63 protein-coding genes and 2 tRNA genes (2 of these 65 running past the window's edge) are annotated in these 53722 nt (G+C 62.0%); 25 read left to right on the top strand and 40 right to left on the bottom strand.

The window, feature by feature from the left end:
• From ACPPVP_RS29245 to ACPPVP_RS29275, 7 genes are all read right to left on the bottom strand, one after another.
• Nucleotides 1-94, bottom strand: partial view of a hypothetical protein gene (locus ACPPVP_RS29245; RefSeq protein WP_426526845.1) — the 5' portion only. Its footprint begins 35 nt before the window's first position; only the first 94 of its 129 coding nucleotides appear in the window; it begins with the start codon at nt 92-94; the stop codon falls past the left edge of the window.
• A 16-nt stretch (nt 95-110) separates the two neighbouring features.
• A complete protein-coding gene (locus ACPPVP_RS29250) occupies nt 111-275 on the bottom strand; it encodes a hypothetical protein (protein WP_426526847.1) in 165 nt (54 codons plus the stop codon).
• Entirely contained in the window at nt 275-688 is a 414-nt protein-coding gene (locus ACPPVP_RS29255) for a hypothetical protein (protein WP_426526849.1), read from the bottom strand. The genes ACPPVP_RS29250 and ACPPVP_RS29255 overlap by 1 nt, the downstream gene beginning before the upstream one ends.
• On the bottom strand, nt 685-1149 hold the full coding sequence (locus tag ACPPVP_RS29260; RefSeq protein WP_426526851.1) for a terminase small subunit protein: 465 nt from the start codon (nt 1147-1149) through the stop codon (nt 685-687). Before ACPPVP_RS29260 ends, ACPPVP_RS29255 begins: the two co-directional genes overlap by 4 nt.
• 12 nt (nt 1150-1161) lie before the next feature.
• Nucleotides 1162-1635, bottom strand: a complete 474-nt coding sequence (locus ACPPVP_RS29265; RefSeq protein ID WP_426526852.1) for a hypothetical protein — start codon at nt 1633-1635, stop codon at nt 1162-1164.
• A 210-nt stretch (nt 1636-1845) separates the two neighbouring features.
• Entirely contained in the window at nt 1846-2022 is a 177-nt protein-coding gene (locus tag ACPPVP_RS29270; RefSeq protein WP_426526854.1) for a hypothetical protein, read from the bottom strand.
• A gap of 473 nt (nt 2023-2495) precedes the next feature.
• Nucleotides 2496-3203 carry a Crp/Fnr family transcriptional regulator gene (locus ACPPVP_RS29275; RefSeq protein ID WP_426526856.1) on the bottom strand — a complete coding sequence of 236 codons (708 nt, stop codon included), beginning with the start codon at nt 3201-3203 and terminating at the stop codon, nt 2496-2498.
• Nucleotides 3204-3655: 452 nt separating this feature from the next.
• On the opposite strand from ACPPVP_RS29275, the gene ACPPVP_RS29280 reads away from it, so the two are divergent.
• On the top strand, nt 3656-4051 hold the full coding sequence (locus ACPPVP_RS29280) for a response regulator (protein ID WP_426526858.1): 396 nt from the start codon (nt 3656-3658) through the stop codon (nt 4049-4051).
• A gap of 497 nt (nt 4052-4548) precedes the next feature.
• On the opposite strand, the gene ACPPVP_RS29285 is transcribed toward ACPPVP_RS29280, so the two are convergent.
• Genes ACPPVP_RS29285 through ACPPVP_RS29295 form a run of 3 tightly spaced genes read right to left on the bottom strand, consistent with a single transcriptional unit; the run spans nt 4549 to nt 6318 of the window.
• Complete coding sequence (locus tag ACPPVP_RS29285; RefSeq protein WP_426526860.1) at nt 4549-5376, bottom strand: hypothetical protein; 828 nt, start codon at nt 5374-5376, stop codon at nt 4549-4551.
• A gap of 27 nt (nt 5377-5403) precedes the next feature.
• On the bottom strand, nt 5404-5940 hold the full coding sequence (locus ACPPVP_RS29290) for a helix-turn-helix domain-containing protein (RefSeq protein ID WP_426526862.1): 537 nt from the start codon (nt 5938-5940) through the stop codon (nt 5404-5406).
• Between the two features lie 24 nt (nt 5941-5964).
• Complete coding sequence (locus tag ACPPVP_RS29295; RefSeq protein ID WP_426526864.1) at nt 5965-6318, bottom strand: hypothetical protein; 354 nt, start codon at nt 6316-6318, stop codon at nt 5965-5967.
• 628 nt (nt 6319-6946) lie between these two features.
• Here ACPPVP_RS29295 and ACPPVP_RS29300 point away from each other — a divergent pair.
• Nucleotides 6947-7279 carry a helix-turn-helix domain-containing protein gene (locus tag ACPPVP_RS29300; RefSeq protein ID WP_426526866.1) on the top strand — a complete coding sequence of 111 codons (333 nt, stop codon included), beginning with the start codon at nt 6947-6949 and terminating at the stop codon, nt 7277-7279.
• A 238-nt stretch (nt 7280-7517) separates the two neighbouring features.
• On the opposite strand, the gene ACPPVP_RS29305 is transcribed toward ACPPVP_RS29300, so the two are convergent.
• Nucleotides 7518-7970, bottom strand: a complete 453-nt coding sequence (locus ACPPVP_RS29305) for a helix-turn-helix domain-containing protein (RefSeq protein WP_426538122.1) — start codon at nt 7968-7970, stop codon at nt 7518-7520.
• Here ACPPVP_RS29305 and ACPPVP_RS29310 point away from each other — a divergent pair.
• From ACPPVP_RS29310 to ACPPVP_RS29340, 7 genes are all read left to right on the top strand, one after another.
• Complete coding sequence (locus tag ACPPVP_RS29310) at nt 7938-8417, top strand: hypothetical protein (protein WP_426538433.1); 480 nt, start codon at nt 7938-7940, stop codon at nt 8415-8417. The two genes, ACPPVP_RS29305 and ACPPVP_RS29310, sit on opposite strands and share 33 nt — an antisense overlap.
• A gap of 5 nt (nt 8418-8422) precedes the next feature.
• A complete protein-coding gene (locus ACPPVP_RS29315; RefSeq protein ID WP_426526868.1) occupies nt 8423-8770 on the top strand; it encodes a hypothetical protein in 348 nt (115 codons plus the stop codon).
• Entirely contained in the window at nt 8767-8994 is a 228-nt protein-coding gene (locus ACPPVP_RS29320) for a hypothetical protein (protein ID WP_426526869.1), read from the top strand. The genes ACPPVP_RS29315 and ACPPVP_RS29320 overlap by 4 nt, the downstream gene beginning before the upstream one ends.
• Nucleotides 8995-9101: 107 nt before the next feature.
• Nucleotides 9102-9788 (top strand): ERF family protein, encoded by a 687-nt coding sequence (locus tag ACPPVP_RS29325; protein WP_426526871.1) that lies wholly within the window; start codon nt 9102-9104, stop codon nt 9786-9788.
• On the top strand, nt 9785-10519 hold the full coding sequence (locus tag ACPPVP_RS29330) for a lambda exonuclease family protein (RefSeq protein ID WP_426526873.1): 735 nt from the start codon (nt 9785-9787) through the stop codon (nt 10517-10519). Before ACPPVP_RS29325 ends, ACPPVP_RS29330 begins: the two co-directional genes overlap by 4 nt.
• On the top strand, nt 10516-10932 hold the full coding sequence (locus ACPPVP_RS29335) for a recombination protein NinB (RefSeq protein WP_426526875.1): 417 nt from the start codon (nt 10516-10518) through the stop codon (nt 10930-10932). The genes ACPPVP_RS29330 and ACPPVP_RS29335 overlap by 4 nt, the downstream gene beginning before the upstream one ends.
• 886 nt (nt 10933-11818) lie before the next feature.
• Nucleotides 11819-12619 carry a tyrosine-type recombinase/integrase gene (locus tag ACPPVP_RS29340; RefSeq protein ID WP_426526877.1) on the top strand — a complete coding sequence of 267 codons (801 nt, stop codon included), beginning with the start codon at nt 11819-11821 and terminating at the stop codon, nt 12617-12619.
• Between the two features lie 22 nt (nt 12620-12641).
• On the opposite strand, the gene ACPPVP_RS29345 is transcribed toward ACPPVP_RS29340, so the two are convergent.
• Nucleotides 12642-12727 (bottom strand) — tRNA-Tyr (locus ACPPVP_RS29345).
• Between the two features lie 203 nt (nt 12728-12930).
• Between ACPPVP_RS29345 and rlmB the strand changes: the two genes are divergently transcribed.
• Nucleotides 12931-13758 carry a 23S rRNA (guanosine(2251)-2'-O)-methyltransferase RlmB gene (rlmB, locus tag ACPPVP_RS29350; protein ID WP_426526879.1) on the top strand — a complete coding sequence of 276 codons (828 nt, stop codon included), beginning with the start codon at nt 12931-12933 and terminating at the stop codon, nt 13756-13758.
• Between the two features lie 59 nt (nt 13759-13817).
• Here rlmB and ACPPVP_RS29355 read toward each other — a convergent pair whose 3' ends face one another.
• Together ACPPVP_RS29355 and ACPPVP_RS29360 are read right to left on the bottom strand one after the other, a co-directional pair.
• Nucleotides 13818-14192, bottom strand: a complete 375-nt coding sequence (locus ACPPVP_RS29355) for a hypothetical protein (protein WP_426526881.1) — start codon at nt 14190-14192, stop codon at nt 13818-13820.
• A 33-nt stretch (nt 14193-14225) separates the two neighbouring features.
• A complete protein-coding gene (locus tag ACPPVP_RS29360; protein WP_426526883.1) occupies nt 14226-14672 on the bottom strand; it encodes a hypothetical protein in 447 nt (148 codons plus the stop codon).
• A 269-nt stretch (nt 14673-14941) separates the two neighbouring features.
• Here ACPPVP_RS29360 and ACPPVP_RS29365 point away from each other — a divergent pair, with 269 nt between their 5' ends.
• The 3 genes from ACPPVP_RS29365 (at nt 14942) to ACPPVP_RS29375 (ending at nt 18607) form a co-directional block, all read left to right on the top strand.
• Complete coding sequence (locus tag ACPPVP_RS29365) at nt 14942-16579, top strand: alkaline phosphatase family protein (protein ID WP_426526885.1); 1638 nt, start codon at nt 14942-14944, stop codon at nt 16577-16579.
• A 187-nt stretch (nt 16580-16766) separates the two neighbouring features.
• Entirely contained in the window at nt 16767-17519 is a 753-nt protein-coding gene (locus ACPPVP_RS29370; RefSeq protein WP_426526886.1) for a hypothetical protein, read from the top strand.
• 149 nt (nt 17520-17668) lie between these two features.
• Nucleotides 17669-18607 carry a LysM peptidoglycan-binding domain-containing protein gene (locus ACPPVP_RS29375; RefSeq protein WP_426526888.1) on the top strand — a complete coding sequence of 313 codons (939 nt, stop codon included), beginning with the start codon at nt 17669-17671 and terminating at the stop codon, nt 18605-18607.
• Nucleotides 18608-18623: 16 nt separating this feature from the next.
• Here the strand turns inward: ACPPVP_RS29375 and ACPPVP_RS29380 are convergent, their stop codons facing one another.
• The 6 genes from ACPPVP_RS29380 to ACPPVP_RS29405 form a co-directional block, all read right to left on the bottom strand.
• Nucleotides 18624-19250 carry a methyltransferase family protein gene (locus tag ACPPVP_RS29380; RefSeq protein WP_426526890.1) on the bottom strand — a complete coding sequence of 209 codons (627 nt, stop codon included), beginning with the start codon at nt 19248-19250 and terminating at the stop codon, nt 18624-18626.
• A 14-nt stretch (nt 19251-19264) separates the two neighbouring features.
• Complete coding sequence (locus ACPPVP_RS29385) at nt 19265-20314, bottom strand: NAD-dependent epimerase/dehydratase family protein (protein ID WP_426526892.1); 1050 nt, start codon at nt 20312-20314, stop codon at nt 19265-19267.
• Between the two features lie 33 nt (nt 20315-20347).
• Nucleotides 20348-21007: a DUF962 domain-containing protein gene (locus ACPPVP_RS29390; protein ID WP_426526894.1), complete on the bottom strand. Its 660-nt coding sequence runs from the start codon at nt 21005-21007 to the stop codon at nt 20348-20350.
• A gap of 189 nt (nt 21008-21196) precedes the next feature.
• Nucleotides 21197-22171, bottom strand: coding sequence for a Bug family tripartite tricarboxylate transporter substrate binding protein (locus tag ACPPVP_RS29395; RefSeq protein ID WP_426526896.1), 975 nt, complete (start codon nt 22169-22171; stop codon nt 21197-21199).
• Nucleotides 22172-22232: 61 nt separating this feature from the next.
• Nucleotides 22233-22928: an urease accessory protein gene (locus ACPPVP_RS29400; RefSeq protein ID WP_426526898.1), complete on the bottom strand. Its 696-nt coding sequence runs from the start codon at nt 22926-22928 to the stop codon at nt 22233-22235.
• Nucleotides 22929-22979: 51 nt separating this feature from the next.
• Nucleotides 22980-23699 (bottom strand): dienelactone hydrolase family protein, encoded by a 720-nt coding sequence (locus ACPPVP_RS29405; protein ID WP_426526900.1) that lies wholly within the window; start codon nt 23697-23699, stop codon nt 22980-22982.
• A gap of 191 nt (nt 23700-23890) precedes the next feature.
• Here ACPPVP_RS29405 and ACPPVP_RS29410 point away from each other — a divergent pair, with 191 nt between their 5' ends.
• Both ACPPVP_RS29410 and ACPPVP_RS29415 read left to right on the top strand, forming a co-directional pair.
• Complete coding sequence (locus tag ACPPVP_RS29410; RefSeq protein ID WP_426526902.1) at nt 23891-24307, top strand: hypothetical protein; 417 nt, start codon at nt 23891-23893, stop codon at nt 24305-24307.
• 173 nt (nt 24308-24480) lie between these two features.
• A tRNA-Thr gene (locus ACPPVP_RS29415) sits at nt 24481-24555 on the top strand.
• A 411-nt stretch (nt 24556-24966) separates the two neighbouring features.
• Here ACPPVP_RS29415 and ACPPVP_RS29420 read toward each other — a convergent pair.
• Nucleotides 24967-26508 carry a porin gene (locus ACPPVP_RS29420; RefSeq protein ID WP_426526904.1) on the bottom strand — a complete coding sequence of 514 codons (1542 nt, stop codon included), beginning with the start codon at nt 26506-26508 and terminating at the stop codon, nt 24967-24969.
• Between the two features lie 396 nt (nt 26509-26904).
• Between ACPPVP_RS29420 and ACPPVP_RS29425 the strand changes: the two genes are divergently transcribed.
• Nucleotides 26905-27444 carry a MarR family winged helix-turn-helix transcriptional regulator gene (locus ACPPVP_RS29425; RefSeq protein WP_426526906.1) on the top strand — a complete coding sequence of 180 codons (540 nt, stop codon included), beginning with the start codon at nt 26905-26907 and terminating at the stop codon, nt 27442-27444.
• 15 nt (nt 27445-27459) lie between these two features.
• Here ACPPVP_RS29425 and ACPPVP_RS29430 read toward each other — a convergent pair whose 3' ends face one another.
• A complete protein-coding gene (locus ACPPVP_RS29430; protein WP_426526908.1) occupies nt 27460-28569 on the bottom strand; it encodes an alpha/beta hydrolase family protein in 1110 nt (369 codons plus the stop codon).
• Nucleotides 28570-29020: 451 nt separating this feature from the next.
• Between ACPPVP_RS29430 and ACPPVP_RS29435 the strand changes: the two genes are divergently transcribed.
• Complete coding sequence (locus ACPPVP_RS29435; protein WP_426526910.1) at nt 29021-29191, top strand: hypothetical protein; 171 nt, start codon at nt 29021-29023, stop codon at nt 29189-29191.
• A 181-nt stretch (nt 29192-29372) separates the two neighbouring features.
• Nucleotides 29373-29861, top strand: a complete 489-nt coding sequence (locus ACPPVP_RS29440; protein WP_426526912.1) for a hypothetical protein — start codon at nt 29373-29375, stop codon at nt 29859-29861.
• A gap of 113 nt (nt 29862-29974) precedes the next feature.
• Here ACPPVP_RS29440 and ACPPVP_RS29445 read toward each other — a convergent pair whose 3' ends face one another.
• On the bottom strand, nt 29975-30823 hold the full coding sequence (locus ACPPVP_RS29445) for an alpha/beta fold hydrolase (protein WP_426526914.1): 849 nt from the start codon (nt 30821-30823) through the stop codon (nt 29975-29977).
• On the bottom strand, nt 30820-31185 hold the full coding sequence (locus ACPPVP_RS29450; RefSeq protein WP_426526916.1) for a hypothetical protein: 366 nt from the start codon (nt 31183-31185) through the stop codon (nt 30820-30822). Before ACPPVP_RS29450 ends, ACPPVP_RS29445 begins: the two co-directional genes overlap by 4 nt.
• A gap of 410 nt (nt 31186-31595) precedes the next feature.
• Between ACPPVP_RS29450 and ACPPVP_RS29455 the strand changes: the two genes are divergently transcribed.
• Nucleotides 31596-31850 carry a hypothetical protein gene (locus ACPPVP_RS29455; RefSeq protein WP_426526917.1) on the top strand — a complete coding sequence of 85 codons (255 nt, stop codon included), beginning with the start codon at nt 31596-31598 and terminating at the stop codon, nt 31848-31850.
• Nucleotides 31851-31943: 93 nt separating this feature from the next.
• On the opposite strand, the gene ACPPVP_RS29460 is transcribed toward ACPPVP_RS29455, so the two are convergent.
• From ACPPVP_RS29460 to ACPPVP_RS29480, 5 genes are all read right to left on the bottom strand, one after another.
• Nucleotides 31944-32183 carry a hypothetical protein gene (locus tag ACPPVP_RS29460; protein WP_426526918.1) on the bottom strand — a complete coding sequence of 80 codons (240 nt, stop codon included), beginning with the start codon at nt 32181-32183 and terminating at the stop codon, nt 31944-31946.
• Nucleotides 32184-32377: 194 nt separating this feature from the next.
• Entirely contained in the window at nt 32378-33091 is a 714-nt protein-coding gene (locus ACPPVP_RS29465; RefSeq protein WP_426526920.1) for an outer membrane protein, read from the bottom strand.
• A gap of 311 nt (nt 33092-33402) precedes the next feature.
• The gene (locus ACPPVP_RS29470) at nt 33403-34452 is read right to left on the bottom strand and encodes an alpha/beta fold hydrolase (RefSeq protein WP_426526921.1); all 1050 of its coding nucleotides are present in this window, start codon (nt 34450-34452) and stop codon (nt 33403-33405) included.
• 181 nt (nt 34453-34633) lie between these two features.
• Complete coding sequence (locus tag ACPPVP_RS29475) at nt 34634-35056, bottom strand: hypothetical protein (RefSeq protein ID WP_426526922.1); 423 nt, start codon at nt 35054-35056, stop codon at nt 34634-34636.
• Between the two features lie 212 nt (nt 35057-35268).
• Complete coding sequence (locus tag ACPPVP_RS29480) at nt 35269-35544, bottom strand: His-rich protein BRANT (RefSeq protein WP_426526924.1); 276 nt, start codon at nt 35542-35544, stop codon at nt 35269-35271.
• 289 nt (nt 35545-35833) lie between these two features.
• Between ACPPVP_RS29480 and ACPPVP_RS29485 the strand changes: the two genes are divergently transcribed.
• On the top strand, nt 35834-36370 hold the full coding sequence (locus tag ACPPVP_RS29485; protein ID WP_426526926.1) for a tetratricopeptide repeat protein: 537 nt from the start codon (nt 35834-35836) through the stop codon (nt 36368-36370).
• A gap of 183 nt (nt 36371-36553) precedes the next feature.
• Here the strand turns inward: ACPPVP_RS29485 and ACPPVP_RS29490 are convergent, their stop codons facing one another.
• Nucleotides 36554-38128, bottom strand: a complete 1575-nt coding sequence (locus ACPPVP_RS29490; protein ID WP_426526928.1) for a S10 family peptidase — start codon at nt 38126-38128, stop codon at nt 36554-36556.
• A gap of 288 nt (nt 38129-38416) precedes the next feature.
• Between ACPPVP_RS29490 and ACPPVP_RS29495 the strand changes: the two genes are divergently transcribed.
• The 5 genes from ACPPVP_RS29495 to ACPPVP_RS29515 all read left to right on the top strand — a co-directional run bounded on the left by ACPPVP_RS29495 (nt 38417) and on the right by ACPPVP_RS29515 (nt 43488).
• The gene (locus tag ACPPVP_RS29495; RefSeq protein ID WP_426526930.1) at nt 38417-39076 is read left to right on the top strand and encodes a hypothetical protein; all 660 of its coding nucleotides are present in this window, start codon (nt 38417-38419) and stop codon (nt 39074-39076) included.
• A gap of 49 nt (nt 39077-39125) precedes the next feature.
• Nucleotides 39126-41255: an adenylate/guanylate cyclase domain-containing protein gene (locus ACPPVP_RS29500; RefSeq protein WP_426526932.1), complete on the top strand. Its 2130-nt coding sequence runs from the start codon at nt 39126-39128 to the stop codon at nt 41253-41255.
• Nucleotides 41256-41395: 140 nt separating this feature from the next.
• Entirely contained in the window at nt 41396-42175 is a 780-nt protein-coding gene (locus ACPPVP_RS29505) for an NAD kinase (protein ID WP_426526934.1), read from the top strand.
• A 167-nt stretch (nt 42176-42342) separates the two neighbouring features.
• Nucleotides 42343-42888 carry a response regulator gene (locus ACPPVP_RS29510; RefSeq protein WP_426526936.1) on the top strand — a complete coding sequence of 182 codons (546 nt, stop codon included), beginning with the start codon at nt 42343-42345 and terminating at the stop codon, nt 42886-42888.
• Nucleotides 42889-42909: 21 nt separating this feature from the next.
• Nucleotides 42910-43488, top strand: a complete 579-nt coding sequence (locus tag ACPPVP_RS29515; protein ID WP_426526938.1) for an Hpt domain-containing protein — start codon at nt 42910-42912, stop codon at nt 43486-43488.
• A gap of 296 nt (nt 43489-43784) precedes the next feature.
• Here ACPPVP_RS29515 and ACPPVP_RS29520 read toward each other — a convergent pair whose 3' ends face one another.
• From ACPPVP_RS29520 to ACPPVP_RS29565, 10 genes are all read right to left on the bottom strand, one after another.
• Nucleotides 43785-44960 (bottom strand): DUF2336 domain-containing protein, encoded by a 1176-nt coding sequence (locus tag ACPPVP_RS29520; RefSeq protein WP_426526940.1) that lies wholly within the window; start codon nt 44958-44960, stop codon nt 43785-43787.
• A gap of 115 nt (nt 44961-45075) precedes the next feature.
• Nucleotides 45076-46659 (bottom strand): amidase, encoded by a 1584-nt coding sequence (locus tag ACPPVP_RS29525; protein ID WP_426526942.1) that lies wholly within the window; start codon nt 46657-46659, stop codon nt 45076-45078.
• Nucleotides 46660-46730: 71 nt separating this feature from the next.
• The gene (locus ACPPVP_RS29530) at nt 46731-47585 is read right to left on the bottom strand and encodes a helix-turn-helix domain-containing protein (protein WP_426526944.1); all 855 of its coding nucleotides are present in this window, start codon (nt 47583-47585) and stop codon (nt 46731-46733) included.
• A gap of 119 nt (nt 47586-47704) precedes the next feature.
• On the bottom strand, nt 47705-48721 hold the full coding sequence (locus ACPPVP_RS29535) for a transglycosylase SLT domain-containing protein (protein WP_426526946.1): 1017 nt from the start codon (nt 48719-48721) through the stop codon (nt 47705-47707).
• Between the two features lie 133 nt (nt 48722-48854).
• Nucleotides 48855-49646 (bottom strand): c-type cytochrome, encoded by a 792-nt coding sequence (locus ACPPVP_RS29540; RefSeq protein ID WP_426526948.1) that lies wholly within the window; start codon nt 49644-49646, stop codon nt 48855-48857.
• The gene (locus tag ACPPVP_RS29545; RefSeq protein ID WP_426526950.1) at nt 49643-51268 is read right to left on the bottom strand and encodes a b(o/a)3-type cytochrome-c oxidase subunit 1; all 1626 of its coding nucleotides are present in this window, start codon (nt 51266-51268) and stop codon (nt 49643-49645) included. The genes ACPPVP_RS29540 and ACPPVP_RS29545 overlap by 4 nt, the downstream gene beginning before the upstream one ends.
• Entirely contained in the window at nt 51258-51821 is a 564-nt protein-coding gene (locus tag ACPPVP_RS29550) for a cytochrome C oxidase subunit II (protein ID WP_426526952.1), read from the bottom strand. The genes ACPPVP_RS29545 and ACPPVP_RS29550 overlap by 11 nt, the downstream gene beginning before the upstream one ends.
• A gap of 36 nt (nt 51822-51857) precedes the next feature.
• Entirely contained in the window at nt 51858-52034 is a 177-nt protein-coding gene (locus ACPPVP_RS29555; RefSeq protein ID WP_426526954.1) for a hypothetical protein, read from the bottom strand.
• A gap of 8 nt (nt 52035-52042) precedes the next feature.
• On the bottom strand, nt 52043-53290 hold the full coding sequence (locus ACPPVP_RS29560) for a c-type cytochrome (RefSeq protein ID WP_426526956.1): 1248 nt from the start codon (nt 53288-53290) through the stop codon (nt 52043-52045).
• 16 nt (nt 53291-53306) lie between these two features.
• Nucleotides 53307-53722 carry the 3' portion of a c-type cytochrome gene (locus tag ACPPVP_RS29565; RefSeq protein ID WP_426538124.1) on the bottom strand. The gene runs 196 nt beyond the window's last position, so the window shows 416 of its 612 coding nt (coding positions 197-612); its start codon lies beyond the right edge, outside the window; the stop codon is at nt 53307-53309.

Here is a 53722-nt window from a genome sequence, read left to right on the forward strand (position 1 = left end):
ACCATGCCCACACCCAGGCACTTTGGCCGTTAAGAGCAATCGCGGCGGAGCCGATCGCCAGCGCCGCAGAAACCGCATGCCTATTCATCGTCATCGTTACATCCCCCGTTTCAGAAACGTTTCAGTGGACGGCGCAGTTCGAGCTTTAGCGCGCGCTCGAACGCTCCGCGGTGCTGGTCCGCCCAATCCTGATAGTATGCATCCCAATCCGCCGGCCGCGGATCAGTCACCGCGACGAGATCGCCGCGCTTGTTGCGATAGACAAGCGCAGCCATTACGCGCCTTCCAGGAACGCCATGCGGCGCGCGCGCAGATCATCGCCCGGCGCAACGCCTTCGCTCATCAGCCGGCGCAGCTTCGCCTTGTGCGCGATCGGGATGGCCCAGCCGCCCGAGCCCCATTCGGTCCGGACTTCGACGCCCACCTTTTCGAGCGCCTTCCGGACCTTGACCATCTGGACGTCGATCAGCTTCATTTCCGGTTGATCGCACTCAGGCCGAGCGCCGAAAAGAACGGTATGCATCGCCGTCCTGGTCGCGACCGAGCGCCGGAGCATGAATCCAATCATTTCGCATTGCTGCGGCGTGGCATCGAGAACGGCCAGCAGCCGCGATACGTCGTCATTGCCGACGCCTAGAAGCGCCTGCAACTCTTCCACCCTGTCACGCAACTGTTCGGCTTCGCTCATCCCTCGCCCATCCCTTCCGGTATTGGAGCCGCCACCAGCTCAATTTTCGTAATGGTTTGGACCGCCGCGCCGTCCGGCCCGCTGATTTCTTGCGTTACCTTGTCGCCGTACTTTTTCGGAGACATGCGAGCCGCCAGCCACTTTCGGCTATCAACCCGGAGCCTTGAGCGAGCAACGAATTCGGCATCCATGCGGACAGCGCCCGTTTCGGGATCCGTCACCGCGTCTCCGCTGCGATCGTCGGAAATCTCAAGGATTTCTTCCGCCAGGAGCGTTGCCCGCGCATCCATCGCGCGCGCGTACTGATCCTGAAACGCTTTGTCGCCCGCCAGCCACCGGAAAACCGTCGACAAAGCCGGCATTGCATCGTCGCGGCAGATCGAGCGCAGGCTTTCGCCCTCACCCATCCGAGCGCAGATCAGAACAGCGAGTTCCGGGGAATAGTCGGAAGGCCGGCCCATTGGTGTTTCGCCTTAACCCAGATCGTTCGAGAACTGACCGAGGGCTGAAAGGAATTCATCCGTCTGCCCCTCGATCTGTTGAGCGATCTTGCCAACAGCGCCAGCGACCGTCTCCCGCTGACGGGCAAGCGTGCCTTCCAAGATCCGAAGTTGGGCTTGCTGGATTTCGCCCATCATGCGGGTGTGCTCTTCCATCATCTGCTTGACGCTGGCGCCGGCACTGGCGGGATTAGTCGACATGGTGGCAGCTCCATTGGCTTTGGCCGCCACAGGAATTGCAGCCGGCTTGTCAGGGATCAGGGACACGGGGGGGAGCTTGATCGCGTTCCGAACGGCCGCCTCGCATTCAGCGTCAGAGGCCGAAGCGTCGACGGCAGCCGAGTAGCCATCCCAGCGAAGGACAATCCGGCCCGCTTCAAGGCCCATCGTCAGGGTTTCAATCCCTCCGACGTCCGCCATGCGGGTTTTCAAATCGTGAATGCTCATGCCAATGAGCAAGCGGCCAGTTGCCTTAATGCACCAAGAGCCCTAGCGGCGCATTTGCAAATTTCTGTGCGTATCTTCGCGGGCTTTTACTGTCCCGAACGTAAGGTGCAGGAAGTCCGCTTTGCCTTCAGCAACGGACTTGGCGAACCGGGCTCGTCAGGTCAGCAATAGAGCGTCATTCGAAATCAAGGAAGCGGCAACCAGCTGCCCTTAGTGCTCTGGCTCAAACCGTTCAATGAAACGTTCGGCCTGCCAAAGCTCCACGGCGTGTCCATTCACGGCGATTTTTGCGAGCCGACGCGCTTCTTGCTGATTAGCGCAGCGAATATCTACGCGATTGATGATGTGGCCGTCAGGTCCAATGACGTAGGCCCGGTATTCTTCCATCGAACGCCCCGCAGCTGATCCGCCTGAGAACCTGCGTCTCAAGAGTAACCGCTGTCCATATGCGAACCGTCTCATTTTAGGGCGGCAAGCAGCGACCTACCTCTTCTGATCGGTGCACCAGTTTTTCAATGACTTAGGAGCTTGCAGCCCCGGGCGTAGTCAGCCATTCGTTGATGTGAGCAGCCGTGCCGGCTTGCCGGGCTCGACGTAAAAGCAATTCGCGCGCTGTGCCCGGCGGAAGCTTGTCTGCTGCCTCTTTGAAGCGTTGGGCCTCTTCTGCTAACCGCTCTTCAAAGGTCTTCTCGTGTCTGACCCGTCTACGTTTTTGAACCATAGGGACCTCTCTCGACCCCCACCTTTTCCCCGGCATACCATAGACCCTTTGGGTCGTTCCGTCTGTCCGGTGGCCGACAACACTATTTTTTTCAGGAGCTGCGGTGATTTCCACATTGCTCGTGAACCGCGGGGCTCACTCAGTCGATCAGAGTGGCCTCATGTTCGACGAGCGTCCGATAGCATTCGCAGGACATGCGTTCGAGTGCGCCACGGTCCAGTATTTTAATGACACCTCGCGAATAGGTAATAATGCCTTGATCCTGGACCTTAACGGCGACCTCGGTCACGGATGTCCTGCGAACTCCAAGCATTTCGGCAAGTAGTTCTTGCGTCAGCGTGACGGTATCACATGCGGCCCGATCAGCCGACTGCAATAGCCAACGGCAAAAGCGTTGGTCGATTTGGTGGAGCGCATTGCAGGCGGCCGTAATCCGGGCTTGGGTTAAGAGGACCTCGTTGTAGCCAATGCAGAGGTCTCGCACCGCTTGGCTCGAGGTTACTGACTTCCTGAAAGCGGCTGAAGCTATCCTGCTGGCTGTCGTTGGTAATTGAACGTTCACCCGGACCAGGGATTTGTAGAGACCCAATCCAGCCATTGCACCAACTACGCCTTCGCGGCCGACGGTCGCGGTCTCAATCGCCTTGCCGTCTCGCATGACGGCCAGCAACGAAAACATCCCGGCGTGTGGGAAATAGACCTGATCGACCTCGCTGCCAGCTTCATAGACAATAGTGCCTTGCGGCAACTGAACCGTCGTTAAGTGAACCGCGAGCGCGCCAAACTCGCGGCGCGGCAGCAAGGCGAGCAGCTTGTTATCCAGCGGGCTGGTTGAAGGTGCATGCAACTGCGGGATCCGTGCCCGATCGGTCGGGCGGTTCGCCGCAGGGGAATAGTGCGAGCTCCGAGGGGACGCTCCGCGGTGGATGAGGTTACGTTAACAGCACAGGTGTTGCGTGTCGGTCCGGTATCCGTCTCTAGAACCGCTTCTGCCGATTAGCGTTGAGGTGCTTGCCTATTAGGCCACCGTGCTTTTTTCGAAGACGTCTGGCTCGTCAGGGCCTTTATCTGTCGGAAGTCCGACAATGCCGTTGAGGCAGTTACAAGCTGCCCTGACGCAGCTCTTTGCAGTCATCCTTTATAATGGGCGCTTACAGGAACGAATAGTCAATGGGCGTATTAGCCCGTACGCACCGCCTATGTCCGCTCTCCGACATAGGAATAAGGTGAAGCGCACCTGCGGCTTGGACGCGGGTATTGAAGCGCCATTTGCGACAACCTGACAGTTAGCAGGCTCCGATGCAGCAATTAGCTGGCCATCGCCCGGTCGTGCTCGTCGTCGAGGACGAGGCGCTTTTGCGATGGCATGCGGTAACAATGATCGAGGATGCCGGGTTCGAGGTGATTGAGGCTGCCAATGCGGCTGAGGCTATTTCCGTGCTCGAAGCACGGACAGATATTCGCGTCATCTTCACCGACATCCAAATGCCTGGTTCGATAGATGGTTTGCGGCTGGCCCATCTCGTCAGAAACCGCTGGCCGCCCATCAAGATCATCGCGACCTCAGGTCAGCTCAGGCTTCGCGACTACGAACTCCCTGAGGGCGGACGGTTTTTGCCCAAGCCCTATTCCGTCGGGCAGGTCACCGGCACATTGCGCGAGCTAATCGGCGGAGACGCAAGCGGGAGCGTATAGCGCTCCTCGGTCACCAATCATAGCCAATGCTCGGTGAACCATCGGCGCTACACGCCTCGGTTACCGGGACGTTTTATTCCGGCGACCTGAGCCCAGGCGACGTAAGCCATTCATTTATGTGGGATGCGGTCTCCAACTGTCTGATCTTTTTAAGCATTGCATCCCTGTCGGGACCATTGGCAAGATCGGCAATCTTTTCCTTCAGCCTAACCTTCTCGGCTGCCATCTGATCTTCGAATGAGTGCGGTAAGGATCGGCGACGCCTCATGACACAACCTCCGACTTACGGGTCCAAAACCGTAGGGTTCGACGGACTTTGCCAAGAGAAAAACGCTGTGGTCCAAGTCTCGGTTCCAAGTTTATTGCGGAAGAGTGATCTGTCAGTTCGATTTCCGACGCTCCACTCAAATTGGCCGCTTCGAATACAGCTGGGGATCTCCGCTATGGGGGTCCAGCGGCCTACCCCTGATCGGCCACGAACCGGCTCTCCTGGCTGATTAGACGGCGTAGCTTGCTTTCCGGATCCTCTCCCCGCTGGTAGCATCGATGCCATGCTTTGCCAGCAGCTCGCGGGGCGCGCGGCAACCGAGCATGCCCGGCTCCGGACCGGCATAGCGTGACCAGACGCCGGTGCGAACAAACATCGCAATGACCTTGTCAAAATCTGTCACGGCCTCATATCCGGCGCGCTCCGACGGCGTTAGAGCGCGCTTTCCGTGCCGATCGGATAGCGCGGCGTCGAAATACGCAAGCGACGCAATGTCCGGTTTCCGCCTCCGAAGATCGCGGACCACCTCGCGGACCATGCCAGGATCGTAACCCTTGCTGAGCCAGTCGGCGACGCGTCCAAGGTCGACTTGAGCGCCGAGGACTTCCCGCAGATCAGCGCGCAGCGCCTCTTCCACCAAATCGACCTGAACAGCGCGCGGCGCGTCTGCTCTGTTCTGCTCTGTTTCTGTTCTGCTCTGCTCTGGGGGTGTTTCGGAAACGGCGGGAGCAACGGCCGACTTCCGTTCCCTGAAACGTTTCACTCGTTCGGTTGAGTTATCCGATTTGTATTGGCGCCCTTCCCAATTATGAGGCGCAAAGCCACCATCGACCTTATCGAGCAATCCGGCGCGGTGCAGCTCAGTCACCAGGACGGCCGCGCGTTGCTCCGTCATTCGAAGCGCGAAAGCCAGATCGGCCGCCGGCGGGAGCTTGCCGCCATTGTCAGACGCCACACAAAGGCACGCCACCCAATGCCAGCGCGTCGCCTCTGGTAGCCTCATCACTTTTGGATCATTGATCACGCCGGCATACATTCGAAACCAGGGATTGTTCATTCTGCCCTCACCGCCCCTTTGAAATTTTCAGTAAAGCCGCGCTTCTAGCTCAGCGCGCAACGCCTTAACTGCCTCTGCAATGCCCGCGTCGAACGTCCCGTTGTCCGGGTCAATCAACGCCTTAACCTTCCGGATAGCGTGCAGAACGGTTGTGTGATCCTTGCCGCCGAAGCTCCGGCCGATCGCCGGTAGGCTTTTGCCGGTCAGCGCCGAGCAAAGGTACATCGCCACTTGTCGCGTTCGTACCAGCGGGCGGAAACGACGCTCCGCTATTAGCTCTTGCAAGGTAAGGCCGTAGCGGTCGCAAACGGCTATCTGAATTTCGCGGACTTTAAGCGTCTTGATCGCAGTAACCGTGTCAATCGAGAACCACGGCTCTTTCATGGGAGGGAGCGAAAGGCCCGCCGGATCTACCGGCGGCTCAGCTTGCGCTCGTTCCTGGGGCCTAACGCCTTTCGCTTCGAGTGCCGCGGCCTTTGCGGCGATCGAGGCGCGGAAGGCAGCCCGGCGCGCGTGCGCCTTCAACTCGGTGTCGGTAGGCTGGAGCGCGGGCGCTGCCATCATTGAGCAGCCCCGAAGGTGACGGGGTCAAGTCCCACCGCCCAGGAGGCGAGCAACGCGCTCAAGGCGAGCAATTTCCGCGCTAAAAAAGTCCGGATCAGAGGCATTCATTTTCCCGATTAGAGTTTGATAGTTTCGCGCCAGTGCTGCCGCCTCTTTCCGGGCTTTGATGATCTCCGCCGCCCGCCGGACATCGCGCGCCGCGTGATGATCCGGATCAGTTATTTCGCCGTACCAAAGGCCCCTCACCGCGCGGTGCGAGACCGTTTCTTTTTCCGTTCTGAGCGCGCGCCGAACTGCTTTCGGTACGCGCGCTAGCCAACTCCCTCTTGTGTCGCCCCACTCTTTCGGGCCGGCCACAACTGCAATTTCGTTACGCATGACGATCACTCCGGAAAGCTCTTTCCAAAATTCGGAATTTCCATCCGCTCAACTGAGCGCATGAAGAACGCAGACAACGAGAACGAACCTCTTTCCTTTCAATCACTCGCGCAGATCACGGCACGACTGCTAACAGCGGACGCAAAGAAGGATAAAAATGGACCAGACGATTCCGAGCCCGGTAACGATGACCAGGAGCGCGCCAGACAGCAGAGCGATTATGTCGACCAGCGTTTGCGTGACTTGGCCACTTTCGAACGCCGAGCGCGCGGGTATAAGCAATCGCGCTGACCTACTCACGAGATTGGACCGAACGAGCGCGCTTTTCATGCGGCCACGCTCCGCTTTGTCATTCCCCAGAGCGACGCCGGCGCAGTCTTTCCGCGCGCACGAAGTGCTTCAGTGATTGGGAGTTGAGTGCGCCAGGGGAATCTCCCCACCGTGCGCCACATGGAAACCGCCTTGGGTTTCGCACCTGTGAGGACGCTAACGGGGACGTTCCCACCTAGCTCTATGATGACGTCGGATGTCGTAGACAGCTCTTGCATCTGCGACCTGTATTCCAAATTTCTTGGAATGGCAATGGCGAAAAGTCTTTCTTGGCCAAATTATTTGGAAAAGTGTCATCTTGCGACTCATGGCAAAAACACCCGCAGCACCAGCGCCCGATCTAGACGCCGCACGCCGGCTGAAAATTCTCCGCACCTATGCGCAATGTGGCGACAGTCAAACGCGCTTCGCCGCAAAATACGGGTTCAGCGTCAAACAATGGAACAACTTTGAGCGCGGATTTCCGCTATCGAACCCCGTCGCCTTTCAGCTTGTGAAACTCTTCCCTGGTTTGACGCTAGATTGGCTTCACTTAGGCAAGGCTGACGGATTACCCGGCACACTGAGAGCCGAGTTGGAAGCCGCAGAGAAAGCCATGACCTCGCCGGCCGCCACAACCCGCAGCCGATGACTTGGCCCCGCCAAAAACCCCTCCACCAACTCCCTAGCCAATTCTAGAACAGCTAACGCGTCGTCTGTTTTTTCAGGAAGTTGCGCCACGATCTGAATAGCGTGACGACGCTGCCAAGCATCTTGCACTTAAAGCCTCATTCTTGATTTTGATTTCCACTTCTGAAAAGCGGACCCTTTTCAGCCCTGTTTGCGGATTTCCGGAGCGAACGCAAGAATTCTAGTGTCCAGTTCGGACGTTACTTCTCGGCAAACCTAGCTAAAATCTTACGCAGTCGGCCGTTTTCGTCGGGGGTTAAAGCGTTTTCTGCACAATGATAGTTTCGCCCAACCCGGACGACCTTCTTAAGTCTAGTGAGCCGCTCCAGACGTCGGTAAACAGAAGCGCGCGGCAGGCCCGCCTGGGTCGCGATTTTGCTCGCGTTCATCGGTTGCCCTTCGGCATCCCCTATAAAAACGCACAGCATTACTAGCAGCGTCTCTATCTCCGCCCCGAAACTGCTCGCGGTCTGAGGAAAGACCAATTCAGAAATGGCCCTAGTCAAGGCTAGGTAGAGCCGGGCCATCTTAAGCCGCTCGCAAATTTGCTCCGTCGAGAAGCGGCTTTGCACGTGAAGCATCATTAAGCAGTCCGAAGGCGCCCCCCGCCATGAAGCTAGGTGTGCATCGACCCCGCCCTCAGCGGAGGACATCTCGATAAGTTTATTTTCCAAATTATTTTGAAAAGTTACGTTGCATTTCCAAATTTCTTGGAATACGGTTTCTCCAACAGCAGGGGAGCCGCGATGTCCTACTACTCTTCCAATCCGCACTACGCCGCCGCCGATTTCAGCGAGGATACCGGCCCCCGCGAGCGCGCCGAGGCCGTTGCGAGCGAATGGTTTAATGACCTCGCCGCCCCGCAGATCGCTCGCCATCACCACCGCATGACCGTTGCCCGCGCCTACAAGGGCGCCCCGCGTTGGGACCGTGAGAAAGCTGCCGCTGACCGCGAGTTTGCGGAGACCACCGTAGACGCCTCGCGCATCGCGCAGATGGTGCTCGCCGACATGATGGCGTTTGGCGAAGTAACCGAAGCGACCTCCTACGCCTTCGATGAGGCAAAGGTTTCGCATGTGATGCAGCAGGCCGCGGAGTAACGGCAATGGCGATTGGAAATTGCGATTGCTGCGACCGGGTGAACGTTCCCGGTCATGTCGTGAACTGCCCCGGCGAGCCGTTCGCTTGCTTCATCTGCCAGGGCGACGACGCGGACCCCTACAGCGAAGCCGAGATTGAGGAGGCTTGCCCGGACTGCAACGGAGATCGCGGCTGGGAAACCTGTCGCGGCAATTGGCAGGAGTGCCGTACCTGCGACACGAACGGCAGCGTTTTCGAACAGCCGCGCCTCGTCAATCTCGATGACCTTGCCGAAATGTGCGGCGACCTCGTTTCGCTCGCCCTGTTTATCGGAGCCGTCGCGATTTGGGCTGCGATAGGCGCCGGCGCATGAGCCAATTGCTTCGCGCAATCAGCGCCACCGATCTAATCGCCTATTTCGAATTCCTGGACGATCGGCGGATGCCGAGCGCGGCCGGCGCGATGCTCGCCCTTAGCAATCGTTACCCAGGAATGACGCGCGACGAGGCCCGCACTGTTGCGAAGGCGTGGCGTGAAACCCTCTCCCACACCCTGCCCGCCGAAGATCGGGCGCTTAACGCCTTGGAGAATGCCTAATGTCTGCCGTCGTCGAAATGACGCCCGAGCCTCGCCGAAACCGCGCCGTTGCGGTCGCCTCCAATGTCGACATCGTCCAAGCGGCGCTGAAAAGCGGCAACGTCGAAATGTATCGCGAAGCCGTCGCGCTCTTTAAAGACCTGGAAGGCATGGCCGCGCGCAAGGCATTTGACAACGCTATGGCGGACGCGAAAGCGGAAATCCCGACCATTAAGCGCAACCGTTCGGTTGATGCCGGCGAGAAGAACGGCAAGGCCGGTCCGAAATACCGTTTCGAGGACTTGGCGGAGATCGCGCAAACCGTCGACCCGATCTTGAGCAAGCACGGCCTTTCCTACCGTTACCGCGTGGCATCGCCGATCAATCAGCCGGTCACGGTTACTTGCGTCGTTTCGCATCGCGCCGGCCATTTCGAGGAAACCACCTTGACCGCCGGCCGCGACGACGGCCCAGGCCGCAACGCCATCCAGCAGGTAGGTTCGACCATCACCTATTTGCAGCGGTACACGCTAAAGGCCGCGCTTGGCCTCGCTGTGTCGCACGACGACGACGCGCGCGGCAGTCAGCAGGAGGCCGAGCCCGAGACGTACACGCCGCCGGCCGGCTCGATTACCCAGGACCAGGTTGATTTCATCCGTGACGCGCTCGCCGAGAAGGGCGCTAGCGCGTCCGCCTTCCTGCAATGGGCCAGCAGCAAAGGCATGTTCGCCGGCCGAAAGCAGCGGCTCGAAGAGCTTCCCGCCCAGCACTACGCCGCCAGCGTCAACGCAATTGCTCAATTCAAGAAGGCTTGAGCTTTGCCCGACCTGGACCATTTCGCCATCGTTTTACTCGGCATCACCGCCGGCGGCTTGATCGTCGCCGGGTATCGCTACTGGAAAGGCACTCTGTGAACGCGTCTAAGGAAAATATCTCTATGCAAATCATCAACTGCCAACAGAATTCCCCTGAATGGTTCGAAGCCCGGCGCGGCATACCGACCGCCTCGCAATTCGCAACCGTCATGGCGAAGGGCGAAGGCAAGACGCGACGAACCTACATGATGAAGCTTGCCGGCGAGATTATCACCGGCAAGCCGATGGATAGCTTTTCTAACGCGCACACCGAGCGCGGCCACGAGTTCGAGCCCGAGGCACGCGACCTCTACGCCTTCCAGACCGGCGCGCAGATCGAGCGCGTTGGTTTCATCAGGAACGGCCGCACCGGCGCAAGCCCGGATAGCCTCATCGGCACGGACGGCGGCGCCGAAATCAAGACGAAGCTTCCGCATCTATTGGGCGAATTAATCCTCAAGGATGAATTCCCGCCGGAGCATAAGGCCCAGGTGCAAGGAACGCTTTGGATCAGCAAACGGCAGTGGTGGGAAATCGCCGTTTATTGGCCTGGGATGCCGCTTTTCGTGAAGCGCGTTCAGCGTGACGAGCCTTACATCCAGAAAATCGCAACCGAAGTCGACAAGTTCAACGCCGAGCTTGACGAGGTTGTGGCGGAGATCAGGCGCCGCGGCGAGGTAATCGCCGCATGACCGACCGCGCCGACCTCACGCTTTCATCGCCGGCGCAACGCGCGACGGCGCACCGCTGGATTGATGGCCTGCCGGTGGGAACGCGCGTCACGTTCAAGGGACCACAGCGGACGCTCGAACAGAGCAGCCGCATGTGGGCGATGCTGACCGACATAAGCCGGCAAAAACTACTGAACGGCCGGCGATGGACGACCGATCAATGGAAGGTGATTTTCCTCGAAGCTTTGGGCCGGGAAACCGCGTTCATCCCATCGCTTGTTGGCAAATTCATTCCCTACGGCCAATCGAGCAGCGACCTTTCCGTTAAGGAAATGTCGGACCTGATTGAATTCATGTTCGCGTGGGGCGCCGAGAACAACGTTCGATGGACTGACCCGGCCGTGGCCGACCCAGCGCGGGACAACGCAGCATGAGCTTGCGCGGAGAGAGGCGGACGGAATTCCCGCAGAGCGTCCGGAAGAAGGCTTTCGCGCGGTGCTGCCAGGAATGCCGCGTTGATGGCATCGAGAACATTCCCGGCGTCCCACAGTGCGAGGGCTGCGGTGTTCAGATCGGCCCGCGGACCGGCATCATTTATGAACACGTCATCCCGGATGGGCTTGGCGGCGAACCGACCTTGGAGAACTGCAAGGTCCATTGCCAGAACTGCGCCGACGTTAAGACGCACACTGAGGACAATCCGCGCATGCGGAAGGCGGATCGCGTTCTAAAGAAAACTTACGGTCTGCAACCGACGAAGCGCGCGACGATCGCGAGCTGCGGTTTTGCGAAGGCCGAGGGACAGCGCCGAGCCTCCGGCCCGGTCAACAAATGGAGGGGCTTTTGATGAGCCGCCGACCAGCTAAGGTAACGCAAGCTGACGTCGCCCGTGCAATCCGAGCCGCGAAGCAGGCCGGTGCACTGGCCATCACCATCCGGCCCGACGGGTCAATTGTAATCGGGCTTTTTACGGGCACCGCGCCGGCCTCCGAAGCCCAGCTTGCCCCTGGGGATGATTTCGCGCTGTAATCTGTCATGGTTCGCCCTCGCCCGCCTTACCTGCAACGCGAAATCACCCGACACGGCAAAACCATCTGGATTGTCCGGATCGGGAAAGGCCCGCGCACGCGTTTGCGGGCGCCCTACGGCACGCCGGAGTTTCACGCCGAGTATTTGGCGGCCGTTAATGGCGAACCGCTTCCGGGATCCGCTCCGCGCGTTCTAGCGACATCCTTGCAATGGTTGTGGGACAGCTACCGGCAGACCGGCGCATGGCAAAGCGAATTGAAGCCGTCGACCAGGCGCCAACGCGAAAACATCATGAGGCACGTCTTGGAGCGCGACGGCGCAAAACCGTTCGCCGCACTTCGCCGGGCCCATATCGTCGCCGGCCTAGATCGCCGCGCCGGCACGCCGGCCGCCGCGCGTAATTTCCTCGATACCATGAAGGGGCTGTTTCGTTGGGCAGTCGAGCGCGATCATGTGAAGGTCGACCCTACCGCCGACGTTAAGACGCCGAAGCGCAAGAAGGGCGACGGCTTCGTGGCATGGACCGAAAGCGACGTTGAGGCTTATTGCCTCAAATGGCCGATCGGCACCCGACAGCGCGTTTGGCTGGACGTTCTCCTATACACCGGCTTGCGCCGCGGCGATGCCGTCAGGATCGGCAAGCAGCACGTTCGTGAAGGCGTGGCGACCATTCGCACCGAAAAGAGCGGCGAGACGATCGAGGTAACGATTCCGGTTTTGGAAGTCTTGCAGCGGACCCTTAATGCCGGTCCGATCGGGGATCTTGCCTGGATCTGCGGTGCCCGCGGCGAGCCGTTCGCAAAGGAGGCTTTCGGCAACGAGTTTTCTGCGGCCGCTCGAGCCGCCGGCGTGAAGAAAAGCGCCCACGGCGTCCGCAAGATCGCTGCCACCACCGCAGCAAACAACGGCGCCACCGTCAACGAGCTGGAAGCCATTTTCGGTTGGATCGGCGGCGGGATGGCCTCGCTCTACACCAGGAAGGCTGATCGCGTGAAATTAGCGAAAAAAGCGATCGGGAAACTGGACGGAGAGCGAACAGCGCCGCCCGCACCTAACGAAAAGGTGCGGGGCCTAGCGCAGAATTCCGAATAAAATCAACGCCGTTTCCGGTTGGTGGTGGGGGAAGAAGGACTCGAACCTTCGAAGTCGTAAGACGGCTGATTTACAGTCAGCTCCCTTTGCCACTCGGGACACTCCCCCGTCCAACAGCATCGCAAGCCCAACCGCTTGGAGGCGGCGGATCAGGCCATGGATGACGTTAATACCGTGAGCCGATGGCGCGCTCCCGGTCGGGCGCGTTTATGGGCGATGGGGGGTGGTAAAGTCAACCAAGGCGGACCCCTAAAAACGGCGCTTGAGACGCCCAAATTGCCATATTCGGGGACCCGTGACACAAGCTCCCCATGAGCGATCGCGACCGAAAACCACCGTTCCGCCGCGGCGGCGGTAAACCCTTCGAAAAAGGGCGGAAATTCGCCCGTCCGCCGGGCCGCCGGGACCGGGATTCGAGCCCTGACGGGCCGGTGATTCTTTATGGCTGGCACACGGTTTCGGCCGCCTTGGCCAACCCGGAACGGCAGATCCGCAAGCTGTTCCTGACCGAAAACGCCGCAAAGCGCCTGGCGGACGAGAATATCGACACCCGCGTCCCCCCGGAAATCGTCCGGCCGAACCTGATCGACCAGCGGCTCGGGCCCGACGCCGTGCACCAGGGACTATTGGCAGAGACCGATCCCCTGCCCTCGCCCGATATCGATACGCTGCCGCAGGAAGGCATCGTGCTGGTGCTCGACCAGATCACCGATCCGCACAATGTCGGCGCGATCCTGCGCTCGGCGGCGGCGTTTGCGGTGAAAGCGATCGTCACCACCGCCCGGCACAGCCCGGAGGCCACCGGCGTGCTGGCGAAATCCGCCTCTGGCGCGCTGGAACTGGTGCCCCTGGTCACGGTGCAAAATCTCGCCCGCGCGCTCAACGAGTTGAATGACCGCGGCTTCATGACGGTCGGGCTGGACAGCGAGGGCACCGAGGATCTCGGCGCGGTGACGCTGCAGCAGCCGCTCGCCCTGGTGCTGGGCGCCGAGGGCAAGGGCCTGCGGCAACTGACCCGCGAGACCTGCAGCGTGGTGGCGCGGCTCGACATGCCCGGCGAGATCAAGAGCCTGAACGTCTCGAACGCCGCGGTGCTGGCGCTCTACATCGGTGCGAGCCGATTGGGCTTGATGAAATGAAGAACGCCCGCTCGCAACTCAATGCGAACGGGCGCTGAAGTCCTTCGCCGATCGTTGGATCAGTAGTAGCGGCGCAGCACGCGCTGGCCGTTGTAATAGCGCGCCGTTTGGTGCCGGTGATAATAGCGGTGCGCGCGATGGTACGGACGGTTGTAGCCATAGCCATAGCCGGAGATCGTGCCTTCGCGATAGACCCGACGCGGCGCCCAGTTGCCGGGACCGGTGTAGGTTGGGCCCTGGTTGACGTAGTAGTACTGCTGCTCCGGATCGGGCAGGCGCTCATGAACCCAGCCGCCGCAGGAATTGCAGCCCGTAGAGGCCACGAACGGCGCGGCATAGACCTGCGCTGCGCAAGGGCTGTAACCGCAAGCCATCGCGGGGGCTGCAGCCATGACGGCGACTGCCGCGATCAATCCTTTAAATATCTGACGCATTACTCTCTCCTGTTCGTATTTTCCTTGGTTGTATTAGCGTGGAAGGTGCTCCGGCCCTCGCCTGTAATCCCGCGGCGCGTAGATGATCTCGGGCGGATTGACGGGGACGTTCGATTGCGCCGGCAGCGGTGCCGACTGCGCCGACCAGGATTGATGATAGCTCTCGGCCGGCTCCGGCAATCTGCGGTTCGCCGGCGGCTCGATTTCCAGCCGCCCATAACCGGGCATGCGGCCGGCGCTCGGATAATAATGGCCGACGTGCGGCACCGGGTCGATATAGCGGCCACCGTAGACAGTCGGCTGGACGTGGGTGCCCTTGCCCAAGCCCCAATCACCCTCGACCACCGAATACGATGCGTCGACGCCGTTAATAATGACGGGTACCCCGGGACGGCCCGGAATCACGATCTCGAAGCCGCCGCCGGCGAAGGCCGTCGACGTCATCGCGATGGAAAGTGCCAGTGCCACGCCGATGCGCATCGCTTGGGTTCCGTTTTCCTCAGGGTCCCAGTTTAGTCCAGCACACCATTTCAGTAGTTAAGGCGGCCGGCCAAACTGCCGATAAGGCTAACGCGCCAGCATGGATCGCCGTTCAATTGCGAGAAATGGCGCTATCAAAACGTTAACGAGCCGGGGATCGGAAGGCCGACCCCGAGCGACCGGCTGCCCGCTCGATTGTCATTTGCGCGGCGATATCGCACCATCCCGGCCTCTTCCGCTCTCTCCGAACTCCAGTCGAAATGCCTGAAATGACGACCAAAACGCCTGCGAAGAACGTGCTCTGGATCATGTGCGACCAGCTTCGCTACGATTATCTCGGCTGCACCGGGCATCCGGTTTTGAAGACGCCGAATATCGACGCGATGGCCAAACGGGGCGTGCTGTTTTCCAACGCTTATGTGCAGTCGCCGATCTGCGGCCCGTCGCGGATGTCGTTCTATACCGGCCGCTACATGCGCTCGCACGGCTCGCACTGGAACGGCTGGCCGCTGCGCGTGGGAGAACCGACACTTGGCGATCACTTGAAAAAGATCGGTGTCCGCAACGTGCTGGTCGGCAAGACCCATATGGCGCCCGACCTTGAAGGTCTGAAGAATCTCGGCATCCCGCCCGACTCGATTATCGGCGTGCATGTCTCGGAATGCGGGTTCGAGCCTTACGAGCGCGACGATGGCCTGCATCCGACCGGGCGACCGCGGCCAGCCTACGACAATTATCTGCGCGAGCACGGCTACGACGCGCCGAACCCGTGGGAGCACTGGGCCAATTCCGGCGCGGCCGAGGACGGCAGCTTGCAGAACGGCTGGCTGCTGGTGCACGCCGACAAGGCCGCGCGGGTGCCGGACGAGCACTCCGAGACGCCCTACATGACGCGGCGCGCGATGGAGTTCATCGCGGAAGCCCAAGACGACGGAAGGCCGTGGTGCCTGCATCTGTCCTATATCAAGCCGCACTGGCCCTATATCGCACCTGAGCCCTATGCCAGCATGTATGGGCCGGAGGACGTCAAGCCGGTGATCCGCTCGCAGGAGGAGCGCGCCAACGCGCATCCGGTGTTCGCCGCCTATATGGAGATGCGCTACTCCCGCAACATGTCGCGCAACGAGGCGCGCGAAAAGGTCATTCCGACCTATATGGGCCTGATCAAGCAGATCGACGACCAGATGGGCGTCTTGATGCAATTCCTCGAAGCGCGCGGCCTGCTCGACAGCACCATGATCGTATTCACATCGGATCATGGCGACTATCTCGGCGATCATTGGATGGGCGAGAAGGATCTGTTCCACGAGCAATCGGCCAAGATTCCGCTGATCGTGGTCGATCCTTCAAGCGCGGCCGACAGCACGCGCGGCACCGTGAGCGATGCGCTGGTCGAGGCGATCGACCTGGCGCCGACCTTCATCGATTATTTCGGCAGCACTCCGCCGGACCACATCCTGGAAGGACGCTCGCTGCTGCCGCTGTTGCATGGCGACAAGCCCGCCGACTGGCGCAAGGTGGTGTTCTCCGAATACGACTACGCCATGCAGGACGTCCGCGTCATGCTGAACCAGCCGATCGAGCGCTGCCGGCTGTTCATGGTGTTCGACGGTCGCTGGAAATTCATTCACGCCTCCGGCTTCCGGCCGATGCTCTACGACCTCGAAACCGACCCGCAGGAATTTTGCGATCGCGGCGCCGACCCTTCATGTGCCGATATCGTGGCGCGGCTGCAGTCGGAGCTGTTCGACTGGGCGCTGCACCCGAGGATGCACATCACCACACCGAACGCGAAGATCGCGGCGTATGCGGCCCAGCAATTGCAGGTGAAGAACGGCGTGCTGATCGGCATCTGGGACGAGGCCGAGCTCAGCGCGATCAGGGAGAAGATCGGGATGAAATCCTGAGAGCTCGCACGCGCGAATCGCGTTCTGCTGGCACGCCGGGGAAAGACTGAGAGGGTTCGAAATAGGTGTTGCGTCGGAGACACGTCGTGTCGGCGAATGTCGGAGGCTCACCCCACCCGAGTTGCAGTTCCAGGCGCGCTGGCGCTACGGTTGCCCTGAAACACTTCTCAGCTCATCGAGGAGAGGCATGAAGCCATATCGTGGCGACACCGGATTTATCGGCTGGCCATCCTTTCTTGGCCGGGCATCGTGGCGTCGTCTGCACGCGATGGCGATCGCCGTCTTGCTTCTCCTGTCGATCAGTGTAAATCCCGCGCTCGCCAGGAACGATGTCACGGCGGTCGCCTCGACTGCGCATGTCTACCTGCTTCGTGGCGTACTCAATATCTTCTCTCTGGGGCTTGACGACATTGCAGCACAGCTGCGGGCGCAAGGCATCCCGGTCACTGTCGCGAACTTCGCCTCATGGTCGTCGCTCGCCGACGACGCCGCCGCCGGCTACAAGAGCGGCAGGATCAAGACAATCATTCTGGTCGGGCATTCCTCGGGAGCGACCGCCTTGCCCGACATGGTCGCCAAGCTGGATCAGCTTGGCGCGCCCGTTAAGCTGGCCATCGGGCTGGATTCGGTGTTCCGCACCAAGCTCTCGGGACGGGTGGGACGCTACATAAACTTCTACATCGCCAGCGGCGCCGGCGAGCCGGTCGCGGCGACCGGGCAATTGCAGGGCAAGCTCGAGAACATCAATGTGCAGAACGTGCCTGGCGTCGGGCACATGTCCATCGAAAAGAACCGGATCATGCAGCGAAAGGTGATCAGCGAGATCGATGCCGTCGTCTTCGGCCGATCTGTACCATCTTCGGGCCCGCAGAGGCCGCGACAGCCCGGAGCGACGGGAGCGGCGCGATCAGGCACGGCAAGGTCCGCAGCGGTACGTTAGTAGTGTGAACGCCCGCCGCAGTAGCGACGAATGCCGCAAATTCTGCCGATTCCTCAACGATAAATCACCCGGAGAGCGCCTGAGCGCGTAGCCTGCCGACCTTGCAAGGTCCGGCAGCCTTTGCGCCCAGAATCGCGAGCGGAAGGCATATGAGAAGTCCGACGCTGGTTGCGGCCGTGGTGATCCGTGCAGCCCTTTCGATCTGCACGCTGTCGGCTATCTGCAATCTGGCAGTCGCCGGCCCGGTCAACCGCACCACCAATGCGGTCGCGACGGTCGCGCCCGACGTTCCGCCCGCCGCGATCCCGCCGCAGGCGCGCGTCTACCTGTTCCGCGGCGCGCTCGGCCCGATCTTTTCGCGCGGAATGGATCGCCTGACCGATCGCCTGCAGAAAGCCGGCATCCGGGCGGACGTCTACGAGTTCACGATTTGCCGGCTGATCGCGGATCAGGCGATCCGCGATTACCGCGACAATCCCGTTCCGATCGTCCTGATCGGGCATTCGATGGGCGGACTGTGCGCCTTGACGTTCGCGGGGGTTCTGAAGTCCGAAAACATTCCGGTGAGCCTGGTGGTCACCATCGATCCGGCTCACGCAAGCCCGAAAGTGCCGCTGAACGTCGAGCGCTTCATCAACATTTTCCTGTCCGACAGCGTATTGGGCGGCGGCGATATCGTCGCGGAGCCAGGTTACCAGGGTCACTATGCAAGCTTCGACATGAAGCAGCACGAGGAAGTCACCCATATCAACATCGACAAGATGGATTCTGTCCACCAGCAGCTGGTGACCGCAATTACGCAGCTCGCGACGACGCCATTGCCGGCCACGGGTGAGTCCATACCGCTGCGCTACGTCGTTCCTCCCGATGCCCCGCTGGAGCTCTGGGACAGCGGCACGCCGCAACTCGCCCGTTCGGGAGATACTTTGCAGGGGCTGGCGACACTCAACGGTGTGCCGCTGTGGTCGCTTACCCAGGCCAATCAGTATTCGGACAGTGCATCGCTGTCGGTAGGTCAGCGCGTCCTGGTTCCGCGCCGTCTCGTGCCACCTGTCGCGACAGCGGCGGTGTCGCGACCGAAACGATAGTTCAGGCGTTGCCGCGTCAGGTCGGCCGCAGAAACGGGATCAGCATCGGAACGCGACGGCAATACGATCCATAGGCATCTGCGCCGAGTTCGGCCGTGAGGAACCTCTCCTCCATGCGCGCTTTCAATCCCATGCCGAGCGAGATCAGCACCGCGCCGAGTATCGCGGTGACCGTTCCGACCGCAATGCCCGTCACCAGCATCCCCGAGATAAGCCCGGTATAGATCGGGTGACGCACCATCCCATAGGGCCCGGTGTCGATGACCTGATGGCCCTCCTTGTGCGTGATCGCATTCGACCAGAATCGTCCGAGATGAATTCTGCCCCACCAAGTGAACGATATCCCCGCAAGGACAAGGCACGCGAGCACGTAAACGCCGAAATTGCCGAACTGCCAGAGCGGCTTTTCGCCCAGCACCTTGCCGGCCAGCGGCATGAAAAGAATGGCGCCGGCGAGAATCGGCAGCCGGTATTTGAAGGAGTCCAGGGTCATCACGTGTTTCTTGGTCTGACCGGACCAGAACGACGCCACGACCCAGCTCGTGACCCACAGAATCCAGATAATGGCGAGCAACTCCGTCGGCCAGGTCGTGGTCCAGCCACCCAAGGCGAAAGCGAACCATTGACTAGGATTGTTCAACATGCCGAACGCTTCGATCAACCGCCGAACCGACGCTCGACGTGCAACGGTCGAGAGCGCGTAGTCGGCGTTGAGTCCCATTCAGTTTGATTGTCGCTGCCATCAAGCAGTTGCGCAATGGTTTCACGCAGGACAGGTTCGACGGGCCCCGGCGCGTAGCCGAGTTCTCGTTGTGCTTTTTCGATCGACAAGGCTCCCGCGCGCAACGCAATTCGAACGCCTTCGGCCGTACCGGATGGAGGCCGGTGTGTCACGTGATCGGAGATGAATTCGAGTATTTCCGTGACCATTTCGGCCACCTTGCCGTTCATGTGAATGCACCGGATCCGACGGCCGCTGATCTCAGCCATGAGTTCCAGAATCTGCCTCAGCGGCATGCTTTCACCGCCGAGAACGTAGCGCTGTCCGGCGCGTCCGCTCTCCATGGCAAGAATCAACCCTTCGGCGGCGTCGCGCACATCGACGAGGTTCACGACAAAATCGAGATGCAATTGAAGACGTCGGTTGAGAAAATACCGGAGCATCGCCGTCGGCGGGGTCATGTTGTGATCGTGCGGCCCGACAGGCATGGTGGGACAGCCGATGATGACAGGATATCCGGATGCGGCCGCCTGCATCGCGAACCGGTCCGCAAGCATTTTCGAGCGTGTGTATGGGCCCGGCATGTCGTCCGGCAGCAGGGCATCGTCCGCGACTGGAACTATCGTTGGCGAGGCACGGAACAGAATGGATTCCGTCGAGCAATGCAGGAAGTGCTTGATGCCGCGCTTGCGCGCCGTCTCGATGACGATCTCGGTGCCACCGAAATTGACGGCGTGAAAATCGGCCTTTCGCGGTACCCACATCCCCGGCAGGCCGGCCAGGTGATAGACCTCGTCAACGTCGTCCATCGCGCGGTCCACCAGGTCGCGATCAAGCACCGATCCTCTGACATGCTCGATTTGCGGCAACGCTCGAGGCGGTGGTTGCAGATCGAGCACCCTCACCTGCCGACCCCGCGCGATCAGCGCCGAGGCGAGGTGCTTTCCGATGAATCCACTACCGCCTGTGACCAGTATACGTGTCATGCTACGAATGCACTCAAGCTGAACTATTCGAAATCAAGATGCAGCGCCTTGCGGGTGGTCCTGGATGATGATGGCGAGATCGCGCCGAAAGCCCAACGCTATAAACAGCTTCGCCATCACAAACATGGGGCCCAGCAACAGGTGGGCCGGATTGTCGACCAGCGCCGGCTGCCGCCCTTCGAACACGCGGTGTCCGATGATCTGCGATGCGACACCGATGACAATCAGAATGGCCGTCAGCGACCACAAGCCGGCCGTCGTTGTATGCCCCCCGATCACGGCAGCAGTTGAGAGCAACACGACGGCCGCAGCAAGGATCCCGGCGCCGAGCGCGAAGTCGAGCAGGAACCAATAGACGAGCACCGGTGTGACAGCGACGGCTGCAGCGCTGGTCTGAATCCCGAGTACCGTGACGGGCCACAGGCTGAGCGGAAGGATGGCAGCCAGGAAGAGGAACACGATGCCGAAGACATGCATCGCGCAGTTCCAAGGGTCCCGGTGATATTCGACGTAATCCGCAAGCTGCCGCCGAAAATATGAACCCATGCGGTGCTTATCCCGTGCTTTCGGCAAGCGCTTGGTCGGACCACACAAGACCGACGCACCTGCTTCAGTTACCCGAACTCCCGTGTGGGACATGATGATGTAGTTAAACTTGGGATTCCTCATCAAGTCAAAGCGCGGATGCGTCATTTAGAGCGCCAGCGCACTGCCGGCATTGACAAATCATGCAATAATTCAAGCGATTAGGACGGCACACGATGCAGGGAACCCGCCATGTGTTGCGACAATTTTACCCCAAATGTTGCCGACGGGAGCGGTGGATGAGTGAGTGGATGCTGTCATCCCGCGCCGATTCGTAGAGCCGATCCTGGATGACAGTCAATTCGTGATCTTGTATCCCGTCGCCTTCACGATCGGCTGCCAGAATGCCGTGTTGGCGGCGAGTTCCTTGGTCAGGCCTTCTGGCGTCGAGCCGACCGGGATCAGGCCGATCGCCGCAAGCTTTTCCTTGACCTCTGATTTGGCGAGCGCGGTGGCGACGGCCTCGCTCAGCTTTTTTGCGAAATCCGATGACGCGCCCGCCGGCAGCCACATGCCGTACCACGCGTCCGCTACCAGATCGACGCCACTTTCCTTCAGCGTCGGTGCATCCGGCAGGAACGGCGACCGCGTCTCGCTGCCGACCGCGAGAATCCGGATGTTGCCGGCGCGATGCTGCGGGATGGCGTCGGTCAACGTGGAAATCGCGAAGGGCATATGGCCGCCAACGAGATCGTTGATGATCGGTGCGCTGCCGCGATAGGCAACGCGCGTCAGCTTGATGCCCAGCGCCTCCTCGAGCCGCGATCCGCTGAAATGCGGAATGGTGCCGTTGCTGGGCACGCCGAACGTGGCCTTGTCCGGATTGACTTTCAGCCAGGCGACGAATTGCTGGAAGTCCTTGACCTCGGCCGGGACGACCGTGCCGACGAAGACGCAGAACTCGAACCGCACGAGCTGGCTGACCGGAACGAAGTCCTTTGCCGCGTCAAAACTCGGCGTCGTCTCGACCATCGGCAACAGATACATCGTCGGTCCCGTGGTGACGAGAATGGTGGCGCCGTCGGGATTGGCCCCCTTCACCGCCTTGATGCCGATCAGGCCGTCACCGCCGGTGCGGTTCTCGACGATGATGCTGCGGTCGAGCAAGGGAGCGATGTGCTGCGCTAGCAAGCGGCACAGCGCGTCGCCGCCGCCGCCGGCCGCAAAGGGAAAGACGATCTTGGTCAGCGGGCCGGATTGCGCCAGCGCCTGACCCGTCCATGCGGCCAGTGAACACGCGGCGCTTCCGGCCAGGAAATCCCGGCGCTTCATCCTGTCTCCTCCGAACACTTTATTATTGGTGATCAGCCTGCAGCGCTGAGGCAACCCGGCGTCAGGCCAGCACCGTCTCGACCACGGTCATAATCCCTATCGCGACGGTGACAAGACCCACCGCCCCCTGCAGACCGCGATTGGCCCAGGTGAGCCAGCGGGCGGAGACCGCGAGCGGCACCGCGATCACTGTCGACAGTACGCCCATGCCGATCATCGAGCCGACGCCGAACAGCGCGACGTAACCGAGGCCGACCGCCGGGCTGGACGCCTGCGTGACCGCGAGCACCAGAAGCGCAGCCGAGCCCGCCATGCCGTGCATCAGGCCGACCAGCAGCGTACGCCAGCGGAAGCCATGGTCGTGGGCATGGGCCGCGCGGGCATGCGGCGCGGTTTCGCCGGCATGGCTGTGGGCATGGAAATGCACCGTGCCGTCGCCATGGCCGTGCTGGTGGAAATGCACGCGGTCGCGCCACAGCCGCCACAGCACATGGCTGCCGAGGCCGACCAGCATGAGGCCGACGGCGGTCTCGATCGGGCGGGCAATGCTTTCGGGAATCGCGTGGCCGAGCAGGATGGCGGCGCCGGCAAAGACGAACAGCGTCAGCGTATGGCCGAGCCCCCAGGTCAGCCCGTGCTTGACGATATCGGCGACATGGCTGCGGCGCGCGGCGATGCTGGAGACGGCGGCGATATGATCGGCCTCGAGCGCATGCTGCATGCCCAGCAAAAACCCCAGCCCAAGAATTCCGAACATACGCCCCCTACCCGCTGTATCCGTCCATCAGATACCAGACGGAAGCCTTTGTCAGGTCAAGACTTCATCGAACAGGCTTTTCATCGACGCCCAGGAGCGGCGGTCGGCCTGTTCGTTGTATAGCGCGGTGCGCATCATCGAGCCGTCGGCGGCCGGGTTGGTGAAACCGTGCAGCGCGTTGCCATAGGTGATGACCTGCCAGTCCTTTACCCCTCCGGTTCGCATCTCGTTTTCGAAATCGGCGACCTGTTCCGGCGGCGCCAGGGGATCGTCGACGCCGGTGCAGACCAGCACGCTGGCCTTGATTCGCCCCGGTTGCGCCGGCATTTTTGTCGTCAGAACGCCGTGGAAACTGACCACCGCCTTCAGGTCCGCGCCCTCGCGCGCCAGCTCCAGCACCACCGACCCGCCGAAACAGAACCCGATCGCCGCCAGCCTGCCGGGATCGACCTGCGGAAGCCCCGCGAGCGTTTCCAGCGCGGCGCGGCCCCGGGCGCGGAGCTTTTCCGGCTCGGCGCGAAGCCCGCCGACCAGATTTGCGACTTCCTGCAGATTGGTCGCCTGCCGCCGATCGCCGAACATGTCGGCGGCCAGCGCGGCATAGCCGAGACCGGCGAGCCGGCGCGCGCGCTCCATCGCGAAGTCGCCAAGCCCGAGCCCCTCGTGAAACACCAGTACGCCCGGCCGGCTTCCAGCAGTGCTTTCATCAAGTGCGAGATAGCCGCGCAAATTGACCTCGCCGCAGCGGTAGTCGACATCCCGCGCCTGCATGAATGCCTCGGCCCCTCTAAATGATAAGGAGCCGGAACTTCACATCTGTCGGGAGACCGCACAACCGGAATCGAAAAGCCCCGCCCTTCCGCCCTCCGCATCACGGCTGTTTGACTCGCGCAAAGGGATCGCACCGGAACGATCGCCGATACGAATGCTTAGCGTGGCGCCCCCTGCAATGGAGTCCACCAATGACCAAATCCAGCATTCTCGCCGCCGCGGCGATCCTTGCATCCGCGCTTGCCAGCCCCGCAATGGCGCAGGAAGTCATCTACAATCCCGGCTACTGCGCGCAGTACTATCCAAACGCCAATTGCCAGAACCGGGGACCGGGAAGTCCCTACACCGGCAGCTACCAGCGTCAGGTCTATCAGGATCAGGCCTATCGGGATCGTACCTGGCAGAACAGCTATAATCGCGTTGAGGACAACAGCGGCTTCTGGCCCGGCAATGTCGCAGCCGGCGTCGTCGGTGGCACCGTCGGCACGGCGGCGGCGATTGCCGCCTATCCGTTCGGCGGCGAGGAATATGCCCGCCGCAACGGCTTTGTCTGCGTCCCCGGCACCCTGTTCCGCGGCGAGGACGGCCGGCGGCATCTCTGCCAGTAAGGCGGCCCGCGAATCGCGTTCGGAAAAGGCGGCTGGAAAGGCCGCCTTTTCCATACGGGAGCGATGAAAAGCGGCTCTTGGGGTTCTGGCCCTTTGCGGCCAAGTCTGATATTCGAGCCGCCGAAGATCGGACCATGTGGCGAGATATCTACCCTCGCCGATTGCTTCAATTCGCCGGTTTAGCTCAGCGGTAGAGCAGCGGTTTTGTAAACCGAAGGTCGGGAGTTCAATCCTCTCAACCGGCACCACGACCCAAGCCAACGAGACGGGGCTTTCTTCTACCTTCCCCTGCAGCAGTTCGAATCGGCAGCGGGCGGGCCGCCAGCGCAACGAGACATTCGCCCAAACGTTAAAACCTCCGGGAGGGCATTCCCGGAGGTTTCGGAGGTTTAACGTAAGTAGTGTTGCGTCTCCTTGGAGACCAAGAGGCAACCAAGGAATTGAGCTGGCTACCTTCAGATCATATTAGATTACATAATTACCTGAGTAAATCATATTTTTTGATTTTTTGAAGTTTTCAAGCATTCGTTACAGCGGCTTGCATCTCTCTTCATATTGCCGCGCGCATCGCTGCGCAGCCGGAAAACCAGCAGACGCCAAAGAAAAACCCCCAGCAGTTGCCTGCCGGGGGTTCTCCGAGTGTTTCAAGTCTTTCGGGATCAGAAGTTACGCTGAGCGCGAACGTTCAGGAACACAGTGCTCTGGTCCTTGAACTCGTACACAGCGGTCGGCTTCGGAGCCGTCGGGGTCAAGATAGCAGAGCCCGTGAACTTCTGGTCGAGGAAGAACGCGCCGACTTCAGCCGAGAACGTCAGGTTCTTGACGGGAGTCCAGCGGGTGGTCAGACCAACCTGGGCAATGTTGTAGTCCGGGTTGCAGCTATAGTCCAAAGACACCGCCTTGCCGGCGTTGTAGTTGGCGCACCACTGGCCCTTGGCGGAAGTCAGATCCGTCGAGGAGCCGTTGTAGCGCACCGAGGCGTAGCTGCCCCAGAGGCTGGACGACCAGTAGGGATCCCAGTTGTGGTTGAACGCACCACGGACACCCCATGCATCCACCAGCTTGAGCTCGCCGCCCGGCACGTAGACCGCATCAGAGGTCTGGCCGAAACCGACGCTCTGGTAGCCGCCGGCGAGGCCGGTCGAACCGAACATCGCGAAGCTCGGCGAACCACCGCTCGTGGAGATCACAGCCTTGGTATCACCCTTGGAGTACGAGACGTCGATCTTGAAATCGTCGCCGGCACCGGTCGGGAGGTTCTTGATCTGCAACGCAGCCATCACCGCACCGCCCCACTTGTCTTCGGGGTGACCGGAGATTTCTGACAGAGCGGTCGCAGCGCCACCGGCGCCGAGGATGTTGTAGGAAGCGTTCACGAGGTGCGCCATACCTGAAATCTGGAACAGACCCCAAGCCTGGTCGACACGGATGTTACCGACGATGTCGGGAGCATGCGTTCCGCCGTACGCGTTCGCGCCGGCACCGATCGCCGACCCGGCAACGCCGAGATTGAGCACAGAGGTGCGGTCGAACACGGTCGGATCATCGAGACCGATGGTGCCCGACACGCCGTTACCGAACTGCGCGGTGTACTGGATGTTGTTGACGCCGGTGACGTAGTCAGCACCGCCCATCAAGAACGAGTTGTTGTTGCCCGGATAGCCGTTCCAGGGCGTCGCGTAGGCCGAAGCCGACTTACCGAAGGTGAAACCAGCGAACTGGATGAACACCATTTCAACCGCGACGTAACCACCGCCTGCCGTGGAAAGCAGAGCGTTGTTGAGCGTCGCGCCGGTGAAGTTGGTCGTCGATCCGATGTTCGACGTGCCGAAGTTCTGGAACTGGAAGTCGGCCTGACCGAAGGTGCGGACCACGCCGTATTCGGTGGCGGTACGGGTATCAACCGTCAGCGCCATACGGGAACGGGAGTTGAAGTAATCGCGGAAGCGATTGCCCTGGCCGGCGTCGCCCGAATAGAACGGCTGACCGTAGGCGCCACCGTTGAACGTGGTGTCGATGCGCAGATAACCACCCAGCTTGATGCAGGTGTCGGTGCCCGGGATGTAGAAGAAGCCCGCGCCATACAGGGAGCAGATCCTCACGTACTCGACCGCTTTGGCCTTGACGGGAAGATCGGCCGCCTGCGCCCCGCTCATGGCGATCAGACCCGCCGCTGAGCCGAGAACAAGGCTCTTGATCATAGTCATGTTAAACCTCCAAGTTGTTCTGCAAGGACAAGGGCGGACCTGTGGCTGTTCCCCCAGAGGAAAAAGTCCGCCCTAGCCTTTCGGAAACCGCTCAGTCGTTTCGCGTCTTCGGACACACCCGCATGAACGCGAGGGACTTAAGCGAACCACCTAGAACGGAACGATCGAGGACCCCCCTCGCCGTCTTCAGAACTATGCATGCGCAATTTACATAATCAAAATACTTTATGAACTCAGCTATCCTGATCCCAACCGACTGTGTCGCAGCGGCAACACCGCCGAATACGCGACACGATCTCCAACGAGCCACCTAAACGCTCCCCAATTGGATGAATTTGTTATTAAATCGGCTAAGCTCTGGTTGAAGGCAGACTCGAAACGGGGAGAGCCATGGGACAGGAGCCCCGCAAGGGATCGGACTCGTCGAGCCGGACCAAGCGCACAGGATCGAATGAGCTTGGGGGAAAGAATCACGACCTCGCCCGGCAATTCGCCTGGGAGATCGCCGCCATCAACGTGCATCTTCAGGAGATTCGCTACTTCTGGGCGAAAGCCCTCGGCGTCAGCGGACCGCAATGGATGATCCTGATCGCCCTGGCCGACCTGGATCAGGGAGAGGGCGTGCCGGTGAAGGTCGTGTCAAAGATGCTGCATGTTGACCCGTCCTTCGTAACGACCCAGTCGAAAATGCTGGAGAAGAAGGGCTTCATGCGCCGAAAGACCTCAGGGGACGACGCCCGGGTCGTGCAGATGTCATTGACGGACAAGAGCTACAAGCACATCGCAAGCCTGGCTTCCCAGCAGGAGGAGCTCAATAACTTCATCTTTGCCGAGTTCAGCGACCGCGAACTCGGCGAGTTCAACGGCAAGCTCGCGGCATTGAAGACCCGCCTCGAGAAGGCCTGCCTGAAGGTCGCGATGGGCATATGACTATTTGCGGCGGCGTCAGGCCGGTATCCCGTCGAGACGATCGGCAACCCAGTCGAAGATGAACTCGTTGGCCAGCGTAGGGTTGTCGTGGTGGCCTTGCGCAGCCACCGTTTCCGAGCTTTCGAAAATCTTCAGTGAAATATCGGGATGATGGGACTTAAGCCGTTCGAACAGATCGGCAACAACACCGCTTTCCAGCCAGCCTTGTCCGCCCACGGTGATCAGAACCGGACAATGGAATCTGTGCCCGGGCCAGCCTCCTTCCATTGCCATGCTTCCGGCACCATCCCGCGAGAAGCGATTCATCAGGAAGGCGCGCTCGTGCATGTCCCAGATTCCGCCGTCACAGACCACGGCGGCGAAACGATTGTCGAGAGCGACGCCGCGCGCCACAAAGGACGACCCTGCCCCATCGCCGAGAATGGCTATCCGGCGTTCGTCAACATCGTCCCGCGACGTCAGGTAATCCCTCACGCAACCGACCGACGTTTCCAGATCGCGCCGGCCGATCACCTCCTCGAATTCGGCGCCGACGCCGGCGCCGAGGAGATCCACGGCCAGCAGCGACATTCCCCGCTCGCGCGCATAACGCGCCACCTTGAAGAGGTACTCTTCCTTCCAGTGTCCGGGATCGCCCATGCACACGACGACAGGCGTTCGGCCGGAAGCCGCCGGGGCCGGCAGGAAATAGCCTTCCAACACGTGGCCTTCCAGCCAGGGAATCTCGACCACCTCGCCGGCAGGCGTCAGATGCGCGACGTAGCGGCGGGCGCAGTCGCGCATGATTCCCAGCGCGTCCTGCCGCTTCTTGTCGGCAGCGTCCAGCGCGAACGTCGATGCGTGATAGTAATTGATGGCGCGAAGCCAGTTGCTTTGCGCGGTCAACACGCGACCGCGCTCGAAGGCAATGTTGCCGCGTTCACGGCTGAGCTCGGCGATCCTGACCCACTCCCGATACCAGGAAGCACTGCGATTCCCCGGGTCGACCCGGCTTGCGGCAAGGAAGCATTCGGAAACCATCGAGCCGCCTTCCTGGGCCGCCCCTAGCAGCCTCAGGAATTCGGTCGAGAATTCGTCGCTGTCCAGCCACTTAACCTGGGCTTCCGGACAAAAGTGAACTGTCATTTACCAGCGCAGCTTAATCAATTCCATCAGCTGTCTACTACGGTTTCAATATTGCTGGCTGACACAATCTCGTTAGCCGGCAGCTCGATTCTGCATGGCAATCCCGCGATGTTATGGGAGCGGGCTTGTGCCAGCCTGTTTTCGCTGCGGCCACCGCGACCTCTTTCAGCGATCCGGTAAAGCTGCGAGCCGCGCCGCCATAAAACTGTCATACGCCCTCATCGTCGCATGCATGTGCCGGATGGCGTCTCAGGACAATCATTTCAAAATTTCTCTCTTGTTCTGTCCAACACGGTGGCACCTGCTGCGGGCGTCCACGTCTTTCAACCTTGCAGGCAGGAACTACCCGTTCCATCCGGCGTTTTCACGGCATGAGAATTCGCGAAGAAAACTGCAACATGGTCCTGCTCGCTGCCGTTACCGTGCTCAGCATAGCCGTTGCGGCGGCGCTATGCTGATCGGCTTTGCCGATAACAAGCCGGTGCCGTTCGCCGATCGGATGACGGGCCGTGCCGAGGAAGCGCCCGCACCCGACAGGCGAATCATCCATGTCAGCGACCAGCCGCCGGTGCGCGTGGTCGGCGCGCCCTTTGTCCCGAACACAAATCCGCGCCAACGCTGAGACCCCACCGCGAGTTGCGGAAGTTGCGCCAACGGCTTGTGCCATGTGCACGTTGCCGGTCACGAACTGTCACCGTTTTGTCACCGCGCACGCAAAAGCGTGGCAGTTATCCACTGCTACCTTCCCATTTGCTTGCTTCCACAAAAGCCGTTTGATGGAGTGATTTGGGCCGAGGTGTTTCATGAAATGGATGAAGGAACGCGATCTCCTGATCGCGCAAACGATGGCGTTCGTTCAATCGGTGACCGGCAAGACGCCGGAGGCCGAGAAGACGGTCAGCGCGTCGGTGTCGCTGCTATCCGTCGAGGCATCGGAAACCACACGTCCGGCCCCCGCCCTTTCCAACGCAGCCATTTCCAATCCAACCCTTTCCGAGATTGCCGCTCTGCTGGCGCAGACGCCATCTGCCGCCCAGGCGCCAACAACAACAGCTCAACTGCCGACAGTAGAAGTGTCCGGAGAAACGGCACGGGAGATACCGAGGCCGGTTTCCCTTTCCCGTCCCGATCTGCGGGAAGATTTCCAGTCCGAGATCAGGGCGCGGATCGCCAGCTTCCGCGCCCATCAGGAACGGTTCAACCGCGAGCGCGAAGCCTATTGCACGGCCACCATGGCCAAGGTCCACGCCGTCCTGAAGGAAGGCGAATCGCCGCCGCGGTTGGGCAAGTAAAAAGCCTGCCCTCTGAATCCTGTTACTTGAACATGATCTCGGCGCAAGCCCGTTCCGCGCTTGTCGCCAGGGAAAACCGGTTTCCACTTTTCCGGATCACGCCCTGAGCCGGCCTAACTCCCCGCGATCTTCTCCAGCACCGGCAGCAGATACGTCATAAACGCCTGCGGGTCTTCGCTCATCGGAAAGTGGCCGAGCCCCTTCATGATGGTGACCTCGCAGCCGGGAATGCTTTTCGCCACCGCCAGCGTCTCTTCCGGCGTGCAGGAATAGTCGTATTCGCCGGATAACAGAAACAGCGGACAGCGCCTGGTGTCGATCTGCGCGACCCGGCCGCGGATGTCGCCGTCCAGCTTGTAGAAATAAAGATCGCCCTTGAAGACGCCGGGACCGCCCTGCATGTAATGCCACAGCGTTTCCCAGCGCTCCCGGTCCGGCGCATCGGGGCCGACCAGTCCTGAGACGATGGCGCCACAGACTTCGCCGCCATGAACGTCCGCCCGGTGCAGGAAGTTGAGGTCATAATAGGGATCGACATGCGCGCCGGCCTGCAGGCCGATGATGGCGCGAAATCGTTCCGGGTGCTCGAGCGCCAGATGCAGCGCGATGCGGCCGCCGATCGAGCAGCCGATCAGGATCGGTTTGTCGAGCCCAAGCGCTGCCGAAATCTCCAGCACCATGGTGGTGTATTGCGCCGACGTGAGCTGATATTCCTCCTCCTGCCAGCCGGCGGGCGGCGAGGATTTGCCGTGCCAAGGCATATCGAAAGCAATCACACGGTGATTACGGGTAACACGCGTGTCGTTCATCAGGCCACGATACTGCCGCCCGTCGCTGCCCGCGGTGTGCAGGCACAGCAATGCCGTCCCCGTGCCGGCCTCCTCGACATAGATCCGGTGCGGCCAGCCGAACAGATCGAGGTGCATGTAGCGGCCGGTAATCGGCTCGAATCTCGCGCTCATGCGGCGGCTCCTTCGCGCAGCTTGGCAAGGGCTTCCTTGAAGTAGCGCAGATGGGACATGAATATCTGCAGGTTGCCTTCGGCCTTCAGCGCGCGCCGCTTGATCAGCGCCATCAGGTCATTCGAGCCTGGCGGCGGCCGCCTGCTCCAGAATTTCTGCCATTCCTGTTCGGACGCACGGAGCGCAAAGGACGAAGACGGCATCACGAACGGACCTTGCGTCACCGCCACGATCCGGCCCTCGAAGATGGAGATCAGCCAGGGCGTGGCGCCGACTTCCAGAAGGAAGCTGGTCGTCAGATACCGGCCGCGTCGGACCAGGCCCTGGTCGTCATTGACCCGCTGCTGCAGCGTTTCGATCATTTCCTGCCCCATTCTTGATCCGGCGGCCGCTTCGCACGGCTCGCGCCTCTGGCCGTTATGATCCGTGGAATGAGGCGGCCGTCAATCGGCCAGCGCTAGAGCCAGGCGTAGACCAGCGCCATGTTGGCCGCGCAAGCGACCAAAAGGCAGACGGTCAGCGTGAGTTGGACACGCTCGCAGGAGGTCTGGAGGCTCGTTCTCATGGCCGGAAGCATCCGGCGATTCTGGCGGTTGAGTCTCGGGGATTCTTTTTTCCGGGATTTACGGCTCGTTAAAGACTCAGAGTCTCCACAAAAATGGGCCGAAACGAGCCAATTTGCTCCCGAAACAAGCAGTCGAATGACGGAATGGCAGCCAAGCCTGAAACCCGGGCCCCGCTTCTGCGTTGACCGTTTTTACCGGAGCCGACAATGCCCTACGCACTGTTCTCGAACGACGCCAAGCTGAGCAAGGCCTATCCGACCGAGGCCGATGTGTGGAAAATCGCCCAGAAGAGCGGCCTGGTGGTCGACGTCGTCTCCGAGGACGACAAGGAGCACCCGCATCCCGTGCTCGACCAGGATTACGAGATCAAGCCATGCCAGCTTGAGCCGCACGAAGACCCCGCCCGAAACAAGGCTGATGCCGACCGCGAAGCGCAGACGGAATTGCAGCTGGCGTCATGAGGGCGATGCCGGCGGCCGGGAGGCAACCCGGCAGAACACAACCGACAGCAACGTCCCGTACGCCGGGACGAGATCCGAGCGGGTAAATCGGGTCTACGGAGTCGCCGAAACCAGCGATGCCTGTTCCGCAGCAAGAGCGACACAGGCCTTGCGCCGCTGCAGTCCCCTGATCGAACCGGTCACCTTGCGCACCTTGCCGGCCCCGCAGGCGTAATCCTGCACGAAGGCCACTTCATAGGGCGCCAGAATGAGAGGTTCGGATTTGAGGACCGTCTGAGCAAGGCACGGAAAAGCCGCTGCAGAAAAGATCAGCCCTAACGCAAAAGCACGCATGTTTGAATGTCCAACCCAACCGGCTGACATTCATAATAGCGCATCATGACGAAAAGTTGCGTGCGGCGCGAAAAATATTTTGACGCACTCAAATTGCACGCAGCACGGCACATGAAGGCGTAAGCAGATCTCGCGTCCGAACAAAAAAAGGCCGGCGTGACGCCGGCCTTTTGCTGTCGATACGAAGCGCCGTATCAATATCTGGAGGCAGCGGCTCCGCCCCAACCAAACCGGTAGTTCACCCCGACCTTGGCGGTGTGTTCGTCGTTGCGGAAACTGCGGCCGGCGATATCGGCGGGGCCTGTCGTGAAGGTGGTGTTGCCGAAATTGTAATACTGGTACTCGGCCTTGGCCGACCAGTTCGGGGCGAACATGTATTCGAGGCCGCCGCCGACGGTGTAGCCGTCCTTGTGGCTGCCGTCGGCGGTGAAGCCCGCCGGCACGCCGGCCACCGACACCCCGAGATTGTTGCCGTCGCGCCAGGCGTAACCGCCCTTGGCGTAGAGCAGCGCGGGACCCCAGGTGTAGCCGAGCCGGCCGGTCACCGAGCCGAGCTGGTCGGTATTGGATGTCACGAGGGTGCCGCCGGGAAACAGAACGCCATTATTATTGTTGTTCGGCAGCCAGCTGTACTGGGCTTCGGCACCCATGACCCAGTTCGGCGCGAACTGATAGTCGAAGCCGCCCTGCACGCCGCCCATGAAGCGGGCGTCGCTGCCCTGCAGGGAGTTGTTACCCGCAAAGGCGCCACCGACATGGCCGCCGACATAGAACCCGGTCCAGTTGTAGACGACCTGAGGCGCGGTATAGGCCGGCGCCTTGGTGTAAGGCCGCGGCTGCATGTCGGCCGCAAAAGCTGGAGCCGCCATGGCGGCCAGCGCGGCAGCGCCGAGCACTAACTTCTTCATTTTACGATCCCCGTTACGAACGTTGCAGATACCAATCCAAACAACGTGACTTCATTTAGGTTGCTTTGCGGCAACTGCCCGCGACCCTATGGCGCGCCACTGTGACGGCACAGCAACAAACCGTTTTAGTTCCCTCGCACGTAAGGCTTTTTCCTCCGTTAAGGAGGTGGTCTCCCGCTTAGGTGATGTCCGGGATCACTAAGACAAGGTTCAACCCTCGCCGAAAAGTGATCCGAATTCGTTCACGGTTCCGTCCCAGGAACTCCGCAATCCGGCCCGCCGGCAGCGTCACCGGCAGGGCCAGACTCGCTTCAAGCACGAGTCACGTCGATGACGGCGTCGGCAAAGGCCTGCGGCGCTTCCTGCGGCAGGTTATGACCGATGCCCCCGGTGACCAGGCGGTGAGCGTATTTGCCGGAAAACTTGCTGGCGTAGGCCTTGGGGTCGGGATGCGGCGCGCCGTTGGCGTCACCTTCGAGGGTAATGGCAGGCGCGGCGATCGCGGGCAATTCGGCCAGCCGCTTTTCCAGCTCGTCGTATTTCGTCTCGCCAGGGGCGAGACCGAGCCGCCAGCGATAGTTGTGGATCACGATGGCGACGTGATCGGAGTTGTCGAAGGACGCCGCGCTGCGTTCGAAAGTGGCGTCATCGAAGTTCCACTTCGGCGAGGCGAGCTGCCAGATCAGTTTTGAAAATTCGCGCCGGTATTTTTCGTAGCCCAGCCGGCCGCGTTCGGTCGCGAAGTAATACTGGTACCACCATTGCAGTTCGGCCGAAGGCGGCAACGGCTTCTTGTTGGCCTCCTGGCTGCCGATCAGATAGCCGCTGACCGAAACCAGCCCCTTGACGCGCTCCGGCCAGATCGCCGCGACGATATCGGCGGTCCGCGCACCCCAGTCGAACCCGGCGACCACCGCCTTGTCGATCTTCAGCGCATCCATCAGGGCGATGACGTCGGTGGCGAGCGCGCCCTGCTGGCCGTTCCGCGGCGTATCGGCGGAGAGGAACTTCGTCGTGCCGTAGCCGCGCAGCCAGGGCGCGATCACCCGGAAGCCCGCCTGCGCCAGCACCGGGACGACATCGACAAAGGCGTAGATGTCATAGGGCCAACCGTGCAGGAGGATGACGACGGGACCGTCGGCCGGCCCGGCTTCGGCATAACCGATCGTGAGGACGCCGGCTTCGATCTGTTTCAGCGCTGCAAACGAAGTGTGGGCACCCGGCCTGATTTCGCCCGCACCGGGCTTGGCGCCGCCGGCCTGCGCAAAGACGGCCCCGCTCATGGCGAACGGCGCAACCGCCAGCGTTACGGCGGCGGTGCCGAGGAAGCGGCGGCGGTCAGGATTGGTGTGCTGGGACATGAATCTCACTCCGGTTCTCCATCTGATACGATTAGATCGTATACGATATAGATCGACCCGAAGCATCACAGTGAAGCATCACAGTCTCGTGTGGAGGCCCGGATGGAATCCGCCAGGGAAGGAATCTGCCAACAGGGAGCCGGCCAACCCAGGCTGCGTTCTCAAGCGGACGCGCGCTAAATCAGCGCGTCATTTTCTCCAGCTCCAGGAACGGCGCGTACGCGACCCCCGCACAGGGCTCGACAGCGTTTTCGATGATGCGATCGAGGCGGCCGTCGACGAACAGGATGGCGCGTTCGCGCGGCTCGCGGTAACCGCCGTCGGGCTCTCGTGCGCTGAACCGGAGACAGGCGAGATAGCGCAGCCGCCCGCCGACGACGCGCTCGACCGGCTCGGCCATGACGGCGTCGCGCACCCCGACCGGATTGTTGAGATAGGTCTTGAAAAACGCCAGCACTTCGGCGCGGTAATTTTTCGGAAACGGCTGGCTGGAGACGCCGCGATCGTCCGTATAGGTGATCGACTTGCCGTCATCGCTGGCGGCGCAGGCCGACAGCAGAACCGGCAGCAACATCATCGCTGCGAATTTGGCCGAACGTCTCAAGCGAAGTCTTCCCCTGCCCTTCGCCGTTTCTTAGACCGCTTGGCTCAAGAATGGAATTCGCAACTCGGTCTATCTCCTCACTTTCGCTCTCGAAAAGTTGAGCGCGCGCCAGCCCACGGCCATGAGCAAAGCAAATGGCGCGTGGGCTGGTCTGTCATTCGCAATGCGCGCGCCGGGCAATGGGGGCGAAACGCGCGCCCAGCGAATCAGGTTCAGCTGCGTTTGACGGCCGGCGTCACATGCTTGACCGCAATGTGCTTCGCATGCGTCTTGTGCAGGCCGATGTGCTTGTGGTGGCGATGATGCCGATAATGCTTGTAATGGCTGCCCATCCTGGCATTGGCGTTCAGCATCTTCGACTTGCCCTCGGCCTTGATGACAGGTGCCTGTGTGATCTTGTTCACGGGCGCCTTGCCCGGCGTGCCGGCAAGCGCAGGCGCGGCGAGAACGGAAACGGCGATGAGCGCTGCGGAAATGGTCTTGAGCATGGTTGTCTCCTCTTGCTTTAGTGCCCCTTGGGACCTGCGGGCATTTCCGGTCGGAAGGCCGGGCTCGCCGATCATGCAAGTGACGCTAGTGGCTGCGCACTGAACCTCTCCTGAAGCGGACTTTCGGATTCCGTTCATCTGAATGACATCTTCGTCATGTCCGGTGACGACGGACCGCCGATGAAATTGGCGGAAACGGGGACACGGCGCCGGAATGTTCTTGGGCGCCGGGGGTTCAAATCAACGGGCTTCGGTGTAGGATCGCCGAACCGGCCATCAGGAGAGATGCATGAATAAACTTGGGATCAGGCTTTTGACTCTTGCAATGTTGTCGCTGACGCTCGCGGCAGCCCCTGTCGTCAGCGTCGTCTACGCAGCGCCCGACAACGATCCGCCGCCGCCGGACAAGAAGAAAAAGAAATCCAGCGAAGCCCGCCCGGGCATCGAGCAGACCGCATTCGCTGACGGCTATCGCGCCGCCTATTCCGCGATCTACGACCGCCACGACTACACCTCGGCGATCACGCAGCTCAAGGCGCTCGGCCGTGACGACTCGGCCGCCGTCGCCAACCTGATCGGCTACTCCTATCGCAAGCTCGGCGACTACAAGGTCTCGCAGATCTGGTACGAACGCGCGCTCAAGGCCGATCCGAACCACGTCAAGACCTGGCAATATTACGGCCTGTGGCAGGTCGAACAGGGCAACCGCGATCAGGCGCAGTATCACCTGAACCGGATCGCCCAGCTCACCGGCACGACAAGCGAGGAATATCGCTCGCTCGCCGCTGCGCTTGAAAACCCGCCGGGCACCGGATTGGTTTACTGAGGCACCAGCCTCTTCTCGTCATTGCGAGCGAAGCGAAGCAATCCATATCGCGGCATAACGGAACGATGAATTCTTCGTCGCTTCAGCGCAAAATTGCTGCGCAGTTTTGTCGCGAGCTCCTCGCAATGACGAAGAAATCATCGGCGCAGTCACATGACTGCGCCGATTTTTTATTGGTCGGGCTCACTTCATCACCTTCTCGACCTCGGCGCGAAATGCCTGACGCGCGGAGTCGCGCGAGTAGAACATGTGGCCGCCGGGATAGACGACGAGCTTCACCCGGTCCGACCGCGCATAGGCCGGCAACTGGTCGAGAATCACCTTCGAGCCAAAATAGGGCGTGGCAAGATCGAACAGTCCGTGGCCAACCAGCAATTTCATTTTCGGGTCGAGCGCCAGAATCTGGCGCAACTGTGAAACCGACTCGGGCGGTCCGCGGCCGAAATCCCAGGCCCTGTTCACGGCCTCGTTGAGCAGGTGATACGAGCCATCGGGGCGCCAGTTGAGTTTGCGCGTGGTGAGATCGACCGCCGCGCTCGTCAGCGGCGCTGTCAGGGAATCACCGGAGGGATCGCCGAAAAGAAAGTAACTCGAATCCGGATAGGGATCGAAACCGGAGACCGAGGCGTCGTAACGTCCCGTCACCCGGCCGTTGCGGCGGTCGAATTCCCGGCGGAATTCGCCGACCTCGAAACGCCCTGCCAGCCTGCGGCTCACCGCCTGATCGATGCCGGTCAACGCGGCCACCTTGTCGGAAAGCCGCGTCGTCGCCTCCCGATCCGCCTGCCCCTTGATGAGGTCAGCCATAAACTCGCCTTGCGCATAGCGCTCGACGTCGGCGAGATCGGCGCGCGTCACCGCTCCCTTGGCTTCGCGAGCCACCGCCGCCATGCTCGGCAGCGTGTACATGTATTGCAGAACGCTCGAGCCGGAAAAGTCGCGATAGTCGAACAGGGGTGAGACCATGATCAGCCCGCGCACGCCGACGCCCTGCTGGGTCTGCAGATTGCGCACGATCTTCGGTCCGCGAATGCCGCCATAGCTCTCGCCGGTGACGAATTTCGGCGACAGCAGGCGATCGTATTTTTCCAGCCAGCGCCGGATCACGAGCGCGACGGCGCTGACGTCGCCGTCGACGGAGTAGAACCGCTTGCGCGCATCCTCGCCGGACGCGACGAAACGGCTGTAGCCGGTGCCGACAGGATCGATGAAGACGAGGTCGGTGAAGTCGAGCCAGGTCTCGGCGTTGGGCAAGAGATCAGGCGTCGCGGACGACAGGGCGCCCTCACCCGTGATCGACACGCGCCAGGGGCCGGCGTCGCCGAACTGCAGCCAGGCCGAGGACGCGCCAGGGCCGCCGTTGAACAGAAACGTCACCGGCCGGTTTGCGCCATCCGTGCCCTCGAGTTGATAGGAGGTGTAGGCGATATCGGCCTGCGGCTCGCCCTTGTCGTCGAAAATTCGGATCGAGCCCGCGGTGGCGGTGAACTCGAGCGTGCGGCCCGGTAGCGCCAGCGTCTGCCTGGTGGTGGAATCCGGCGGCAGGCGATGTTGTTCGGCCGCGGGCGGCTGGGTCGCGGCAGTGCCTCGCCCTGCGCCGCCCTTCTGGCCAGATGGCGACGGTGACGGCGTGGCCGCGGGCTGCTGCTCCGAAGCCGGAGAACTCGCCTCCTCGGCGCGCGCACCGCCCACCCAACACACGACCAGAACCGTGGCGGCAAGGCGCATGGGGCGCGTCGCCGTGAAACGAAAAACCATACCGTTTGCTCCCTGTGCCCCCGCGATCCAGCCGTGTCCTGCGGATTCTGCCGCAACAGTGCGACAATGAGGTGGTGGTGCACAACAAGGAGAAATCTTGCCGAAAATCACAATCCCGACAGCATCACGTGAGAAAATAGCCACTACGTCCGGCGGTTGTCTCCGTCGACGGTTAGGTGCTATCGGTCGGTTCCGCTGGGCTGCCGGCCGGGTATTTTTGATCCATCCATGAAACCATTTTGGCGCTGACGCGACTAACGAACCTGCGCTTTTCGATGGGGACTTAACATGAAACGTTCGATTGCGGTTTGTCTCGGCCTGCTGGCGCTGGCCTCTCCGGCGGCCGCAGATTCGCCGGTCGCGGTGGTCGAGGATGTTCAGGGCAAGGTCACCGGCGCGGAATTCATGGACTATGTGACGCCCAAGGCGGTGATCAAGATCGGCGACGGCGGCTCCGTCATTCTCAGCTACCTGAAGTCATGCCGGCGCGAGACGATCAGCGGTGCCGGCACCGTCATCATCGGCACCGAGGAGAGCGCGGTCCACCTCGCCGAGGTCAAGGCCGAGAAAACCAATTGCGATCCCAACCAGACCAACGCCACCACACGCGAGACCAGCGGCGTCGCCGCCACCGTGCTGCGCAGCGTCGACAGCAGCAAACCCCAGCCGCAGGTCACCCTTTACGGCGCATCGCCGCTGGTGGAGGCCAAAGGCCGCGGCAAGCTGACCATCCGGCGCCTCGACGTGCCGGGCGAGCGTCAGGAGATCAATCTGGGCGGCACCCAGCTCAAGGGACGCTTCGTCGATTTCGCCACCGAGAACGTCGCCCTGGTCCCCGGCGGCCTCTACGCCGCCACGTTCAAATCATCGCAGATCGTGTTCCTGGTGGATGCGCAGGCCAAGCCCGGCGCGACGCCGATCGTCGGCCGTCTGCTGCGGATGGAATAGGCGTGACGGGCTATCCCGCTTGAGGATCAGGCGCAGCACGCGCAACAGGATGATGGTTGCTGCCATCGCGTTGGTCTGCGCCGCGGCTTCAGTTTCCCCGCTGGCCAGACCGATCCGCGGGCTGTCCCTCGATATCCTCACCGCCCTGCGTTGGGAAATATTCGGCCACCGGCACGATCCCGCGGCTTCGCCGGCAGTGGTCGTCGCGATCGACGAGGAAAGCCTGCGCACCCCGCCGTTCAAGGGCGCGCCGATGGTGACCTGGACCGGAGAGATCGGCCGCGTCATGGCCGCAACGCTCGAAGGCGGCGCCAAGGTTGCCGGCCTGGACATCGTCATCCCGGCGTCGATTGAGCAGTCGGAGATTCCGTTCGGCGAGGGCATGCTCGGCGAGAAGGTCCGCGGATTCGACCGCGACTTCCTTCGCGCGCTCGCCGGCGCGGCGGCGAACAGCAAGGTGGTGCTAGGAGAAATTCTGGGCGGCAATCAGCCGGTCAAGCCGTCGGCGGGACAGCGCGTCGCGGTACGCCAGCAGCAGAACATCCGCCCGCTCAACGTTTTCGTCGACAGCGACGACATCGTGCGGCGCCTGCCGCTGAGCTTCGCCGTCAATGGGGCGAAGGTGCCCTCGATGGCGGTCGAACTGGCGTCGCGGGCGCTGGGCGCGCCACCCGAGTTCGATGAACGCGGCCGGCTGACGCTTGCCGGCTACCGCGTCCCCGGCCGGGTTCCGAACACCATGACGCTGAACTTCGAGGGTGGCGCCGACGACATTCCGACTTTCTCCTTTGCCGACCTGCGCGCCTGCGCCGTCAAGAACGACAAGGATTACTTTCGGCGCTGGTTCGCCGGAAAGGTCGTCATTTTCGGCAGCGTTCTCGATATCGAGGACCGCCAACAGACTTCCAAGCGTTTTGCGACCGGCATCGAAGGCGCGCGCGCACCGCGCTGCGCTGCCGAGAGCACGCCGGTCACGGCCGACTTTCGGATCAGCACGATCGCGGGCGTTTATATCCATGCTACCGCGGTCAACAATCTGATTTCGCACAACGCGGTGGTCGAACCGGGCCCGCCGGTGCGCTTCCTGATCTCTGCCCTGTTTGCGGCGCTGGCGGCCGTCGCCGCGTGGCGGTTGATACCGCTCAATGCGGCGCTGACCTGGACCGGCATGGTCGCGACCGGCATTGCCGGCGCCATGATCGCCTTCAACCACGCACTGGCGCTGCCGATCGCCGAGCCGTTCCTGGCGAGCCTGTTCGCGCTCGCCGCGACGATCGGATTCCGCTTCGTGGTCGCCGACAAGGACCGCCGCCTGCTGCAAAAGAGCTTTGCGCTCTACCTTGCCCCCCACGTCATCAACCGCATGCTGTCGTCGAACAAACTGCCGGAACTCGGCGGCGAAACCCGCAACGTGACGGTGTTCTTCTCCGACATCGAGGGATTTTCGCTGATCGCGGAAAAGATGTCGCCCGACAGCCTGATGGAGCTGATGAACGAATATCTGTCGGCAATGACCGACGTCATCGAGCGTCACGGCGGATATGTCGACAAATATATCGGCGACTCCATCGTCGCCGTATTCGGCGCGCCGGCCGACGATCCCGATCATGCCGCCAATGCGGCGCGCGCCGCGCTGGATTGCTGCACGCAACTGGCGGAGCTCAACGCCTCGTCCGCTCTGTTCCAGGAATGCAAGCTGGCGCAGCGGATCGGCATCAATTCCGGCGAGGCGCTGGTCGGCAATTTCGGATCGCGTCGGCGCTTCAACTACTCGGTGATGAGCGACGCGGTGAACCTGGCGTCGCGGCTGGAGGGCGCCAACAAATTCTACGGCACCACCGTCATCGCTTCCGAGACCACGGTAGCCCTCACCGGCGAGGCCTTCGCCTGGCGCGAACTCGACGCCATCAGGGTCAAGGGGCGAACCCAGGCACTGAAAATCTACGAATTGCTGGCGCTGTCGGCCGGGCTGACCTCCGCGCAGCAGATATTGATCGCCAACTACGCCGACGGGCTTGCGCGGTGGCGGGCCCGCGAATTCGGATGCGCCGCGGAGTATTTCGGCCGGTCGGCCGATATCGACCGTCCGGCGTCATTGTTTGCCGCGCGGGCCCGGGAATTGGCCCAAAACCCGCCGGGCGAGGATTGGGATCCGATCCGGACGCTGCAGGAAAAATGACGCTTCAATGACCAGTGGTTTAGGTTACCGGCGCTAAAGGCCGGTTCGGCTATCTCGACAAGCCCCGACAAGGTGTATAGACGAGCGCGGCGCAGTCCGACGCTACCCAATCCTGCCGCTACAAGTGAGTTCGTCGTCCGATGGCCACCCCCAAGCGATACGACCGGATCGCCTTTGTCGCGAGCTCAAGCGTCGAGGCACAGGCCGCGCTGGCCCAGCTCGTCAAGCTCTACGGCAATCAGGATGCCGACGATTCCGACGTCGTGGTGGCGCTCGGCGGCGATGGATTGATGCTGCAGACGCTGCACCGGCATATGCGCTCGAACAAGCCGATCTACGGCATGCATCGCGGCACCGTCGGCTTCCTGATGAACGAATTCACCACGCATGATTTGCATACCCGGCTGGCGGCGGCGCGGGAATCCCTGATCAACCCGCTGCTGATGCGCGCCACCGACGTCCATGGCACGGTGCATCTGCATCACGCCATCAACGAGGTGGCGCTGTTTCGGCAGACCAACCAGGCCGCGCATCTGCGCATCCTGATCGACGAGCACGAGCGGATGGCGGAATTGATCGCCGACGGCATCCTGGTGGCGACGCCCGCCGGCTCAACCGCCTATAATCTCTCGGCACAGGGACCGATCCTGCCGATCAACGCCGCGCTTCTGGCGCTGACCCCGATCAGCGCGTTCCGCCCGCGCCGCTGGCGCGGCGCCCTGCTCCCCAACTCCGCTTTCGTCGTGATCGAGGTGCTCGAGAGCGAGAAACGCCCGGTCGCGGCCGCCGCCGACCATGACGACGTGCGCGACGTCCAGCGCGTCGAGGTGCTGTCCGACAAGACGATCTCGATGCGGATGCTGTTCGATCCCGGCCACAGCCTCGAGGAACGCATCCTGCGCGAGCAGTTCGGCGCCTGACGACCGTCCGGTGACCGCCCGGCGGTCTTGAACCGGGCTCCTGTCCGAAAAAAATGGCGTCATCGAGTATTTGCGCGTGCCTGATCGAGCCGTTTCGCAACCATTCCTTAACGAGCGCCGCGATATGGTTAACACCAGTATACTGTTTTGCTGGGCCAGGCCGGACCATGTATCGCATCGACTTCAACAAGCTGCGATTTCTGATTTGCGACGACAATCCGCACATGCGCCGCATCCTGCGGACGCTGCTGCATTCGTTCGGCGCGCGCGAGGCCTATGAGGCCGAGGACGGCGCGACCGCGCTGGAAATGTACAGCCACTACGTGCCCGACATCGTCATCACCGACTGGTCGATGCCGATCTTCGACGGTCTCGAACTGGCGCAGATGATCCGGCAGCCGGAATCGAAGGGTAACCCCTACGCGCCGATCATCATGCTGACCGGCCATTCGGAGAAACGCCGCGTCACCGTCGCACGCGATGCCGGCGTCACCGAGTTTCTGGCCAAGCCGATCTCGGCCAAGGGACTCTACCAGCGCATTCTCAACGTCGTCGCCAACCCGCGCCCCTTCATCAAGACCAAGACCTATTTCGGCCCCGATCGCCGCCGCAATACCACCAACGCCTATATCGGCCCCGAGCGCCGCATCGGCGGCGAAGTGGAAGTCATGCAGCAGCCGTCGCTGCTCGACAAAGCGCGCACGGCCGTCTAGCGCCGGCCCGGAGAGACCATCATGGCGAAACAGAAGCCCGGGACGATACAGGTCAAGTCGTTCGGCGATCACCACGTGATCACGCAGCCCAATCCGCTGCGCAAGGTATTGCTGCGCGTTCCCGAATCCGACCTCGACGATCCGGTCGGGCGCGCGGAAAAGGCGCTTGCGGGCCTGTCCGGCGAATTCAAGAACTGGATGACGATCGAGGCCGACCGGCTCTCGGCGGCGCATGCGGCCGTTCTGCGCAACGGCTTCACCACCGACAACCGCGAAGAGCTGTTTCGCGCCGCCCATGACATCAAGGGCGACGCCGCCACGTTCGGCTTCCCGTCCGCAGGCGCCGCCGCCGAAAGCCTCTGCCGCATCATTGAACACGCGCCCGACCTCGATCTGGTCCCGGCGGAGCTGATCACCCACCACATCAACGCCATTCAGGCGATCGTGCGCGAACGCACCAAGCTCGACACCGCAACGATGGCGAGCAAGCTGAGCAACCAGTTGCGCGGGGTCGCGGACGAATTCCTGGTCAAGGTCAACCGCGACCGCCCCGATCATCTCGAAGCGATCCTGGCGCCGAGCATCGTTCCGGCGGAGTAGGACGCGTCTCTCAACGCGTCGTCCCTGCGAACGCAGGGACCCATACGCCGCGGCTTCTCGATCAAAATGCGCCGGTCGATGATTTTCCCGTAACCACGAACGGCTGTGGTTATGGGTCCCTGCGTTCGCAGGGACGACACCGAATGTGTCGTCGCAGTATCGGCCTGGCTTCGTAGGGTGGGCAAAGGCGCATTGCGCCGTGCCCACCATTCTTGCTCAACATGAAGATGGTGGGCACGCTTCCGCCTACGCTCTACGAGCTACGGCGGACAAGTCGCTTTGCCCACCCTACGAATTTACGCCGCGATCAGATCGCGCATGGGCGGAACGTACGCTTCGTCTGCGACCAGTTCCTCGCAGAATACGCGGGCTTCCTCGCGCGCGGATTCGGTTGCGAAGCGCCGCAGCAGGATCAAGAGCGGCTCGGCGGATTTGCCGTCCGTTTCGCAATGGGTCAGAACGCGCTCGACCATGCGGCGGCGCAGTCTCTCCGCCCCGCCGGTCGTGTCGACATAGCCGGTCTCGCGGCTGGCCTCGAGTGCGACGCGGAACGCCGCGAAGGTCGATTCCGGAAGGCCGGCGCGCACCAGCAGCGCTTGCAGGCTGGCGCCGCCGCGGTCGTGCAGCAGCGCCGTTACGCGGGCCAGCGGCAGGTCGGCCAGTTGCGCCAGCGCGGCCTCGAACAGTTCAAGATTGCCCGACAACAGCGCGCGCAGGATCAGGCCCGCATTCAGCTGCCCGGTCGCGCGCAGATGCTGGACCAGGCCCTGCATGTCCTCGCCGCGCGAGCGCGCCGCGATGTTGATCGTCGAGCGTTCGCGGGACTCGTCCGCCAGCCGCCCCGCCCTTTCGGGGCTCAGCCAGTTGCGGGCTGCGGCAAACTGCGCCAGCGTATTGGAAAGTTTCGCGACCAGCGCCGCGCGGGTGGCGGCCGGCAAACCGTCCAGTACCAGCATCGCTTCCCTGATGGCCGCGAGATGGCCATGCCGCTCGACAATGCGGTCCCAGGAAAATGGAGCAAGCTCGGCGTAGGCATTTTCGATCAATTCGAGCGCCGACGCCGCCGAACCTACTTCGGCAATCGCGGCGGAAACCGACGACGGCAGATTGACGCGGCGGGCAATCGAACATTGCATGTCGCTGGTGCCGGTCGCGACGATATCGACGAGGTCGGCGTCGATCAGAAGCGGCGAATATTCGAGCACCGGCAGCGCGATCGACGGCTGGTCGGCCGCAAGGGCCCGCACGATCGTGGCTGGCGCGTCAGGGCTTCGTGCGAATACTTCCGACATCGATTGCCGGACCAGCGGCGACGGATCGTCGAGCAGCATCAGCAGCGCGCCTTCGGCGGCGATGCGATCGTCCTCGCTGAGATCTGAAATCAACCAGGCCCGCGCCAACGCCCGCGTCGCCTCTGCCCGCTCGCCTGCCGGAGCGGTACGAATCCAACTGATGAACTGCCGAACGATCATGGTCCTGGCTACGCAACCTGTGACGACACCGTGACGCGGTGCCACTATTAGAAAAAATAAACCATGACGCTTAACAAAGGGTTCACCATAACCGGCTGGTTTGATTGACGTTTTGTTAAGGAAGCGAGGGCGGAGGCGAAAACCCGCCAAACTCGCGCTCCATCAGGCCGGCAAATGCAATGGTCGTCCGGTCTTCCAGGAGCGGACCGATGATCTGCACGCCGATGGGAAGGCCGGCACGCGAACGGCCGATCGGCATCACCGTTGCGGGCAATCCGGGCGGCGTTGCCACCGTCGCCCACACGATCTGGGACAGATATGGATGCGCCGCGCCGTCGATGTCGAGGCGGCGCTCTTCCATGTCATCGAGGTGATCATGAGGGAACGCGACCACCGCGTGAGGTGGGCAGAGTACGACGTCGAATTGCTTGAACAGCATGCTCCATTGCTGACGCAATTGCGCGCGGGCGATTTCACCCGCCATCCATTCGTGGTGCGTCAGAAGCGGCGCCCGCAATCGCCATGCCTTGAGACTGTCATCGTCGCGCGCCAGCGCCGCGGCACCTTCACGCATCTTCTGAAAGTACTCGGGCGGCCGGCCGAAGTTCATAACGTTGCGCACGAGCTTGGTGTGCAGCCGTGCCGACTCGGCAAGATCGGGAAGCAACGCACTCGATCGGGCCACTGTTGCACCCGCTGCAGTGAGACGGCCCGCAAGTTGATCCAACGCGGCGCGAATGTCTGATGCAACCGGCAGCAACGGGTGGCTGTCGATGACGAGCACGCGATGGCTGCGCAAATCCGCATGGCGCGCCGGTGGTAGCGACAGCCGATAGGCTCCAGCCTGATTTTCATCGGGCCCTGCCAGTATGTCGAGCGCCAGTACAAGGTCTGCCGCGGTTCTCGCCATCGGCCCGCAGACGCCGAGCCCGCTGGTGAGATCGGTCTGCAGCGGCAACGAACGCGGCGGTGCGTGGCCGCATTGCGGCACCAGGTCCGCCGTCGGCTTATGGCCAAAGACACCGCAGAAATGCGCTGGAACCCGGATCGAGCCGCTGATATCCGAGCCCAGCTCCAGAGCCACGTAGCCCGCGGCCAGTGCGGCGGCCGACCCGCCGGAAGAGCCGCCAGGGGTTCGCGCCAGATCCCAGGGGTTATTGGTCGTATTGTAGATGGCGTTGTAGCTCTGCCAATCGGCGATGCCGATCGCAAGATTGGTCTTGCCGAGAACGACCGCGCCCGCGGCTTTCAGACGAGCGACCGCGACCGCGTCTTCCGCAGCGCGCCAGTCGCGCCCCATGGGCAGTCCCCACGTCGTCGGCAGGCCGCCAATGTTGAAGGACTCCTTGACGCTCACGGGAATGCCAAGCAACGGCTTGCGCTCGCCTTGCGCCATCGCCCGGTCCGCAGCGGCGGCCGAGGCGAGAGCCCGCTCAAAGTCGCGCACAACCACCGCATTGATGCGTGCATCCTGCGCCTCGATCCGCTTGATCGCCTGATCCAGCAGTTCAACCGCGGATATCTGGCGGCCGTCGAGCATGCCGCGCAGCTCACTGGCGCTGCGATACGCAAGGCTGTTATTCCCGGCGGAAGCTGTATTGCTTTGTGCGACAGCAGAACTCTTTCCGGAAGCCGCCATCACGGTAGCGGAAGCGCCGACCGTCACCAGAAACGAACGCCTGTTGATGAGGTTTTTCATGGAAATACCGCCCTGTGCTTTCATGCAAAGGACGATAGAGCTAGCCTGTCAGCCGGGATTGTATATTTCGGTCATTGCCCGTCCGGAGACTTCCAGCCGCCGCTGTTGGCAGCCAGATCGCGGCCGGGAACGATAATGTTATTCCAGTCGCCGATGAAATGACTTGGCGGGACGCCAGCCAGCGCGCGGCACTCCCGGATGAAATGCGCCTGATCGAAATAGCCGGCCTGGTGGAGAATGTCGGTCCAGAGCCGCTGCGGCTCGGCAAGATGGGCGACCAGCGCCGCGTCGAAACGGATCGTTCGCGCGTAGTGCTTGGGCGACAGGCCCACTTCGGTCCTAAAACGACGCTGGAATTGACGGGCGCTGAGCCCTGCCAGCGCGGCAAGCCGTTCAATCCGCGCGCGCCCTCCGGTCTTCAACAGCACGCGCGAGGCGTGATCGATCCCGTCCCGCGCCGTGCTTCCTTCCAGCATCGTGCCAAACCAGCGTTGGGCGGCAGCGACACGCGATGGAAAATCGGTGGCCGAACGGACGGTGTCGCTCAGCCATTTGGCGCGGTAACCGAGGACGTCAGACGCGCGAATGCCTTCGTTGATGAGGCAGCTCATGTCCACCCCGACCAGCCGGTTGAGACCAGCAGGCTGAAGCAGGATGTTGAACAAATGGATTTCACCCGAGGCATGGAGTTGGATGCGGCGAGAGCCCTGCGGCCCGACCACCGCCGTTTCCGGCGAGGTTTGCGGGGGACCACCGTCGATCCTTACCTGAAATGGCTCCTTCAGAACGATGTCGATGATCTGGTAGGGGCGCGGTGGAAGCGGCCAGGACAAGCCGGGAGAACGCAAAAATCCGCGGCGCTCACCAAACGAGCGAACAATGCCGCGAAGTGCTGGATGTGGCAGGACTCGCTTCTGAACTTCCACGGCGGGCCTCCAACAAGAGAGCCACGAACATCGTTTGCCGGCCATCTTCTCCGGCGGCACTGCAATAGATCCATAGCACGGCTTGGCCGCGAGTGCATCGCTCGGAGAAACGAAGTTGCTTAGCTGCTGAACGTGCCGTCGCGGTCGCTGAAAAGATCCAGCCGGCCGGGTGCGCGAACCTCGGGCTTATGTTCGGACAAGACGGTGCTCGCCGAGGTCAGCGACGAATTGCTGCCCCACAATTCCTGCACCGCCGGCGAAATCGGCTGCGTGCGTTCGCCGGCCTGGAACAGCGAGCGGAAGATCGGCTCGGATGCGACCGAGGCGGTTTGCGACGTCGCCGCCACCGGCATCACGCTGCGCCGATCCGGAAAGCTCGAGAGGTAGGCGGCGTTGTCGATCGCTGTCGCCGGTGCAGCGTTGCTCGCGACCGTGACGCGCCTCGGCAGATCGCCGCCGGCAGCCGCCATCGCGGTGCGTGTCACCGGCGAGTTGGCGGCAGCCGCATAGCGGGTGTTCAGCACCGAATAGACTTGCGAGACGCTGCGCGCGCTCCCCGAGCGGTCGTAGAAGATCGGCTGGTTAGCCGCTGCCGCGTTCGGAAACATACTCGCCGCGGACGCGTTCGGATTGTCCTCGGCGTTCTGGATCAGCTTGCCGGCGCCGCCGACGCCCATGAAATGCGCCATATAGAGTTCGGCGTCGGTCGGGCGGCGGCCGATCTTGCCGGTCAGTTTGAAACTGTTCGATTGCGTCAGCACCGCCGCCATCGACGAGGCGGCTTCCGGATCGTCGCGCAGTTTCATGATCGCCGCGCGTGCGTCGGGGTCGCTGACCGAATAGCCGCCGGACGGATCCTTGGCGATGGCATCGGCATATTTGCCGTAGCCGAGATGGGCGCCCGCTTCCTTCACGGTGCCGAGCCAGGTCTGGTCGATGAACTGAAACAGCCCGCGCGCCGACGAGGTGCTGGCTGCGGCCTTCGGGTTGAAGTTGGATTCCATCTTCGCGGTGGCGAGCAGATATTCGAAGCTAGCGCCGGTGGTCGAGGCGGCCTGCTTGATTGAGCCCGCGATTCGCGCGCGCGCGGGATCGACACCTGCCGCAGCCGTGGCGTTTGTTGTGTCGACCGACATTGTGTCTGGTGCCCCGCTCCTCGCGAAACGAACGCGCGGCCTCTCAAGGCCCTGGCAATCAGCGCCTATACGCAGTCGAGACTGACGCAATTATGGTTAATGGCGCGTTAAAGGAATGGCCGGCGCCGCCCGCTCACGGCTGGGCTTCGTAATAGCGGGCGACCTGGTCGATCTCTTCCGCCGTCATCTGGCGGGCGATGTTGCGCATCTGCTGGCTGATGTCGTTGCGGCGGGTGCCGGCCGCAAACGCCTGCAGTTGCGCCTTGATGTAGACGGCCGACTGGCCGCCAAGCCAGGGACTGCCGGCCTTGTTGTCGATGTCGCCATGGCAGGAACCGCAGGGTGCGATGTTGCGCATCGGCGCACCTGTCGTGACGATCGGCGGCGCGGCAATCGCCGGATCGAGCTTGTTCGAGGGCACGCGCGGCAGATAGGCATAATAGGCCGCGATATCCAGCATGTCCTGGTTGCTGAGATTGGCAGCGAACGGACTCATGACCACATTGACCCGCGCGCCGGTCTTGAAATCGTTCAGTTCCTTCCAGGTGACGGCTGCAAACTGCCCGGCCAGATTCGGCGAATTGGCGTCGCTGACGCCCTGCGGCCCGTGGCAGATCGCGCAGCGCTGCGCCAGTGTGGCGCCCCGGCCGATCGAGACCTGATCGTGCCGCGTCAGCATCTCTGATGTCATTACCACATTCGAGGTCTTGAAGTCGGGCTGGATGGAATCGGCCTGCGAGGAAGCGCGCGGCACGCCGGCGGCGCTGCAGATGGCATCCCAGATGCCGCTCAGTTTCAGGTCGGGCTGCGCCAGCGGCAGCCAGATCAACCCGGCCAACGCGGCCAGCACCGCGATGACTGCCGTCACACCGACGCTGGCGTTGAACCAGGGATTGCGAACCGAGAACAGCGGCTGCTCGCTCATCGGCTCGCTCCGACATAGACCGCGGGCACGTTGGTTTCCTTCAGCACCATCAACTGCGCGATCGGATAGCCGTAATTGACGACGGTGAGACCGATCATCAGCGCAAGCCACAGCCCAAAGCTGTTCAGCGCGGCCGGAATCCGGGCCGGCATGTGCAAGGGCACCGCAAACCGGTAAGCCCCCGCCTCGCTGCTCGCGGCCCGCTGGCCGCGAACCAGCACGGTGAGAAACAGAACGCCCGAGACCAGCAGAGTGAAGCCGCCGATCGCCGACATCGACACCGAAAACGCCTGCGGCGAGATCGCCGGATTGGCATAGTCGTAGAACGCCATGCGGCGCGGCATGCCGAGAATGCCGACATAGTGCCACGGGAACGTGGTGACGATCATGCCGATGAACCACAGCCAGAGCTGGGTTCGCATCAGGCCAAAGCTTTCCAGCGCGCGGCCGGTGAGATGCGGCCACAGATCATAGGCGATCGCGAAATACATGATCACGATGGCGCCGCCGAAGATCAGGTGGAAGTGGCCGGTGATCCATTGCGTGTTGTGGATGCTGGCATCGAGCTGATAGCTCATGTTGATCAGCCCGCCGGCGCCGCCGAAGCCGAGCATGACCAGCGACAATGCGGTCGCCAGCATGATCGGATTCTGCCAGGGCAGCGCGCGGACCCATCCGAACGCGCCATGGCCACCGCGCAACCGGCTGGCGATCTCTGCCGATGCACAGATCGTAAACACCGTCAGCAGTGTCGGCAGCGCCACCAGCCCGGTGAACACCGAATGCATGAACTTGAAGCCGGCGCCGACCTGCGGGTCGGCAAACAGATGATGCACGCCGATCGGCATCGCCACCACGACGAACAGGATGAAGGCAATCCGCGCCATGGCATCGCTGTAGAGCCGGCCGCCGATCGCGCGCGGGAAGATGACGTAATAGGCGATGTAGGTCGGGATTAGCCAGAAATAGACGATCGCGTGCAGCGTCCAGGAGAAGAACACCCGCGCCAGCCCGGCATCGATGGTCGACCGCAGGCCGAGCGCCACCGGCAGTATCTGGAAAATAATTTCGAGTGCGGCGCCGACCGCCGTCCAGCCCCAGAGATAGGCGCCCGCGACATTGGCGAACATCGCCAGCGGGACCGGCTGATCAGGATTCTCGCGCTTCCAGATCGCCATATTGATCGACATCAGCGCGACCCAGATCCATGAGCCGACCACCACCATCACGACGCCGATGTAATAGAAGGGATTGCCGACCATCGGCGGATAGAACGTGTAGAGCACCGAGGCCAAGCCCAGCGAGACCGGGATCATCGCCACCACGGCGCCGACCGCGACCAGGAAGAAACCGGCCCAGGCCCAGCGGCGGCCGACCAGCGGTTTTTCCAGCGCCGCTTCCGTGATCGCATAGCCAAACCCCATCGCGATCAGGGTCGGGAATACATAGCCCATCGCCGAGCCATGCGCGGTGACCGAGCGATAATAGAATTCCGGATTGAAGTGCCAGACATTGAGCGGGCTGCGGACGAACATCTGCCAGGCGCCAAGCACCAGCGCCGCGCCGAACACGATGAAGGCGAGCCAGAAATGGGAGAGGATGAGGCGCTTGTTAATCAACACAGGTCAACCTCCGCCGCCCGGCCACAAGCTTGGTAAAGGCGGCCTTGTCCACCACCTTCACCTTGCCCCACATGCCCTGATGCCCGATGCCGCAGAATTCCTGGCATGGCATCACATGCTCGCCCGGAGCCTTGAAGCGGATCGGCAGGTCTGAGACATAACCCGGCACCAGCATGGTGTTGATGTTGGTGCCCTCGATCAGAAGGCCATGGACCACGTCCGCGCTGGTGGCGCGCAGGGTGATCGGCGTTTCCGCGGGCACGACGATGCATTGCGGCGTGAATGAATATTGCTGCCCGATCGCGCGCACGGTGACCGAACCGTCGGCCTCGAGCGTGCTGCCGAGGTTGCTTTCGACGAACTCGCCGGAAAGATGCAGCGTCCTGGGGTCCGAGGTTTCGACCCGGCCTTGCGGCATGGTCGCCTGATGGATGCCGATGAAGGTCGCCATACCAACCAGCACACCGACGATCGCGATCGACAGGATCGCCCATCGCCGTTCGATTCGGGCTGCGACCGCTTCGCCGACGCCGTGGTCCGTCTCCGTCACCATGCTCAGACGCTCACCATGTTCAAACGCTCGCCATGTTCAAACACTCCTGGGCAGGAATACCAGGAGATAGAACGCAAACCACAATGCGATCACGATCGCGGTCGCGATGCCGGCTACCGCAATGGCGCCGCCTGGACCGGAGCGAACGATGGCGTCGACGCGTTCCTCCTCGGAGCCTAACGTCGGCGATTGCGGCGGGGATGAGTTGATCATGACGCCCCTCAGTTCAGCGTTGCCGCGCGAAGCTCATTGGCCTGTCGCGCCGAGACCGCCGCACCGCGGTTGCCCCAGGACGTGCGAATATAGGTCACGACGGCCGCGACCTCGTCGTCGGACATCCGGTGTGCGAACGGCGGCATGCCGTAAGGCATCGGATTCCCCGCGGTGCCCGGCGGATAGCCGCCGTTGAGCACCATCCGGATCGCGTTGACGGCGGAGACCATCTGGATCGACTGGTTGCCGGCGAGCGGCGGATAATGCGGCGGCATTCCGCGCCCCTCCGTGCCGTGGCAGCTCGCGCATTCGCGGTCGTAGATCTGCTTGCCGAGCGAGAGCAGCAGGCTGTTTTCCGCCGAAGGCAGCGGCGCTGCCGGCTTATCCGGCGACGTGCCCTGCGCGAGGCTCTTCAGATAGATCGCCATCGCGCGGGTATCGTCGTCATTGAGATATTGCAGGCTGTTGTAGACGACTTCCGCCATCGGTCCGTAGACCGCGCCCCGGGCGGAGACGCCCTTGCGCAGATAGTCGGAGATCTCCTCGATGGTCCAGTCGCCGAGGCCAGCTTCCTTGTTCGAGGTCAGCGACGGCGCGTACCAGTTCTGCATCGGGATCAGACCGCCCTCGAAAGCCTGCGATTCCGAACTGCCCCCCAGCGCATTGATCGCGGTGTGGCACATCCCGCAATGGCCGAGGCCTTCGACCAGATAGGCGCCCCGGTTCCAGTCCGCCGATTTGGTCGGGTCCGGCTTGAACACGCCTTCATTGAAGAACAGCGTGCGCCATCCGAGGATCAGCGAGCGGTTGTTGAAGGGGAACTTCAGATCGTGCTCGCGGTTACGCTGCTTCACCGGCGGGATCGAGCGCAAATAGGCATAGATCGCGTTGCTGTCCTCGCGCGTCACCTTGGTATAGGACGCAAACGGCATCGCCGGATAGACCAGCCCGCCGTCGGGGAAACGTCCGTTATGCATCATCTGGAAGAACTGGTCGGACGTCCACATCCCGATGCCGGTTTGCGGATCGGGCGTGATGTTGGAGGTATAGAGCGTGCCGAACGGCGTCTTCATCGGCAGCCCGCCGGCAAAGGTCTTGCCTTCGCGCGCGGTATGACAGGCGATGCAGTCGCCGGCGCGGGCCAGATATTCACCCTTGGCGATCAGGGCCGCATCCTGCGCCGTCGCGGGCGATGCGCCGGCCAACAGCAACGCTGCAAGGAAAGCCGGGAGCAGCGCTTTCAAGGTTCTCGGCATAGGCGCGATCTCCCCTTCAGTTCGGCTGGCTGCCGCAGGCAAACGGCATCGGCAGGCTGCCGCGCTTGGCAAAGGAAGGATCCGTCGGCGCGGGACGCGATGACAGAAAAGCCGCAACAGCCTTGACGTCGTCTTCGGTCAGAAGGCCGGCAACGATCTGCATGCAGTCCGGCACCGCGGCGGTCCGGGTGCCGTAACGCCAACCGCCGAGCTGCGCGCTGATGTAACTGGCGCGCAGGCCGAGCAAACCGGGTATCGCCGGCTCCATGCCGCCGAACGTCGCGCCGTGACAACTGGCGCAGGCCGGAACGCCGCGCTGCGGGTCGCCATTGACGGCAATCGATTCGCCGCGCGCGAGGATCTCTTTGCTGACGGTCGGGACGGCAGGCGCCGGGAACGGCGGCCGCAGCGAGGCAAAATGTTCGGCCATCT

The organism is Bradyrhizobium sp. McL0615 (assembly GCF_049993905.1).
Classification (GTDB): Bacteria; Pseudomonadota; Alphaproteobacteria; order Rhizobiales; family Xanthobacteraceae; genus Bradyrhizobium.

Bases quoted from the DNA above. Each gene is read 5' to 3' on its own strand.
- ACPPVP_RS29560 (WP_426526956.1), bottom strand. From the start codon at position 53,290: ATGCCGAGAACCTTGAAAGCGCTGCTCCCGGCTTTCCTTGCAGCGTTG.
- ACPPVP_RS29515 (WP_426526938.1), top strand. From the start codon at position 42,910: ATGGCGAAACAGAAGCCCGGGACGATACAGGTCAAGTCGTTCGGCGAT.
- ACPPVP_RS29410 (WP_426526902.1), top strand. From the start codon at position 23,891: ATGACCAAATCCAGCATTCTCGCCGCCGCGGCGATCCTTGCATCCGCG.
- ACPPVP_RS29540 (WP_426526948.1), bottom strand. From the start codon at position 49,646: ATGAGCGAGCAGCCGCTGTTCTCGGTTCGCAATCCCTGGTTCAACGCC.
- ACPPVP_RS29360 (WP_426526883.1), bottom strand. From the start codon at position 14,672: ATGCGCATCGGCGTGGCACTGGCACTTTCCATCGCGATGACGTCGACG.
- ACPPVP_RS29450 (WP_426526916.1), bottom strand. From the start codon at position 31,185: ATGATCGAAACGCTGCAGCAGCGGGTCAATGACGACCAGGGCCTGGTC.
- ACPPVP_RS29435 (WP_426526910.1), top strand. From the start codon at position 29,021: ATGCTGATCGGCTTTGCCGATAACAAGCCGGTGCCGTTCGCCGATCGG.
- ACPPVP_RS29505 (WP_426526934.1), top strand. From the start codon at position 41,396: ATGGCCACCCCCAAGCGATACGACCGGATCGCCTTTGTCGCGAGCTCA.
- ACPPVP_RS29370 (WP_426526886.1), top strand. From the start codon at position 16,767: ATGAAGCCATATCGTGGCGACACCGGATTTATCGGCTGGCCATCCTTT.
- ACPPVP_RS29465 (WP_426526920.1), bottom strand. From the start codon at position 33,091: ATGAAGAAGTTAGTGCTCGGCGCTGCCGCGCTGGCCGCCATGGCGGCT.
- ACPPVP_RS29260 (WP_426526851.1), bottom strand. From the start codon at position 1,149: ATGGGCCGGCCTTCCGACTATTCCCCGGAACTCGCTGTTCTGATCTGC.
- ACPPVP_RS29290 (WP_426526862.1), bottom strand. From the start codon at position 5,940: ATGATGGCAGCGCCCGCGCTCCAGCCTACCGACACCGAGTTGAAGGCG.
- rlmB (WP_426526879.1), top strand. From the start codon at position 12,931: ATGAGCGATCGCGACCGAAAACCACCGTTCCGCCGCGGCGGCGGTAAA.
- ACPPVP_RS29270 (WP_426526854.1), bottom strand. From the start codon at position 2,022: ATGGAAGAATACCGGGCCTACGTCATTGGACCTGACGGCCACATCATC.
- ACPPVP_RS29280 (WP_426526858.1), top strand. From the start codon at position 3,656: ATGCAGCAATTAGCTGGCCATCGCCCGGTCGTGCTCGTCGTCGAGGAC.
- ACPPVP_RS29490 (WP_426526928.1), bottom strand. From the start codon at position 38,128: ATGGTTTTTCGTTTCACGGCGACGCGCCCCATGCGCCTTGCCGCCACG.
- ACPPVP_RS29425 (WP_426526906.1), top strand. From the start codon at position 26,905: ATGGGACAGGAGCCCCGCAAGGGATCGGACTCGTCGAGCCGGACCAAG.
- ACPPVP_RS29400 (WP_426526898.1), bottom strand. From the start codon at position 22,928: ATGTTCGGAATTCTTGGGCTGGGGTTTTTGCTGGGCATGCAGCATGCG.
- ACPPVP_RS29250 (WP_426526847.1), bottom strand. From the start codon at position 275: ATGGCTGCGCTTGTCTATCGCAACAAGCGCGGCGATCTCGTCGCGGTG.
- ACPPVP_RS29385 (WP_426526892.1), bottom strand. From the start codon at position 20,314: ATGACACGTATACTGGTCACAGGCGGTAGTGGATTCATCGGAAAGCAC.
- ACPPVP_RS29380 (WP_426526890.1), bottom strand. From the start codon at position 19,250: ATGTTGAACAATCCTAGTCAATGGTTCGCTTTCGCCTTGGGTGGCTGG.
- ACPPVP_RS29430 (WP_426526908.1), bottom strand. From the start codon at position 28,569: ATGACAGTTCACTTTTGTCCGGAAGCCCAGGTTAAGTGGCTGGACAGC.
- ACPPVP_RS29315 (WP_426526868.1), top strand. From the start codon at position 8,423: ATGGCGATTGGAAATTGCGATTGCTGCGACCGGGTGAACGTTCCCGGT.
- ACPPVP_RS29445 (WP_426526914.1), bottom strand. From the start codon at position 30,823: ATGAGCGCGAGATTCGAGCCGATTACCGGCCGCTACATGCACCTCGAT.
- ACPPVP_RS29510 (WP_426526936.1), top strand. From the start codon at position 42,343: ATGTATCGCATCGACTTCAACAAGCTGCGATTTCTGATTTGCGACGAC.
- ACPPVP_RS29340 (WP_426526877.1), top strand. From the start codon at position 11,819: ATGAGGCACGTCTTGGAGCGCGACGGCGCAAAACCGTTCGCCGCACTT.
- ACPPVP_RS29295 (WP_426526864.1), bottom strand. From the start codon at position 6,318: ATGCGTAACGAAATTGCAGTTGTGGCCGGCCCGAAAGAGTGGGGCGAC.
- ACPPVP_RS29325 (WP_426526871.1), top strand. From the start codon at position 9,102: ATGTATCGCGAAGCCGTCGCGCTCTTTAAAGACCTGGAAGGCATGGCC.
- ACPPVP_RS29405 (WP_426526900.1), bottom strand. From the start codon at position 23,699: ATGCAGGCGCGGGATGTCGACTACCGCTGCGGCGAGGTCAATTTGCGC.
- ACPPVP_RS29390 (WP_426526894.1), bottom strand. From the start codon at position 21,007: ATGACGCATCCGCGCTTTGACTTGATGAGGAATCCCAAGTTTAACTAC.
- ACPPVP_RS29265 (WP_426526852.1), bottom strand. From the start codon at position 1,635: ATGAGCATTCACGATTTGAAAACCCGCATGGCGGACGTCGGAGGGATT.
- ACPPVP_RS29495 (WP_426526930.1), top strand. From the start codon at position 38,417: ATGAAACGTTCGATTGCGGTTTGTCTCGGCCTGCTGGCGCTGGCCTCT.
- ACPPVP_RS29480 (WP_426526924.1), bottom strand. From the start codon at position 35,544: ATGCTCAAGACCATTTCCGCAGCGCTCATCGCCGTTTCCGTTCTCGCC.
- ACPPVP_RS29485 (WP_426526926.1), top strand. From the start codon at position 35,834: ATGAATAAACTTGGGATCAGGCTTTTGACTCTTGCAATGTTGTCGCTG.
- ACPPVP_RS29255 (WP_426526849.1), bottom strand. From the start codon at position 688: ATGAGCGAAGCCGAACAGTTGCGTGACAGGGTGGAAGAGTTGCAGGCG.
- ACPPVP_RS29355 (WP_426526881.1), bottom strand. From the start codon at position 14,192: ATGCGTCAGATATTTAAAGGATTGATCGCGGCAGTCGCCGTCATGGCT.
- ACPPVP_RS29500 (WP_426526932.1), top strand. From the start codon at position 39,126: ATGATGGTTGCTGCCATCGCGTTGGTCTGCGCCGCGGCTTCAGTTTCC.
- ACPPVP_RS29455 (WP_426526917.1), top strand. From the start codon at position 31,596: ATGCCCTACGCACTGTTCTCGAACGACGCCAAGCTGAGCAAGGCCTAT.
- ACPPVP_RS29460 (WP_426526918.1), bottom strand. From the start codon at position 32,183: ATGCGTGCTTTTGCGTTAGGGCTGATCTTTTCTGCAGCGGCTTTTCCG.
- ACPPVP_RS29305 (WP_426538122.1), bottom strand. From the start codon at position 7,970: ATGTCCTCCGCTGAGGGCGGGGTCGATGCACACCTAGCTTCATGGCGG.
- ACPPVP_RS29420 (WP_426526904.1), bottom strand. From the start codon at position 26,508: ATGATCAAGAGCCTTGTTCTCGGCTCAGCGGCGGGTCTGATCGCCATG.
- ACPPVP_RS29525 (WP_426526942.1), bottom strand. From the start codon at position 46,659: ATGAAAAACCTCATCAACAGGCGTTCGTTTCTGGTGACGGTCGGCGCT.
- ACPPVP_RS29320 (WP_426526869.1), top strand. From the start codon at position 8,767: ATGAGCCAATTGCTTCGCGCAATCAGCGCCACCGATCTAATCGCCTAT.
- ACPPVP_RS29535 (WP_426526946.1), bottom strand. From the start codon at position 48,721: ATGTCGGTCGACACAACAAACGCCACGGCTGCGGCAGGTGTCGATCCC.
- ACPPVP_RS29395 (WP_426526896.1), bottom strand. From the start codon at position 22,171: ATGAAGCGCCGGGATTTCCTGGCCGGAAGCGCCGCGTGTTCACTGGCC.
- ACPPVP_RS29555 (WP_426526954.1), bottom strand. From the start codon at position 52,034: ATGATCAACTCATCCCCGCCGCAATCGCCGACGTTAGGCTCCGAGGAG.
- ACPPVP_RS29375 (WP_426526888.1), top strand. From the start codon at position 17,669: ATGAGAAGTCCGACGCTGGTTGCGGCCGTGGTGATCCGTGCAGCCCTT.
- ACPPVP_RS29365 (WP_426526885.1), top strand. From the start codon at position 14,942: ATGACGACCAAAACGCCTGCGAAGAACGTGCTCTGGATCATGTGCGAC.
- ACPPVP_RS29335 (WP_426526875.1), top strand. From the start codon at position 10,516: ATGACCGACCGCGCCGACCTCACGCTTTCATCGCCGGCGCAACGCGCG.
- ACPPVP_RS29440 (WP_426526912.1), top strand. From the start codon at position 29,373: ATGAAATGGATGAAGGAACGCGATCTCCTGATCGCGCAAACGATGGCG.
- ACPPVP_RS29550 (WP_426526952.1), bottom strand. From the start codon at position 51,821: ATGGTGACGGAGACGGACCACGGCGTCGGCGAAGCGGTCGCAGCCCGA.
- ACPPVP_RS29470 (WP_426526921.1), bottom strand. From the start codon at position 34,452: ATGTCCCAGCACACCAATCCTGACCGCCGCCGCTTCCTCGGCACCGCC.
- ACPPVP_RS29520 (WP_426526940.1), bottom strand. From the start codon at position 44,960: ATGATCGTTCGGCAGTTCATCAGTTGGATTCGTACCGCTCCGGCAGGC.
- ACPPVP_RS29285 (WP_426526860.1), bottom strand. From the start codon at position 5,376: ATGAACAATCCCTGGTTTCGAATGTATGCCGGCGTGATCAATGATCCA.